Genomic DNA, 55820 nt, shown 5'->3' on the forward strand with positions numbered 1-55820 from the left:
CCCCCACCCGGCCTCCCAATCAGGATATTCTATGGGAGGCCGGGTGGGGGAGCGGGCTGGCACCGCTACCGCGCGGCAGCGCGAACAAAAACACGCGATTGACTCGGTTGCTGCACCGCGTCACAGCATTGCTCTAGTCGCTGACGACGCGGGAGAGCGCAGGGAGACCTGCCGCCGAAGGAGCAACCGCCCCGGAATCTCTCAGGCAAACGGACCGCGTTTGTCGACAGCGACGCTCTGGAAAGCGTGCGGGGGCGATGCATCCGTGCCACCGAAGGGGTAAGCTGCGCCGTCAGGCGTGGTGAAAGCTCTCAGGTTCCGTGACAGAGGGGGCGGCGGATATTCGGTCCTCACGGGCCGTTGTCGCGCCGTCATCTGTTATCGGGAGACCTGGGGTGAGCGACGAAGCCGAAACCGAGATCGAACTGCAGACGCTCCCGCTCGATGCCTGGCATCGCGCCCGCGGCGGGCGGATGGTGCCGTTCGCCGGCTATCACATGCCGGTCCAGTATGAAGGCATCATGGCCGAGCATCTGTGGGTGCGCGACTCGGCCGGGCTGTTCGACGTCAGCCATATGGGCCAGCTGCTGCTGTCGGGCGACAATCTCGACGACGAGCTGGAGAAGCTGATCCCCGCCGACGTGAAGGGCGTGACGCTCGGCCAGCAGAAATATTCGCTGCTGCTCGCCGAAAATGGCGGCATCCTCGACGATCTGATGTTCAGCCGCTGGCCGGGCGGCATCTACATGGTCGTCAACGGCGCGGTGAAATACGAGGATATCGCCCATCTGCGCGAGCATCTGCCCGACGAGATCACCATCAACCATCTCGACGACCGTGCGCTGCTCGCGTTGCAGGGACCCAAGGCGTTCGACGTCCTCAAGCGCCACACGACCGGCGACTATCCGCTCGACGTCCTGGTGTTCATGAAAGGCGGCCGGTTCGAGATCGCGGGCGTCGACGCTTATATCAGCCGCTCGGGCTATACCGGCGAGGACGGGTTCGAAATCTCGATCCCGGCCGATGCGGCGGAAAAGATCGCCGATCTGCTCTGCGGCGAACCCGAGGTGAAGCCGATCGGCCTGGGCGCGCGTGATTCGCTGCGGCTCGAAGCCGATCTGCCGCTCTACGGCCACGACCTCGATCCCGAGACGACGCCACTGATGGCGGCGCTCGGCTTCGCGGTCGCCAGCAAGCGCCGCCGCGAGGAAGCCAATTACCCCGGCGCCGCGCGCATCCTGCTCGAACGCGAGCAGGGGCCGGTAGTGAAGCGCGTCGGCCTGCTGGTCGAGGGGCGCCAGCCGGTCCGCGAAGGCGCCGCGGTGCTCGACGCCGACGGTTCGGAAGTCGGCAAGGTCACTTCGGGCGGCTTCGCCCCCACGCTCGGCGCGCCGATCGCGATGGCCTATGTGCCCGCCGCGATGGCGGAAGTCGGCACCCGCATCCAACTCAACCAGCGCGGCAAGGTCCATGAAGCGACCGTCGCCGCGATGCCCTTCGTTCCCCACCGCTACGTCAGAGGAAGCAAATAATGCGCTACTTCACCGAAGATCATGAATGGGTCGATGTCGATGGCGATATCGGCACCGTCGGTATCACCGATTATGCCCAGGGCCAGCTCGGCGACATCGTGTTCGTCGACGTCCCCGAAGAGGGCAAGGCCGTCACCAAGGGCGACGAGGCCGCGGTGGTCGAATCGGTCAAGGCCGCGTCGGACGTCTATTCGCCGGTTTCCGGAACGGTCATCGAGGGCAATGCCGAGCTCGCCGACAATCCCGGGCTGGTCAACGAGGACGCCGATGGCGAGGGCTGGTTCTTCAAGCTGACCCTGAGCGATCCGAGCGAACTCGAAGGCCTGATGGACGAAGCGAAGTACGACGCGTTCGTCGCGAAGCTGTGATTTCAGGCGTCGCCCCGGCGGAGGCCGGGGCCGCTTCGTGATGGAGCGCGCCGGCCAAAACCTAGCGGCCCCGGCCTCCGCCGGGGCGACGGGAAACTGAATGCGCTACCTGCCCCTGACCCAGCCCGATCGAGAGGCGATGCTCGCCACGATCGGCGCCAAGACGATCGATGACCTGTTCGTCGACGTGCCTGCGATCGCCCAGCTCGACGGGCCGATCCGCGATCTGCCGATGCATGCCTCGGAACTGGCGGTCGAACGCCACATGACCAGGTTGGCGAAGAAGAATCTCGCGGCGGGCGACGCGCCGTTCTTCCTCGGCTGCGGGGCGTATCGCCATCACGTGCCGGCCTCGGTCGATCACCTGATCCAGCGCGGCGAGTTCCTGACCGCCTATACGCCGTACCAGCCCGAGATCGCGCAGGGCACGCTGCAGATGCTGTTCGAGTTCCAGACGCAGGTCGCGCGCCTGCTCGGGACCGATGTCGCCAATGCCTCGATGTACGACGGCTCGACCGCGTGCTGGGAAGCGATCGGCATGGCGCGGCGCATCACCAAGCGCGGCAAGGCGATCCTGTCGGGCGGGCTCCACCCGCATTACGTCTCGGTCGCCAAGACGATGGCCAAATATACCGGCGATCATCTCGAAACATCGTTGCCGACGCTGTCCGCGGACACCGATATCGATAGCCTGATCGCGGCAATCGACGACGATACGTCGTGCGTCGTAGTGCAATATCCCGACATTCTCGGCCGCATCGCCGACCTCCGCCCGCTGGCCGATGCGGCGCACGCCAAGAAGGCGCTGCTGATTGCGGTGGTGACCGAGCCGGTCGCGCTCGGCGCGCTCAAGTCGCCGGGCGAGATGGATGCCGACATCGTCGTGGGCGAAGGCCAGTCGATCGGCGTCGGACTGCAATTCGGCGGCCCTTATGTCGGCCTGATGGGCTGCAAGGACAAATATATCCGCCAGATGCCGGGGCGCTTCTGCGGCGAGACCGTCGATGCCGAGGGCAAGCGCGGTTTCGTGCTGACGCTCTCGACCCGCGAGCAGCATATTCGCCGCGAGAAGGCGACGTCGAACATCTGCACCAATAGCGGGCTCTGCGCGCTGGCTTTCTCGATCCACATGACCTTGCTCGGCGAAGCGGGTTTGCGCGCACTCGCTGTGACCAACCATGCCGGCGCGGTCGCCGCGGCGGAGCGGCTGGCCAAGGTGCCGGGGGTCGAGCTGGTCAATGACGGTTTCTTCAACGAATTCACGCTCAAGCTGTCCAAGGAAGCCCGACCGATCGTTCGCGCGTTGGCCGACAACGGCATCCTGGCCGGCGTGTCGCTCGGGCGGCTCTACCCGGACGTCGCCGATCTCGCCAACGGGCTGGTCGTTGCGGTCACCGAAACCACCACTACGGAGGACGTCGAGACGCTTGCCTCCGCGCTCGAGGAGGCGCTGGCATGAGCAATATCAACCAGAGCGGCTGGCGCCCGACCACGCCTGAAGCTGGTCAAGGATCGAGCGGGACCTTCACCGGCAACCGCGCGCTGATGCTCGAAGAGGCGCTGATCTTCGAGATCGGCTCGACCGAGACGACCGGTGTCGAAGTCGCCGAGCCGGCCAAGGTCGCCTCGCGGCTGGGCGGACTTGAGCGCAGCGCGCCGATCGGCCTGCCGGGCCTGTCCGAGCCCGAAGCGGTGCGGCATTATACCCGGCTCAGTCGCCAGAATTACGCGATCGATCTCGGCCTGTTTCCGCTCGGATCGTGCACGATGAAGCACAATCCGCGCTTGAACGAGAAGATGGCGCGGCTGCCCGGTTTCGCTGACGTCCATCCGCTCCAGCCGGTCGATACCGTGCAGGGCGCGCTAGGCGTGATCAACGAACTCGCGGTATGGCTGATCGAGCTCACCGGCATGCACGGCGTCGCAATGACTCCCAAGGCGGGCGCGCATGGCGAATTGTGCGGCATCCTGTGCATCAAGGCCGCGCTCGAAGCGAAGGGCGAGGGGCACCGCAAGGTCATCCTGGTTCCCGAATCGGCGCACGGTACCAACCCGGCCACCGCCGCGTTCGCCGGCTATGCCGTCGAGGACATTCCCGCGACCGCCGAAGGCCGCGTCGATGTCGAGGCGCTCAAGGCGCGGCTGGGCCCCGATGTCGCTGGCGTGATGATCACCAACCCCAATACCTGCGGCTTGTTCGAGCGCGAGATGAAGACGATCTCGGACGCGGTTCACGCGGCCGGCGGGTTCGTCTATTGCGACGGCGCCAATTTCAACGCGATCGTCGGGCGGGTGCGTCCGGGCGACCTCGGCATCGATGCGATGCATATCAACCTGCACAAGACCTTCTCGACCCCGCATGGCGGCGGTGGACCGGGCTCCGGGCCGGTGGTGTTGTCGGAGGCATTGTCGCCTTACGGGCCCTTGCCGTTCACCGAGCGCCATGCCGACGGGCACATCACGCTGGTCGAGGAGGAAACCGTCGGCGACCGCCATCCGCACAGCTTCGGACGGATGTGCGCGTTCAATGGCCAGATGGGGATGTTCACCCGCGCGCTGACCTATATCCTCAGCCACGGTGCCGACGGCCTGCGCCAGGTCGCCGAGGATTCGGTGCTCAACGCCAATTACATCCTGCGCAGCCTGGAAGACACGCTCGACGCGCCGTTCGCAGCCTCCGGCCCGTGCATGCACGAGGCGATCTTCTCCGACGACGGCCTGCCCGAGGGGTTCTCGACGATCGACATCGCCAAGGGGCTGATCGACGAGGGCTATCATCCGATGACGATGTACTTCCCGCTCGTCGTCCATGGCGCGATGCTGGTCGAACCGACCGAGACCGAATCGAAGGCGGCGCTCGATCAGTTCATCGGCGCGCTGCGCTCGGTGGCGGAGCGGGCCAAGGCGGGTGACGAGTCGCTACGTTCGGCGCCGCATTTCGCCCCGCGCCGCCGCCTCGACGAGACGCTCGCGGCGCGCAAGCCGGTGCTGGTGTGGAAGGATCCGGAGCTGGCGCAAGCGGCCGAATAGGGCTAGCGCGAGAGTGAGTTAGGTTGCTATGACAGTCTCCGGGGTTTCTCGGGGACTGTCATGCAGCAGCAACAGCTTATCAGTTACGCCGTCACCACAGTCGTCGTTGTAGCATTGCTGGCATTCCGCTTGCGGCGGATGAGCCAATTGCGCCGATTGCGGCTGGAGACGCTCTGGATCGTTCCGGCGATCTATCTGATCTTCGCCGGGGTGATGTTCTATCAGTTTCCGCCGACGGCGATCGGCTGGGCAATCAGCGCCGCGGCCTTGCTCGCCGGCGCCGCGATCGGCTGGCAGCGCGGCAAGATGATGCAGATCCACGTCGATCCCGAAACGCATGTGCTCAACCAGAAGGCGTCACCTGCGGCGATGATCTTCATCGTCGTCCTGATCGCGGTGCGCATGAGCGCCAAGACCATTCTGGCGAGCGGGGTGGGGAACGGCTTTCACATCAGCGCGATGCTGGTCACCGATGTGCTGATCGCCTTGGCCCTGGGGCTGTTCGCGGCCACGCGGCTGGAGATGTTCGTGCGTGCCCGCCAGATGCTCGACGAGGTGCGCGGGGCTCGGGCCTAAGCCGCGCCTAGTCCGCGATCGCCTCGCGCACCTGCGGGTGGCGTGCGACGCGGTGCTCGCGCCAGACGATGTACAGGCCGCTGGCGACGATCACCGGCGCGCCGACCCAGGTCCATGGGGTCGGCAGCATGCCGAACAATACCCAGCCATAGAGTGTCGCCCAGATCAGGCTCGAATAGTCCATCGGCATCACCGCGGAGACCGGCGCGTATTTGAGCGCGGCGGTGAAGGCGATCTGGCCGAGCCCGCCGACCAGGCCCATCGCGATCAATACCGCGAAGGTCGTGGCGTCGTGGCCATGCGCGTAGAACGGATAGATCAGCGTCAGCGGCACCATCGACAGCGACGAGAACCAGAACACCGTCGTGACCGGCGCGTCGACCTTGCCGATCTGGCGGAGCTGGATCGCGACCAGCGCGACGAACACCGCCGAGGTGAGCCCGACCAGTGCGCCGCCGATCGGGAAATGCCCGCTGCCCGGTTGGGTGACGATCAGCACGCCGAGGAACCCGGCGGCCACCGCGCCCCAGCGATGCCAGCCGGTCGGTTCCTTGAGCACCAGCGCGCCCAATATTGTCGCGAAGATCGGGACGGTGAAGGCCAGGGTGGTTGCCTCGGCCAGCGGCAGCAACAGTATCGCGCCGAAGTTGAATACCATGCCGGTCAGTCCGACCGTGGCGCGGATCACCTGACCGCGCACCGCGCGCGACTGCACCGCGCCCAGGCCCGGGCCCGGGCCCGCGACCATCATATAGGCGAGCACTACCGGCACGGCGGCGCCCTGACGGAAGAACATGATCTCGGCGAGGTTGGCGCCACGCGTCTCGGCGACCTTGATCAGCGCGGACAGGCTGGACAGCAGGAACACCGCGAGCAGCCGCATCGCGATGCCCAGCATCACGCGATCGTTATTTTCCTGCGCCGCTGCCCCCATATCATTGCCATGCGCCGCGCCGTCGCGCAGCACAAGGCGGCGGTCAGGGCTTGGCTGCGACGGTTTGGACCATGAAAGCGGTGAAATTATCTGCTCGGGCGTCGGGCAATGCGTCGATTCCCTGCAGCAACGCGAGACCTGCGCCACACTCGGCTTTGTCGGGCAGTGATGTTCCTGCCAGCAGCTTATCGACGTCGTCCTGATTCGACCTAACCTGCGCCGCTCTCGACATGATCGCCTTGACGTCCTCTACGCCCGGCTTGGCCACGGTGCGCTTTACCGATTGGTCCCGTCCGGCTGCCGCGGTCGTCCAGGTCTTGATCTGAAACTCCGTCATCGCCGTCTTAACCGCCGACGTGGCTTTGGGCAGGTTGATGACGCCAGTGGTGAAATAGGCAGCGCACGAGGCGGCATCGTCGATCTGCAACGCCTGCAGCGCCGCGATTTCCGATTTGCGATAGTCGGACAGCGACGCATGCGGGGCCTCTCCGATTTCGCCAAGGTGCCGCTTCATCGCCGCGAGCAGATAGGCGCGTCCGCCGCTGACGATATCCTGTTTGCTCTGGAATTCGGCGCCGCGCCGCGCGAGCTCATTGGTCAGACCGTCGAATTCGCTCGGATAGGTTTTCTGTAGCGTCTTGAAGAGCGGACCACTCTGCGGATCGTTCAGCAGCTGTGACTGTGCCGCCAACGGCGTCATCGGTGGCAGGCCGCCAAAAATCCCAGCCAGTCCACCGCACATCTTCAGGACGAAGGCGCCGCCGATAAGGATCATCGCCACGGCACCGTATTTGACGCCCTGATAGCCGTCAGACCGCTCGTTATAGCTCATAGAGTCCCCCCTTGCCCCGCAACAGCGTAAGGGACGCACTGGCCTTTCGGCAAGAGCAGGCGCTTGGACCGGGCAGACTTTCCCGCTATCCGCCCCCGTCATGATCAAGCACGCTTTATCCGTCACCCGCGCCGAGAACTTCGCGGAATGGTATCAGACCGTCATCGCCGAGGCCGATATGGCCGAGGAAAGCGGGGTCCGCGGGTGCATGGTCATGCGGCCATGGGGCTACGGCATCTGGGAACGCATGCAGCGCCTGATCGACGACCGCATCCGCGCGCTCGGTTACGACAACACCTACTTCCCGCTGTTCATTCCGCTTTCCTATTTCGAAAAGGAAGCGGAGCATGTCGAAGGCTTTGCCAAGGAAATGGCGGTCGTCACGCACCACCGCCTGATTCCCGACGGCAAGGGCGGGCTGGTGCCCGATCCCGCCGCCAAGCTCGAAGAGCCGCTGATCGTCCGGCCGACCTCCGAAACCGTGATCGGCGCCGCGTTCGCGCGCTGGATCCAGTCATGGCGCGATTTGCCGGTGCAGATCAACCAATGGGCCAATGTCGTCCGTTGGGAAATGCGCACGCGCATGTTCCTGCGCACGTCGGAATTCCTGTGGCAAGAAGGGCACGCGGCCTATGCCTCGGCCAAGCAGGCGAAAGCGGAGACGGCCAAAGCGCTCGAACTCTATCGCTCGTTCGCCGAGGAATGCGTCGCGATGCCGGTGATCGCCGGCGAGAAGCCCGAAAATGAGCGTTTCCCCGGCGCGGTCGAGACCTGGTCGATCGAGGCGATGATGCAGGACGGAAAGGCGCTCCAGGCGGGCACCAGCCACTTCCTTGGCACCCATTTCGCCGAGGCGCAGAACATCCGCTTCCAAAACACCGAGGGGCAGTTCGAGCCGGCCAACACGATCAGCTGGGGCATGTCGACGCGCATGGTCGGCGGCCTGATCATGACGCATGGCGATGACGACGGGCTGCGCGTGCCGCCGCAGGTCGCGCCGTGGCAGATCGTGATCGTGCCGATGCTGCGCGACAATGACGAGGATGCCGCGCTGATCGATTATTGCCAGGGCATCCGGGAGGCATTGGTCAAGGAAAGTGCGTTCGGCGAGCCGCTGCGCGTGCTGCTCGACCTCAAGGCGACCAAGTCGACCACCAAGCGCTGGAGCTGGATCAAGAAAGGCGCGCCGATCGTGATCGAGGTTGGCGGGCGCGACATGGCGGGGGGCAACGTCTCGCTGATCCGCCGCGACGCGCTCTATCGCGAGGACGGCAAGCTCGACAGCGCTGTCGTGACGAAGAACGGCTGCGTGGCGCAGGCGGCCGCCTTGCTGACCGAGATCCAGCACGGTCTCTACATACAGGCGAAGCTGCGGCTGGACGGCAATATCGCGACCGACGTGACCGACATGGACGGGCTGAAGGCGTTCTTCGCGGAGGGCGTCGAAAGGCCGGGTTGGGTGCTGGCGCAATGGTCGAAGCCGAGTGGTGCCGATCTCGACAAGGTCGAGGAGCAATTGAAGGCGCTCAAGCTGACCCTGCGCAATACGCCGCGCGATTCGGCGCCGGCTGACGGTCCGTGCATCTTCACCGGCGCGCCGGCGGTCGAGCGCGTGCTGATTGCGCGGGCTTACTGAACATGGACGCTCACGTTCGCGGTGCGTCTGCTTTCGCAGGAGCGCCGGCAGCATGATCTGGTTCGGCGGCCAAAAACCCGACCTCGCAGCGATGACGGCGATGGGCGGAAAATCGATGCCCGGCTTGCTCGGGGTCGAATTCCTGGAAGCAGGTGACGATTGGGTGTCGGCTCGCATGCCGGTCGATCATCGCACGCATCAGCCGTTCGGGCGGTTGCATGGCGGCGCTTCGGTCGCGCTAGCGGAGACGGTCGCCTCGATGGGCGGGGCGATGACGCTCGACCCGGCCAAACAGGTCACGGTCGGGATGGAGATCAATGCCAACCATATCCGTCCGGCAATGTCGGGTTACGTCACCGCGGTCGCCAAGGCCGAATCGCTCGGCCGCACGACGCAGATCTGGACGATCCGCATCACCGACGATGCCGGCAAGCTGATCTGCCTGTCGCGCATCACGCTGGCGGTGATCGCGGTCGCCTGACGCGAAGGGTGGCCGGCCCCTCGCGCGTTGAACGCGCATGAGGGCAAGGAGGGCCACCATGCGTTGGATATTGGTGTTGATCGGGATCGCCGGCATCGTGCTGCAGCTGCCGACTAGCGCGCCAGCCGCCGATGGGCCGCTGGTGTCGCATCGGATCGGCAATCGCACATATCAATTGTTCGTTCCGCCCGGTAGCGGGCGTCGGCCCCTGGTCATCGCGCTCCATGGCGGCGGCGGCAATGGCGCGCAGGTCGCCAAATCGGCCGGGCTGATCGACAAGGCGGCGAAGGAAGGCTTCATCCTCGCGTTGCCTGAGGGATCGTCGCGCCTGGGCAAGCTCGAAACCTGGAACGCTGGTGGCTGCTGCGCTTATGCGATGCGCGAGAAGATCGACGATATCGGCTTCATCCGGTCGATGATCGACGAACTCGACCGCACGCAGCCGGTCGATCCGAAGCGCGTCTATGTCGTCGGCATGTCGAACGGCGGGATGATGGCCGAGCGCGTGGCGATCGAGCTGGGCGATCGTATTGCCGGCGCGGCGATCTTTGTCGGCGCGTTGTTCGGCAACGAGCCGCGGCCTGTAGCCGCGGTGCCGGTGCTGATCGTCAACGCCGAGAAGGACGAGCAGGTGCCCGTCGCCGGCGGGACCAGCACGACAGGCATCGTTCGGCGGTCGCAGGGCATGCCGTACAAGCCCTCGCGCTACGCCGCGACTTATTGGGCGGCCGCCAACCGTTGCACCAAGGGCCCGGTGCGGAGCGAGACGAGCGATTTTGTTCGCGAAACATGGACCGGCTGCGCCGCCGGTGCGGATGTCGACTTCTACATCATGAAGGGCGCCGAACATGGCTGGCCGGGACGCGGTCTGGGAAGGCCGGGGGTGACTCGCAATACCGGCAAGGTCGACGGTACCGCGTTGATGTGGGAGTTCTTCGCCGCGCACCGGCGCTGACGCGACAGGCGCGATTCAGGCGATGCGCAGCGTCAGCGAACGCATCATCTCGCGCTCGATCGGCTCGTCGAAGCGCGCGCCGATCAACCCGTCGGCACACCAGATCACGGTGGCGGCGATCGGCGCGCTGCGATCGAACCGGAGCGTCAGCGATTCGCCCTGCTCGGCTTCGATACGGCTTGAGAGGCGGCAGCCGTAGATCGACAGCTGGTGAAGCGCGGCTTTTCGGTGGCGTTTCACGCTGGCATGCGCGACCGAAAGGACCGGTTTCAGATCGTACTTGGCGTCAGTCGCCCGGCGGCGAAAATGCGAAAATGTCGTAGCCATCGTCCGGCCCCCGTCTGCCCTTGGAGCGGCTATGCAACAAGGCCGGTTAATGACTGACTAAACGCCGTTTTCCTGCCACCAATGGTCGACGCGATCACGCTCGGCGGTGGTCAGGTGCAGCCCGAGCTTGCTGCGCCGCATGAGAGCATCCTCGGCGGTCCGTGCCCATTCGCGGTCGCGCATCCAGCGCGCCTCGATCTCGGTCAGGCCGCCGCCCAGATCGGCGCCCATGCCGGCTTCGTCAGTCACGCCATCGAGCATGTCGCCGAGCATCGTGCCATAAGCATGCGCCATTCGCTGCGACCGATCGTCGCCAAGGAACGGCCAGGTCGCGCGGACCTGGGCGACGAACTGGTCGAAGTCGGCGATCGCGCCACCTGGAAATACCCGCGCGCGCGACACCGGACGGCGCTTTAGCCCCAGCTCCGGGCCGAGCTTGCCCATCGCGTCCTCGGCCAGATGGCGCCCGGTGGTGATCTTGCCGCCGAATACGCTCAACAGCGGCGGCCCGTCAGTGTCGAGTTCGAGCACATAATCGCGCGTCACCGCCTTGGCCTCGCTCGCGCCATCGTCGTACAGCGGACGCACGCCCGACCATTTATAGGTCACGTCGGCCGGCGTGATCTGCTTGACGAAATGATGGTTCGCGCCCTGGCACAGATAGGCGATCTCATCGTCGGTGATCTTGGCGTCTTCGGGCGCATCGACCGGAACGTCGGTCGTGCCGATCTCGGTCCCGCCTTGCCACGGAATGGCGAAGATGATGCGGCGGTCGGGCAGCTGGAGGATATAAGCGTGGTCGCCCTCATAGAGTTTGGGCACCACGATATGGCTGCCCTTGACCAGCCGGACCTTGGCCTTGCCGTCGAGGCCCAGGCGATCGAGCATCAGATGGACCCAGGGACCCGCCGCATTGACCAGCGCGCGCGCCTCGACCTTGCGGCGATTGGACAGGGTCGCGGTCCAATGGTCGCCCTCGCGCCGCGCGCTGTCGAGCGAGACCCGGGTGCAGATCTCGGCGCCATTGGCATGGGCGTCGACCGCGTTGAGCAGGGTCAGGCGTGAATCGTCGACCTGCGCGTCGGAGTAGACGAACCCGCTACTGCCGCCCTTGAGCGGCGAGATGTAGTCCTTGTCCGACGCGCGCAATCCGCGCGAGCGGGGTAGGCTCATCTTCCCGCCGAGCATGTCGTAGAGGTAGAGCCCGATCCGGACCATCCACCACGGCCGCACGGCATTCTCCTGCGGCAGGACGAAGCGCAATGGGCGGATGATGTGCGGCGCGGCGTGGACCAGCAATTCGCGCTCGCGCAACGCCTCGGCGACCAGCCGGAAGTCGTAATATTCGAGATACCGCAAGCCGCCATGGATCAGCTTGGTCGAGGCCGATGACGTGTGGCTGGCAAGGTCGTCGCGCTCGACCAGCAGGACTTTCAGCCCGAGTAGCGACGCTTCACGCGCGATCGCGCAGCCATTGATCCCGCCGCCGGCGATGAGGAGGTCGTACGTCACGGGTTCAATCCTGGTTTCGGCACGGGGGCGGAACAGTTGCCGGTCTCACCGGTTCATCACGTCTACGTCAACTGCAGGATGCATCCCATATGCGAAAATTCCTCATCGCGGCTAGCGCGGTCGCGGTCGCGACCATGCTCGCCACATCAGCGAGCGCCGATCCCGGCCAGGGCCGGCACGGGGGATGCCCGCCTGGGCTCGCGAAGAAAGGCAATGGCTGCATGCCGCCGGGGCAGGCGCGCAAATATTATTGGGATCGCGGCGCTCGCATTCCGGCCGGCTATAACGGCTGGACGCGCTACGACGCGATACCGCGGGCGTATCGCTACCGCGTTCCATACAATGCGCGCTACCGCTACGTTTATCGCGACGATTCCGTCTATATCGTCGATCCGCAGACGCGGCTGGTACGCGACATCATCGACCTGCTCGCGCGCTGACGCGGGCGGGGTGACGGGAAGGCCGCTTGGGCCTATCTTGCCCTGACATGGCAAAACCAAAGCATAAACCCGGCCTTCCCACGCGACAGCAGATCCTCGATTTCATCGCCTCGTCCGATACGCCGGCGGGCAAGCGCGAAATCGCGCGCGGCTTCGGCCTGACCGCACAGGAGAAGATCGCACTCAAGGCACTGCTCAAGGACATGGCCGACGAAGGCCTGATCGACAGCGCGCCCGGCCGCGCCTTTCACAAGATGGGCGGGCTACCCAAGGTGACCATGCTCCGCATCTCCGATGTCGACGATGGCGGCAATGTCTGGGCGGTCCCGGAACGCTGGGAAGCCGAAGGCGTGCCGGTACCGCGGCTGCGCGTGCGCGAACGGAGCAAGCGATCCGCGCTCGGCGTCGGCGACCGTATTCTCGCCCGCACCGAAGAGGCCGGAAAGGGCTGGATCGCGCACCCGATGAAGCATCTCGCCAAGGGCGAGGAGCTGATGCTGGGCGTACTCCGGCGCGAAGGCGATCGACTGTGGCTCGAAGGTGTCGAGAAACGCGAGCGGCGGCAATATCAGGTGTCCGATGCCGGCGATGCCGAACCGGGCGACTTGGTGCTGGCCGAAAAGGCCGGGCGCCCGCCGCGCATCACCGTGCGTGTCACGCAACGATTGGGCGACCCGTTCGCGCCGCGCAGCTTCTCGCTGATCGCGATCCATGAGCACGACATTCCCGATCGCTTTGCCGACGAAGCGTTGGAGGAAGCCGAACGCGTCGCGAAGCAGCCGCTGGGTGAGGGGCGCGAAGACCTGACTGACCTGCCGATCGTCGCGATCGATCCCGCCGATGCGCGCGACCATGACGATGCGGTCTGGGCGGCGCCCGACGATGACCCCAAGAATCCCGACGGCTGGAAAGCGGTGGTCGCGATCGCCGACGTGTCCTTCTACGTTCGTCCCGGCTCGGCGCTCGATCGCGAGGCGCGGCGGCGCGGCAATTCGGTCTATTTCCCCGACCGTGTCGTGCCGATGCTGCCCGAAATCCTGTCGGCGGAAGTGTGTTCGCTCAAGACTGGCGAGGATCGCGCGGCGCTCGCCTGTCATTTGCAGATTGCCAGGGACGGGACGCTCAAATCTTGGCGCTTCACTCGCGCGGTCGTGCGGATCGCGGCGAATATTGCGTATGAGGACGCGCAGGCGGCGATCGATGCGCGGTCGTCACCCCAGCGAAAGCTGGGGTCTCAGAAGGCGTCAGCCACAGCGACACGAGATCCCAGCTTTCGCTGGGATGACGAGCTGGTTGAGGGCGCGTTGGTGCCCCTCTGGTCCTGCTGGCGGGCGCTGGCGACTGCCCGCGACAAACGCGAGCCGCTCGATCTCGATCTGCCCGAGCGCCGGGTGGTGCTCGACGAGATGGGCCGCATCCTGTCGGTCGCGCCGCGCGAGCGGCTCGACGCGCACCGGCTGATCGAGGATTACATGATCGCCGCCAATGTCGCGGCGGCCAAAGCGCTCGAGGCGAAGAAGGCGCCGGTGATGTACCGCGTCCACGAACCGCCGGCGCGCGAGAAGCTGGTCGCGCTCAAGGACTATCTCGAAACCTGGGGCGTCAAGTTCGCGCTCGGCCAGGTGATTCAGCCCGCCACCTTCAACCATATCCTCGACAAGATCGGTGACGTCGACTTCCGCCCGCAAGTGATGGAACAGGTGCTGCGCTCGCAGACCCAAGCCTATTACGCGCCGGGCAATCACAGCCATTTCGGGCTCGCGCTCGGCAGCTATGCGCATTTCACCTCGCCGATCCGCCGTTATGCCGATCTCATCGTCCATCGCTCGCTGGTTGCCGCTTACGGCCTCGGCCCTGGCGGGCTGACCGATGACGAAGCGGCGGGGATGGAGCGGATCGGCGAATCGATCAGCCGGCTCGAGCGCCGCGCGATGGAGGCCGAACGCGACACGATCGACCGCTATGTCGCCGCTTTCCTGGCCGAGAAGGTCGGCGAGATCGTCGAGACCCGCATCACCGGCGTGCAGAATTTCGGCATCTTCGCGACGGTCGCCGGGATCGGCGGCGACGGCTTGCTGCCGGTTCGCGACCTGGGCAGCGAATATTTCCGCTACGATGAGGCTGCTAGGAAATTGGTCGGTGAGGCGTCGGGCGACGAATATGCCATCGGCCAGGTCCTGCAATTGCGGCTGGCGGAGGCCAATCCGGTCTCCGGCGCGCTGCGTTTTGAACTGCCTGAGGGGCGCTACGCCGCGTCGCCGGGCAAGAAACCCGAACGCGTCTTGAAACGCCGCGGCCGTCCGCCCAACATCCGCCATCAAGGGCGGCGACGTTGATGGTATATTGGATACAAGACCGGGGGGAGTGAGGCTTATGGGTGGAGCAGCGGCAGGAGCAGCGGCAGGCGCGGCGGCACGAGCGCGGCGCAGGCTGATGTCGCATTTCATGACGCAGAACGCGGTCGCAGCCGACAAGGCCATCTCCTATGTCCCGAGTCGCGGGATCGAGCGCCGCTTGCTCGAGCGCTTGATCGAGCAAGGCGTCGTCCATGTCGGCAAGGCGGGGACCTATTGGCTCGACATTCCGGCCTTTGACAATTGGACCAGGTCGCGTCGCCGTCGCGCGGGGTTGGCGGTCGGCGCCGCCGTGGCGATCGGCGTTGCGCTTGGTTTCCTCGCGGGCGGCGGATGAGCGGCAAGCTCGACCTGATCGGCATCGTGCCGCAGCCGGGACCGGCGGGGCCGCCGCCGATCCATCCGGCGATGTTGCGCACGCGCTCGCGGATCGCGCGCGCGATGATCCAGGCGCACGCGCTGGCGCCCGAACAGGCGATCGCGTTCAGTCCCGGGCCGGGCGACGTCGCTGAACTGATGAAGCTGAGGAAAGCCGGCGTCGTGCGCGAAACGCTGCCGGGCCATTATTGGCTCGATCTGGTCGCCAATCATTACCGCGAACAGCAAGCGGGCCGCGTTCGCGCGATGTGGGCGGTCGGCATCTCGCTGGTGATCGCGGCGGTGGCGGTGCTATTTTATCGCGGGTGATACCCGACGCCGCTCCTGATTTCTTAACCGTGCACCCCAAGGCTCACCCTGACCGGAACGTCAGCCCCGCCTTCGCGGTCAGCCGCTCGCGCAACGCATCGCCCATCAACGCGCCGGGCGTCCAGATTCCGCCGTCGCCTTGCACATCCTGCACCAGGCAGAGCGCCGCTTCGGCAATCATCTTGCTGGTCGATCCGTAGCCCGGATCCTTGTCGCCGGTGACGACGCATTCGACCCGGCTGTCGTCGGGGAATTCGCCGATGAACAATATGTCGTAATGGCCGCTGTCGCGGTCTTCCTTGGAGGGGCCTTCGCCCGGCTTGGGGCCCTTGTCGCCGGCGAGCGGATTGACCTTGGCGATCGCCTCGGCGGCGGCCTTGCCGAGATCGCCGAGGCCGGCGACCATCATCTCGTCGTAGACGAAATTGGCGCCGTATTTCTCGCCCAGCAGGAAGTTGGTGCGGTGGACGTTCTTGGTGTTGATCGGCGCCATGATGAACGGCGCGACCCAGGCGCCGACTGCCTTGTCATATTCGGGCAGCAGGCCGGTCGGCTGGTGCGGCCCGGAAAAACCGGGGGTTAGCGCGAACGGGTTGGTCAGCAACGCGACGATGCGCGGGTCCCTGGCGGCGGCGGCCAATGTCGCCTTCAGGCTGGCCGCCGTGCCGCCCGAAAAACCGCCCTTCATCACCCGCACGCGGCATTTCACGCGCGGCGCCGGGCCGCCATGCTTGGCGATCGCGCATTGCTGCAAGCTCAGCACGCCGAGGTCGAAGGGGATCGAATCGAACCCACACGAAAACACGATCCGCGCACCGCTGCGTTTGGCGGTCTCGTGATGCGCGTCGATCATGTGGCGCATCCAGGCAGGTTCGCCGCAAAGATCGAGATAGGCGGTGCCGGTCTCGGCACAGGCAGCGACCAGATCGCTGCCATAGAGTTGATAGGGGCCGACCGTAGTGATGACGGCTGTGGCGCGCTCGCACATCGCCTTCAGGCTGGCGGGATCGTCCGAATTCGCCGCGATCAGGGTGACGCCGGCGGGGGCACCGATCAGGTCGCGCACTTCCTGGAGCTTGCTGAGCGAGCGCCCGGCCATCGCCCATTTGACGCCGTTGGGATAGGTTTCGGAGAGATATTCGGCGACCAGCCGCCCGGTGAAGCCGGTGGCGCCATAGACGATGATATCGAACTCGCGGGCCATGTTTCTCTCCAACTCCTCTCCCTGGAGGGGAGAGGATACCGTAGCTTGGCAGCTTGCTGCCTAGCGGAGGTTGGAGAGGGTGATGCGGAGCGCAGCTCCGCGGGGGGGGGGGGGGGGGGGGGGGGGGGGCTGCGCCGACCTAAGTCTACGCAACCAGTACGGGGATAAACAATCCCCCGGATTGTCTAGGCCATGCCGAGGGCATGGCCGATCCCCGAACTCCCCCAAGGGGAGAGGGATAATTCTCACGCCGCCTCGCTGAACTGCAGCGCGGCCAGCCTCGCATAAAGCCCGCCTTTCGCATTGAGCGTGGCGTGGGTACCTTGCTCGACGATGCGGCCATCATCCATCACGATGATCCGGCCGGCCGCGCGCACCGTGGCGAGGCGATGCGCGATCACCAGGGTGGTGCGCCCGTCCATCAACCGTTCGAGCGCCTGCTGCACCAATTGCTCGCTCTCGGCGTCGAGCGCGCTGGTCGCTTCGTCGAGCAGCAGGATCGGCGCGTCGCGCAGCAAGGCGCGGGCGATCGCAACGCGCTGGCGCTGGCCGCCCGACAGCCGCGCGCCGCCTTCGCCCAGGAATGTGTCGAGTCCGTCGGGCAGTTTGCGCAGAAAATCGGCGGCATTGGCCGCCTCGGCTGCCGCCCAGATCGCATCGTCGCTCGCGTCCCATTCGCCGTAACGCATATTGTCGCGCGCCGAAGCGCCGAAGATCACCGTCTCCTGCGGCACCATCGCGATGCGGCGACGAATGTCAGCGGGGTCGGCGAGGGGGAGGGGAACGCCATCGATCCGCACCTCGCCGCTGGCGGGATCGTAGAAGCGCTGGATGAGCTGGAACAGAGTCGTCTTGCCGGCGCCTGACGGTCCGACCACCGCGACTGTTTCGCCGGGCGTTACGTCGAGCGAGAAATCAGCCAGCGCCGAGACATCGGGCCGGGTCGGATAGCGGAACACGACATGATCGAAGGTGATCGCACCACGCGCAGGCTCGGGCAAAGTCGCGGGGTGCGCAGGCGGAGCGATTTCCGGCTGCTCGGCGAGTAACTCGGCCAGGCGTTCGGCGGCGCCCGCGGCGCGCAGCAAGTCGCTATAGACGTCGCTCAGCGCGGCAAAGGCGCCGGTGGTGAGGATGGACGCGAGGACGAACCCGCCGAGCGATCCCGGCGACAACCGCCCCGCCGCGACATCCGATGCGGTGCTCCACAGCATCAGCGTCACCGCGCCGAACACCAGGGTGATGAACATCGCGGTCAACAGAGCGCGCAGCAGGATACGCCGCTTGGCGGTCGCGAAGCTGCGCTCGACGGTGGCGGCGAAGCGCGATCCTTCGCGCCGCTCCTGGCCGAAGGCTTGCACCACCTTCATTGCCGACAAGACCTCGACGGCGATCGCCCCGATATCGGCGACACGATCCTGGCTGGTCCGCGAATAGCCGCGCAACCGCCGTCCGATCAGCACGATCGGACCGAGCACGACTGGGATGCCCAGGAGAATCATCCCGGCCAATTTGGGCGCCCAGACCAGCATCAGGATGATCCCGCCGAACCCGGTAATGGCATTGCGCAGGATGACCGACGCGGTCGTGCCGACCACCATTTCGATCTGCGCGGTGTCCGACGTGAGGCGTGACGCGATCTCCGATGGCCGGTTCTCCTCGAAATAACGCGGCGCCAGGCGAAGCAGGTTGCGTTGCACGGCGATGCGCACGTCGGCCACTGTCCGTTCACCGAGCCACGACACGAAATAGAATCGCACGGCGGTTGCCGCGCCCAACACGCCGGCCACCGCGAACAGTTGATAGAAGACGCGATTGACGTGCGTCATGTCGCGGCCGCGAACGAACCCGCCGTCGATCACCGATCGCAGCGCGATCGGGAAATAGAGGGTCGCGGCCGAGGACAAGCCCAGGGCAAGCAGCGCAAACAGCGCCTGGAGCTTGTAGCGGCTGGCATAATGCCAGACCATTTTGAGACTGCTCAGCCTGCGACCGGGGCTGGGAGCGTCGGGGGCGGGATCGGCCATGGCCGGCACCTAGGACGTACGGGCGTCAGCGGCAATGGGGCGTAATGCCGCAGTGCGGCGGTGTTCATACTGCGGTTCGCTGCCGACATACCGGAACCCGCAACGATCCATCGCTTATTGCGTTGTGTGCGGTGCAACACGAGCCTAAGGGTTCATACCGGGGAAACGGTGTCACATGTATCGGGGGCAAATGCTCTACAACGCTTACGAGATGCAACGGTCCATGCTGGCAGGCGCCAGTGCCTGGGCCAATTTCAGCGCCGAACTGCTGAGCAACCCCGCTAATCCCTTTGCCTATTTCGGCGGCGGGCCAGTGCTCGCTTCCGCGCTCGAAGTGTTCGCGCATGCTTCCGCGCCGCGCGGCAAGCCCGGGTTCGGGCTCGACCGCACGACGATCGACGGCAAGGACGTTGACGTCGTCGAGGAGATCGTCCTTCGCAAGCCGTTCGGCCAGCTCAAGCGCTTCGTCCGCAAGGGTGTGACCGGCAGCCCCAAGCTACTGATCGTGGCGCCGATGTCGGGCCATTACGCGACGCTGTTGCGTGGCACGGTCGAGCGGATGCTGCCGTTCGCCGAGGTCTACATCACCGACTGGCGCGACGCGCGGCAAGTGCCGCTGGCAGACGGTTCGTTCGATCTCGACGACTATGTCGATTACATCATCGAATTCCTCGAAACGATCGGCGAGGGTGCGCACATGCTCGCGGTCTGCCAGCCGTCGGTGCCGTGTTATGCGGCCGCTTGCGTGATGAGCGCGGATAAGAATCCCTGCCGGCCGAAAACGCTGACGATGATGGGCGGACCGATCGACACGCGCGAGGCGCCGACCGCGGTCAACACGCTGGCGACCGAGCGCCCGTTCGCCTGGTTCGAGCAAAATGTCATCGCGACCGTTCCGCTCAATTATCCGGGCGCCGGCCGCCGCGTCTATCCGGGCTTCCTGCAATTGGCCGGGTTCATGACGATGAATCTCGGCAACCACATGAAGTCGCATTGGGAGATGTTCAAACATCTCGTCCAGGGCGACGACGAAGGCGCCGACGCGACCAAGGATTTCTACGAGGAATATCGTTCGGTCTGCGACATGACCGCCGAATTCTACCTCCAGACGATCGAGGTGGTGTTCCAGCAGCATGCTTTGCCCAAGGGCGAGATGATGCATCGCGGCCGCAAGGTCGATCCGGGTGCGATCACCGACATCGCGATCCTGGCGATCGAGGGTAAGCGCGACGACATTTCAGGGCTCGGCCAGACCAAGGCGGCGCTGACCATCGCCACCAATCTGCCGGCGTCGGAGAAGAAGCATCTTGTCGCCGATGCGGGCCATTACGGCATCTTCAACGGCAGCAAATGGCGCAACCAGATCGCGCCGGTGCTGGAAGAGTGGATCACCACGCACGGCGGGTGAGGTGGACAGAGACTGCAAAAAGCTACCCCGTCATGCCGGCCTTGTGCCGGCATCCACCGTGGTCTCAGCCCGGATAGTGAGGCTTCAGCAGGAACCGCGAAAAGGTTGGGCCAAGCTGCTCCGTGGACCCCGGCACAAGGCCGGGGTGACGGAGGGGCGGAGGCTGTCGATAGTAGCGTCTGGCCAGGCGGGTCAGGCGTCCGTCGACTCCGCCGTCGTCCCCATCTTCGCATGGCTGCCTTCGTCTCTGGCCTTGATCTTTCCACCGAACAGCATCTTGACCTTGCCCGACAGCGACATGTCGGTTTCCCACATCTCGGCATCGTCGACATCGAAGCGCAGCAGCGCCAGGTTGGGGTCCTCCTTGCCGCCCGGAAACCAGGCCTCGACCTGGTTGTTCCACAATTTGTCGATCATGCCGAAATCGTTGTCGATCCGCACGTTACCGGCCAGGCAGGCGAAGAAGTCGTGCCCCTTGGACACGAACTGCGCCATCGCCATACCGCCCTTGGCCAAGCGATTGTCCTTGCCGATGAAGAAGTAGATCGTGTCGACCTGATCCTTGTCGAGTTGCGCGGTTAGCGGTTCGCTGTGCTGGCCGTCGCCGTCCAGGCCGATCATCACGAACGGACTGTCGGACAGTTTCTTCCAGAAATGCTGCTTGATCTCGGCGGCGTCGGCCATGGTGTCTCTCCTCTGTGTGGAAAAGAGAACGCCCGATCAGGTTCAGGTTTCCGCTGGCACCGCCTCACTGGTGCCATCGGACGCCGAGCCGAGGCGCGGATCGGGACCGAAGCGGTTGGCACCTGATGTTCCTGACCAAAGGAACAGACATAAGTTCACGATGAGGAGGCCGAGCGCGATCAGGTCAAGAGCGATCGTCCACGCATTCCACCCCACATGCCTGCTGATCGCCCACGGACCCTGGCGAAACGCCATGGTTGACCCAGATCCGGTCGGCGCGGTGAGCCATTCAAGCAGGAATATCGGTGCGATCGATAGCGGAACGAGTGCCCACCACCCGCTGCGGTCCTGATCGTGCAGCCGCCGGACGAGCAGCGCCAACCAAGGCCATTCCCAGGAGAGGTTCCACAAAATCGCCGTCGCGTAGAAGATTGGCGGGGTGGGATCGCCGACCGTCAGCGTCCCGGCATTGGCGACAAGTCCAAGCAGCCAGAACGACACGACCTCGGTGCGCGTCGACCGCCCGCGGAATTGAAATGCGTCGGCGAAGGGTCGGAATGCCAGCCGGAAGGAAAGACGATTAGGACCGTAATCGGCGCGCATGACGCGAGGATGCCGTTGCGGCATCCCCGCGGTCAAGCATCAGAGAACCTCGAACAACCCCGCCGCACCTTGGCCACCGCCGATACACATCGTCACGACGACGTACTTTGCGCCGCGGCGCTTGCCTTCGATCAGTGCGTGGCCGGTGCAGCGTGCGCCGGTCATGCCATAGGGGTGGCCGATCGAGATCGAGCCGCCGTTGACGTTGAGCAGCTCGTTGGGAATGCCGAGCTTGTCGCGGCAGTAGAGCACCTGCACCGCGAACGCCTCATTGAGTTCCCACAGGCCGATATCGTCCATCTTGAGCCCGGTACGCTCGAGCAATTTGGGGATCGCGAAGACCGGGCCGATGCCCATTTCGTCGGGCTCGGTGCCCGCGACCGCCATGCCGACATAGCGGCCGAGCGGGGTCAGGCCGCGCTTCTCGGCCAATTTCTCTTCCATCAACACGCTGGCCGACGATCCGTCCGACAGCTGCGAGGCATTGCCCGCGGTGATGGTGAAATCGGGGCCGAGCACCGGTTGCAGCCCGCGCAGGCCTTCGATCGTCGTCTCGGGACGATTGCCTTCGTCCTTGGTAACGGTGACCTCGTGATAGGTGACTTCCTTGGTTTCCTTGTTGGTCATCGCCATCGTCGCGGTGACCGGCACGATCTCGGCGTCGAAATAGCCGGCCTGCTGCGCGGCGGCGGTGCGCTGCTGCGACTGGAGCGAATAATCGTCCATCGCGTCGCGGCTGATATTGTAGCGCTTTGCCACGACCTCGGCGGTCTGCAGCATCGGCATGTAGACGTCCTTGTGCATCGCCAGCAGCTCGTCGTCGCGGCCGACGCGCATCTGCGGGGTCTGCACCATCGAGATCGACTCGACGCCGCCGCCGATCGCGATGTCCATATTATCGACGATGATCTCCTTGGCCGCGGTCGCGATCGCCATCAGGCCCGAGGCGCACTGGCGGTCGACCGACATGCCGGCAACGGTCACCGGCAGACCGGCCCGGAGCAGCGCGAGGCGCGCGATATTGCCGGCCTGGACACCTTGCTGGAGCGCGGCGCCGAACACCACATCCTGCACTTCGGCGGGGTCGATCTTGGCGCGCTCGACGGCTGCCCTGATCGAATGGCTGGCGAGCGTCGGCGACGGCAAATTGTTGAACCCGCCGCGATAGGCGCGGCCGATGGGCGTACGGGCGGTGGAGACGATGACGGCGGAACGCATGGGTGGCCTCTTAATCTCCCCTCCCTTTCAAGGGAGGGGCTGGGGGTGGGTGCCGGCGCGCCAGCGCCGGCGACTGCGCTTGGGGCTTGTTCGGGACGCTCGCTGCGCTCGCGACCCACCCCCGACCCCTCCCTGGAAGGGAGGGGAGAAAACTAGACGAAAATCTGGCTGATCCATTCGGCGATCAAGGCGGGCTTGTCCTCGCCCTCGATCTCGACGGTGAATTCGTTGGTCTGCTGCCATTGGCCGGGGCGCTTCTCGACTAGCTCGATCAGCTTGAACCGGCCGCGCACGCGCTTGCCCGACCGGACGGGGGTAATGAAGCGGACCTTGTTGCCGCCGTAATTGACGCCCATCTTCACGCCCTCGATCTGGGGCTGGTCGGGGACCTTGGACGACAGCAGCGGCATCAGCGACAGCGTCAGGAAGCCGTGCGCGATCGTGCCGCCGAACGGCGTCATCGCCGCCATCTGCGGATTGACGTGGATGAACTGGTGGTCGCCGGTCGCATCGGCGAACTTGTCGATCATCTCCTGGCTGACCTCGACCCAGTCGGAAACGCGCTCCGTGCCGATTTGCGTCGCCAGCTCGTTGATAGAAATTGTATCATTTCTCATCGCCAGAACATTCCCTTTGAGCGTGTTTTGGCGCTAAGGCCGTCCCGCATCCTCTAGGCTCGCCTCGGCCCGTGAGGCAAGTCCGACCCGACCGGAAACTGGAAAATGACCGCTGACGCTACGTCCTCCGCCCGCACTTCCATGGCAAAGCTGTATCGCGCGCCCGAACCCGAAGTTCTAAAACCGCTTTTGGACCGCGCCGCGCTGACTCCCGAATCGCGCGGACGGGTGCTGGGCCATGCCAGCGGACTGCTGGCGGATTTGCGCGCGGCGCAGACAAAGGGCTGGGTAAACCAGTTCCTGCAGGAATATCGGCTGAACTCGTCGGAAGGCGTGGCGCTGCTCTCGCTGGCCGAAGCATTCCTGCGCGTGCCCGATCCCGAGACCGCCGATCTGCTGATCGCGGACAAATTGGGCGATGCCGATTGGCGCGCGCATACGGGCGAGTCCAACTCGTCTTTGGTCAACATCGCGACCTGGGGGCTGGTGGTCGGCCGCGCTTTGGTCGGCGAAGGCGAAGGCGGTCCGCTGCGTCGGCTGATCAGCCGCGCGGGTGAGCCGTTCGTTCGCCAGGCGGTCGGCGCGGCGATGCGGATGATGGGCGAAATCTTCGTGATGGGCCGCACGATCGCCGAGGCGATGGATCGGATGAAGAAGCCCGAGAACCGGGGCTTCACCGCGAGCTTCGATATGCTGGGCGAGGCCGCCCGGACCATCGAGGACGCCGCGCGTTATTTCAACGCCTATACCGATGCGATCGACGCGGTCGGCCGCGATCCCGCCGCCGGTCATTCGATCTCGGTCAAGCTGTCGGCGCTCCACCCGCGTTACGAAGTCACGCAATATCATCGCTGCGTCCCCGAACTGACCGCGATGCTCGAAGCGCTCGCGGTGCAGGCGGCGGGGAAGGGGATCGCGCTGACCGTCGATGCCGAGGAAAGCGAGCGGCTCGAGATGAGCCTCGACATCATTGGCGCTGTCGCGGCGTTGCCCAGCCTGAAGGGTTGGGACGGATTCGGAATGGCGGTGCAATCCTATGGCAAGCGCGCCCGCCTGGTGGTCGACTGGGCCAACAACCTCGATCGCCTGATGAACGTGCGGCTGGTCAAGGGCGCCTATTGGGACAGCGAGATCAAGCGCACCCAGGTCGAAGGGCTGTCGGACTATCCATTGTTCACGCGCAAGGCGGCGACCGACGTTTCGTATCTCGCGGTGGCGCGCGATATGCTCGACGCCAAGAATATCCGCCCGGCCTTCGCCAGCCACAACGCGCTGACGGTGGCGACCTTGCTCGAATGGGCAGGCGACAATCGCGACTTCGAATTCCAACGGCTCCACGGCATGGGCGAGGGGCTGTACGAGCGGCTGGTCCGCGAGCAAGGCTATCATTGTCGCATCTATGCGCCGGTCGGCGGGCATCGCGATCTGCTCGCCTATCTCGTGCGTCGCTTGCTCGAGAACGGCGCCAATTCGAGCTTCGTCCACCAGCTTGCCGACGAGCGCCTGACAGAAGCGGAAATCTTGGCCGATCCGGTCGAGAAGATCGCGGCTGTGGGTGGCGCCCGGCATCCGAGCATCCCGCTGCCGATCGACCTGTTCGGCGACCGGAAGAATTCGAGCGGGATCGATCTCAGCGATCGGGGCGTGCTGGCGAAAACGGCTGCGAGCGTTGCCGCGATGCCGCCGGTGACGGCCGAGACAATCAATGTGGCCGCGGTAATCACCCGCGCCCATGCGGCCTTTCCCGGCTGGTCGGCGACTCCGGTCGACGAACGCGCGGCGATCCTCGACCGTCTCGCCGATCTGCTCGAAGCCAATCGCGACGAACTGATGGCGATCTGCGTCAAGGAAGCGTTCAAGACGATCCCCGACGCGATCGGCGAAGTGCGCGAAGCCGCCGACTTCTGTCGTTATTATGCCCAGCAGGCGCGGTCGGGCCTCAAGTCGATTGAGCTCCCCGGACCGACCGGCGAGCGTAACACGCTCCACCTCGACGGGCGCGGCGTGTGGGCGACGATCGCGCCGTGGAACTTCCCGTTGGCGATTTTCCTCGGCCAGACTGCCGCGGCCCTGGTCGCGGGCAATAGCGTGGTCGCCAAGCCTGCGCCGCAAACACCGAAAATCGCCGCCGCCGCGGTCAGGCTCGCGCATCAGGCGGGCGTGCCCGAGGACGTGCTGATCCTGGCGCCCGGCGGCCCCGAAGTCGGCGCGGCGCTGACCGCCGATCCGCGGATCATGGGCGTGGCGTTCACCGGTTCGACCGCGACCGCGAAGAAGATTGCGCGCAGCCTGCTCGAGGACGATGCCCGTCCGATCGTTCCGCTGATCGCCGAGACCGGCGGGATCAACGCGATGATCGTCGATTCGACCGCGCTGCCCGAACAAGTGGTGATGGACGTCGTAACCTCGTCATTCCGCTCGGCGGGGCAGCGCTGCTCGGCGCTGCGGCTGCTGGTAGTGCAGGAGGATGTGGCGGATAACATCATCAAGATGCTCGACGGCGCGATGGACTTGCTCGTGCTTGGCGATCCGGCCGATCCCAGGACCGATATCGGCCCGGTGATCGATCAGGCCGCCTATGACAAATTGATGGCGTATCGCGAGAGTATGAAGGCGCGCATCGTCAAGACGATCGACGCCCCGGCCGCGGGCCTGTTCGTGCCGCCGACGCTCATCCGGCTGGACGCGATTGAAGACCTGCAGGCTGAATGGTTCGGCCCGATCCTGCATGTCGCCACCTGGCAAGCGGGCAAGCTCGCCGAGACAATCCGCCGGGTCAACGCCAAGGGCTATGGTCTCACCATGGGCCTGCACAGCCGCATCGCGCGCGCCGGCGACGTGATGGAAGCCGAAGCGCGTGTCGGCAATCTCTACGTCAATCGCAGCATGATCGGTGCGATCGTCGGCTCACAGCCATTTGGCGGTGAGGGCCTTTCCGGCACCGGACCCAAGGCCGGCGGTCCGCACTATCTCTACCGCTTCGTCGCCGAGCGCGCGGTCTCCACCGACACGACTTCGGCAGGCGGCAACGCCACGCTACTCAGCCTCGACGAGGGTGGCATCTGAGGCAAATCTGCCGGCTGACCTCGCGCGTGCCCGGCGCGAGGTCGTCCAAGTCCCATTGGTCGCGCATCTCCCGCCAGACGAAGCCGCTCGACATCAACTGGATGGCGGCGATCGCCCAGGTGCGGTCGGGTTCGGCCAGCGCCTTCACGGCCTGGCCGAACATGCCGCGATAGGCGGTCTCGCGCTCGGCCTTCATCTGGTTGCGCATCGCTCGGCCGTCCGCGCTGGCCAGCGCCACCGTCATCGCCGCGGCATTGCGGTCGAACTTCGCGAACCGTTCCTCCAGTCCGCCCAGCAGGTCGTCCAGCGTGTCGGGGACGCGTCCGCCGGGACTCATCCGCGCCCAGGCCGCGTGGCGCAGGGCATCCTGATCGGGAAAATAACGATAGACAGTACGTCGCGACACGCCGGCACGCTCGGCGACGGCGTCATGGTTGAGGCGGTCGCCGTCGGCCATCAATCCAATCATCGCGTCTTCGATCAACGCGCGCGTATGGGTGTTGCTGGAAACGGACTCGCGGGGCTTGGCGGCATCGGGCATGCTTTCCTCATACGCATGACACAAAATGTGTCAAATTCCGGTTGACACATTTTGTGTCATGCGTAGTGAGCGGGCAACACACGAATCAGGGAGACTCCGATGTTGTTCCACCTATCGATCGATGCCGACGATCCGCGTAATGTCGCTAATGTGATTGCCGAACTATGGGGTGGCCAGGCCTTTCCATTCCCACCCGTCCTCACTGGCAGCTGGGTTGCGATGGCCGGTGATGATCGAGGCACCACGGTGGAGGTCTATCCGCGCGGGGCCGAATTGCACGAAGCGCCGGGGGATGCCGACGCGGTCGGTCGGATCGGTCCCAAGGACCGTTTCACCTCGACCCATTTCGCGATGGCGACCGCGCTGGATGTCGAAGCGGTCACGGCGATCGCGGCGCGCGAAGGATGGCCGATCAAGTACCGCAAACGAGGCGGGATATTCGGCGTGCTCGAAATGTGGATCGAAGGTCGATCGATGGTCGAGGTGCTGACGCCTGAAATGCAGCGCGAATATCTCGACGGTCTCACCATCCCGGCTTGGCAGGTGATGCTCGCTAAGGGCCCGCCTTCCGCGGGGCGAGACTAATCGCCGCCCCCTTGATCGGCGACCGAGCGGTCGCCCGACGAGGGCGGTCGCGCGATAGTATCCTCGCTACTCTTGGCCTTCCTGCGCTTCGGCCAGGTCACGCCGGACTCCGCTGCCGGGATGCCGGTCTGGGCGGGATAGACGAGTGCGATGCCCTCTTCCTGGAAACGCCTGATGATCGCGAGACCGATCGAATGGCGCGCGTCGTACATGTCCTGGAACACCGCGGTGGGGGAATCGAATTCGACATCGAATTCATAGCTTTGCGCGGTGAAGGTGGTGAAGCCGGCGCGGACGAACTTCTGGCCGTGATCCTCTACGATCTGCTTGAGCAAGTGTGGCAAGTCTTCGAGCACCGCGATCGGCGTGGTCTGGGCGATGCCCAGCGTGAAGACGACACGGCGATATTCGCGACGCGAATTGTTGATGATCTCGAAATCGAGCAACTTCTTGTTGCCGATGACGCGTTCCTCGCCGTTGGTGCCGCGGATACGGGTCGACCGCATGCCGATATATTCGACGGTACCGGCTGACTTGTCGTAAGTGATCGCGTCGCCGCGGCGGAACGGGCGGTCGAAGATGATGGCGATCGCCGCGAACAAATCGGCAAAAATGCTCTGCGCCGCGAGGCCGATGGCGATGCCGCCGACGCCCAGACCGGCGACCAGCCCGGTGACGTTGACGCCGAGATTGCCGAGCACCATGACCAGGGCGATCGCGAACAGCGCGAAGGTCACGAACAAGCGGATGAGACCCATCGCGTTGGTCAGCGTCTCGCCGTGATAGTCGCTGGCCGCGGTGCGATGCTCGATCGCGCCGAGGATGATCTCGCGCGCCCAGATCGCCCCCTGGAACACCGCGGCGAGGGTGAACAGGAAGCGGATGATCGCCACTATCGGGTAGGGTGCATCGCCGATGCCCGCCACCAGCTCGGCCGAGGTCATGACGATGAAGAAATTGCCCGTTTTGGCGATCGCACGGCCGAACACGGTGTACCAACCGGTGCCGCTCGTGTCGCGGCGGCACAGGCGATTGCCGAGCGATTTGATGAAATGCAGGCCGAAGAAGATCACGATTCCGACGGCGATCGCAATCATCACCTGAAGCCAATGCGATGAGAGCCAGGCGACGCTGGTGTCCCATATCGCCTGCGCTTGATGCTGCAGGTCGTGAGCGTTCAGTGTCCCAGCCTTGGGCATGGCGGTAATGTTCATCGATTCTCTCAGGCTGCCTTGCGGCGTGATGTCGTCTCGCCGGTCAGAAAGGCGATCAGACCGCGCTCGTAACGGTCGAGATAGCGGGTCGATCGCGGCAGATCGAGATGCTCGCGAAAACTGGTCTGATCGCCCTTGGCAAGGTCGATCAGGGCGGGGTGGACATAGGATTTGCGCGCGATCGCCGGGGTATTGCCGAGCGCTTCGGTGACCGGCTCGAGCATCGCCTTCAGCCCGATATCATGGTCCGCGCTCGCCAGCGTCTCGAACGCGATGGCGCTCGCTCCCCAGGTGCGGAAGTGCTTGGCAGTGAAATCGTCGCCGGTCGCCTCGCGGATATACTCGTTGACATCGGTCGAGCTGACGCCGTGCGGCTGTCCGTCGCCATTGATATATTGAAAGAGCTGCTGCCCGGGCAGGTCCTGGCACTTCTTGACGAAGCGCGCGAGGCTGCGGTCGGTGATCACGAGCGTTCGCATCTTGCCCGATTTGGCGCGGTAGCACAGCTTCAGCGTCTGGCCCCGAATCTCGGCGTGGCGATCGCGCAAGGTCGTCGCACCGAAGCTCTTGTTGGCCCTGGCATATCCTTCGTTGCCGACGCGCAGATAACCGATGTCGAGCAGCCTCACGATCGCCGCAACGGTGCGCTCCTTGCTGTGGCTGCGCGTCTTGAGATCGGCCTCGACCCGTGCCCGCAATCTCGGCAGCGCCAGGCCGAACGCGGCACAACGATCATATTTGGCGCTCTCCTGCGCGGCGCGGAAATCGGGGTGATAGCGATATTGCTTGCGGCCGCGCTCGTCCCATCCGACCGCCTGGATATGACCGTTGGGGTCGGGCGAGAACCAGGCGTCGCGATAGGCCGGCGGCAGACCGATCCGGTTCAACCGGTCGATCTCGCCGCGGTCGGTGATGCGGTTGCCTTGCGGATCCCAATAGCCCCAACCATGCCGTACCTTGCGCCGAGTGATCCCCGGCATGGTGTCATCGCAATAGACGATTCGGGGCATCAATCCTCCTTCCGCATGGCGTCGGAAATGCGCGGATCATCGCTTCGTTCCGGAACGCCCCGGCCACGCGGTCGGTTGGGAGTGCGGTTTTCAAGGAGATTTGCCATGGCCGATTTGAGCGACGTGCGCGTGCTGATGATCGCGACCGACGGGTTCGAGAATGACGAATTGTTCAAGCCGCGCCAGGCGTTGATCGACGCCGGCGCCAAGGTGACGCTGGCGTCGATCTCGACGGATCCGATCCAGGGCGAGAAAGGCGGCGAGAAGGCCGACACGATCGCCCCCGACATCACGCTTGGCGATGTCGATACCGAAGAATTCGACGCGCTGGTCATCCCGGGCGGGGTCGCCAACCCCGACAAGATGCGGATGCAGGGCCGCGCGGTGCAGATCGTCGAGGAGTTCATGGACGACGGCAAGATCGTCGCGGCGATCTGTCACGGGCCGTGGCTGCTGGTCGAGGCGGACGTGGTCGATGGCCGCAAGGTGACGAGCTGGCCGTCGATCCGCACCGACCTGGAAAATGCCGGGGCGGAGGCGGTCGATGAGGAAGTGGTGGTCGACGGCAAATTGATCACCAGCCGCAAGCCGGACGACATCCCGGCGTTCAACAAGGCGATTATCGAAGCGTTGACGGAAGAACTGGCGGAGGCTTGATCCCCCTCCCGCTTGCGGGAGGGGCTAGGGGAGGGCTTGTTCCTTCGCGGCCGGGCTCGACACGCCCTCCCCCAACCCCTCCCGTAAACGGGAGGGGAGTTTGACGGCATTCACCCATTTCTGCGCCGGCCGTTCGACGAGGTGATAGAGCGCCACCGAACTCGCCAGCACCATTGCGAGATAGAGCGCGATCAGCACCGGGGGCACCGCGTGCGCATCACTCACGAACACGAGCTTGAACACCACGAACAGCATGAAGTGCGACAGATAGGTCGCGTAGCTGATCTCGCCGAGATAATGAAGCGGCGCCCAGTCGAGTGGGTTGCCGCGCACGCCCGAGCTGAGGGCGAGGGCGAGCAGCAAGGCGGCGAAGGCAAATGGCACGGCGAGCTGTTCCGGCAGGCCACTGGCCCAGCCGATGAGCATCAGTCCGGCAAAAGCGAATGCCAGGACGGCAGGCAAAGCGGGAGCCTCCCGCCATCGCAGCCACAGCGCACAAAGTGCGCTGCCCGCGGCGAATTCGGTCAGGCAGCGAACCACACCATAATGCACGATATCATGGCCCAGCGTCGGCAGATGCGCCGTTGCCGCCGCCAGGATGATCAGGAACGCCGCCGCCGCCAGCACAACCAGCCAGCTCGGTAGCGTGCGCCAGTCGACCGCGCGCACCAGCAGTGGAAACAGCAGATAAGCGGCAAGCTCGCAGCTGATCGACCAGGCCGGATCGTTCCAGGTCAGCGCGTCGGTGAATCCCCAATTCTGCAGCAGGAAGACGTGCAGCGGCAGTTCGCGGAACGGGTATTCCACTGCATTGTGGCGTCCGGCAGCGGCCAGCGCCAGTGCGAGTACGACCGCGCCCCCCAGCACGACGAGGTGCAGCGGCCAGATCCGCGCGACGCGCTTGTGCAGGAAAGCCGGCACACCGCCCCAGCCATCGGCGCGGAGGCGTTCGCCCCAGCTCAGCCAGATCACGAAGCCCGACAGCAGGAAGAAGAAGTCGACCGCCAGATACCCCTTGGCGAAGACATGCACCCAGGCTGCGGGCAGGCCGTCGATCGTCAGCCGGATATGATAAAGCACGACCATCCACGCGGCCACGCCGCGCACGCTGGTCAGCGCGCGAAGCTCGGGCCGGGTCATGCCAGCGCGGGGTTGGGCGGTGCGTCGGCCGCCGGCTTGGCGCGCTTCATCGGGCGGAAGCTCTCTTCCGCACGCCGGCGCTTGAGATAGGTGTCGAGCCCGATCTGCGCGCCGATCAGCATGAAGATGAACGGCTGGAACGCGATCGCGACGAAACAGGCGCCGAGCATGTAGAGCAATTGCCCCGATTGCAGCGCGCCGGCGAGCGGCGCGACCCAGGCATAGTCTTCGCCCGCTTTCTTGTAGCGCTGGCGGATCACTTCCATCCGGATCAGCCCGCTCAGGCTGATGAACAACCACATGATCAGCCCCGGCCAGCCCTGTTCGCCGAGCATCTCGAAATAGGCCGAGTGATAGGCGCGGGCGCGGTCGACGGTCAGCTTGGTGTCGAGCTTGGCGTTGCCGGCGTCGCCTTCCGCCTTCACGATGTCGTAGCGGATCTGGTTCTGGCGGTACATTTCAAACCCGCCGCCCATCGGATGCTGCTTGACGTATTCCCAGGTCCATTTCCACACGGCGACGCGGGTCGCGGCGGACTCGTCCTGCTGATACGACTTGATCGTGCTCATGCGGTCGGTGAACGACTTGGGCAGGAACGGCACGGCGACCAGTCCGAGCGTGGCGACGACGCCGAGATAGAGGAACTTGCGCTTCGAATCGCGCAGCATCAGTACGCCGAGCAGGCCGATGCACAGCAGTCCGGTACGCGTCGAGGTGCCGATCGGCATCAGCAGGCAGGCGAATACCAACGCGTAGCAGAACAGCTTCCGCTTCCAGTCGTTGGGGAAGATCGTGCCGTATTTCTCGAGCCACAGGATGGCGGGGATGATCGCGATCGCCACGGTCGAGATGGTCGAGCCTTCGTACAGCCCTGAGTTGTTATCCACCATCAGGTTGAGCGCGCCATAGCCGCCGCCGCCCGCCAGCGTCTTGATCCCGCCGACGATGATGATCGATGCCGCCGACAGGATCATGAACGTCAGCAGCGCCTCGAGCCTGAGGCGGGTGCGCAGGGTCAGCGGCAGGAAAGCGGCGAACGCGAGGCACTTCCAGACCCAATCCCATTTATCCAGCGCCTCGACCGGGAAATCGGCGCGCATCGTGGTCATCGCGCACCAGGCGAGGAGCAGCACAATGACGAACTGGCGCGGCGCGACCCGGCTGTCCTTCTTGTCGTCGATCAGCGCCCAGGAGCCGACCGCCAGCGCCACCGCGATGAGCGAGATCGGCACCGAATTGAGCAGCAGATAGGTCAGCCGCTGCGGCGAGACGATGTCGATATAGACATAGCTCAGGATGAACAGGAACGGCCGGCGAAAGGCCAGCGCGAAGAACATCCCGAGGAATCCGACAAAGGCGAGATCGTGGATCATCGCCGCTTGATTTTGCTCGGCGGCTCGGGCCGCTCGTCGTCGAGGTCGCGGCGGCGCAGCAGGAGGAAGATGGCGAGCATCATCAGGCCATGCGTGATCGCGATCGCGAAATTGTCGATCATGCTACCGTCTTCCAACCGATCCGAAGCGCGCGCCCTTCGACAAGCTCGGGGCGAACGGGTGTGCGTTGGTCCTACCGCCACCGGGTTGACGTGCCGTTAAACAGTCGCGTGGCATGGAAAATGAGATGAATATCCTTCACGTCCTTGACCACGGCCTGCCGTTGCAGAGCGGCTACACCTTTCGCACCCGCGCGATCCTGAAGGCGCAGATCGCGCGCGGCTGGCACGTCGCCGCGGTGACGGGATCGCGCCACGGCGAGACCAAGGTCACGGCGGAGATGGTCGACGGACTCGATTTCTACCGTACCGAAGTCCCCGCGCCGGCGCGCAGTCCGATCCGCGAATGGCGCGAAATCGCCGCGCTCGCCGATCGCGTGACCGAGGTCGCGCGGACGTTCTGCCCCGATGTGATCCACGCCCATTCGCCGGTGCTCGATGCCGTCGCTGCCTTGCGCGCGGGTAAAAGGCTGGGCGTGCCAGTGATGTATGAGATCCGCGCCTTCTGGGAGGATGCGGCGGTCGGCAATGGCACGGGCAGCGAGGGGTCGCTGCGCTATCGGGCGACGCGCTGGCTCGAGACGCGGGCAGTGCGCCAGGCCGATGCCGTCGCGGTGATCTGCGACGGGCTGAAGGACGATTTGATCGATCGCGGGATTGACCCGGCCAAGATCATGGTCTCCCCCAACGGCGTCGATTTGACCCTGTTCGGCGAACCGCTGCCGCGCGACGCGGCGCTGGCGGTAGAACTCGGCCTGGCAGCGGACGACGATGTGGTCGGCTTCATCGGCAGCTTCTATGATTATGAAGGGCTCGACGATCTGATCGCGGCGATGCCCGCGCTGGTGGCGAAGCGCCCGGCGGCGAAGCTGCTGCTGGTCGGCGGCGGGCCGATGGAGCAGGCGTTGCGCGCCCAGGCCGCCGCTTCGCCGGTTGCCGGCGCGATCCGTTTCGTCGGGCGCGTTTCCCATCACGAGGTCGAACGCTATTATAGCCTGGTGGATGTGCTTGCTTATCCGCGCAAGAGGATGCGCCTGACCGACCTGGTCACGCCGTTGAAGCCATTGGAAGCGATGGCGCAGCGGCGCCTGGTCGCGGCGTCGGACGTCGGCGGGCATCGCGAACTGATTCGCGACGGCGATACCGGCACTTTGTTCGCGCCCGACAGTCCGGCGGCGATTGCCGATGCGCTGGCCGGAATGTTCGCCGATCGCAGCGGATGGGAAGCGCGGCGGACCCGGGCACGGGCGTTCGTCGAACGCGATCGTAACTGGTCGTCAAACATTTCGCGTTACGCCCCCGTTTACCAAAGAATTATCGAAGCTCGGAAAACGGACCTCAAATGGACGCCACCCGCGGTCGCCAGCGCCTGAATTTCCCCTCGCCATTCGCCGCGATTCTGGGCGAGGGCGGGGCGATGCGGTTCGCTGTGCCGCTGGCGCCGGCTATTGCCATATTGCTCGCGGCGCTCGGTGGACTGATGTTCCTGCTGATGCCAACCGCGGTGCTCGAGGATCTGGTGGTCGATAGCGGCATCGCCTCGCTGGTCACCGCTGCCCAGCCGCCGCTCGGAATGACCGCGCATTTCGCCATCGCTTTCCTGGTCGCGCTCGTCGTCGGTAGTGTCAGCTGGTTCGGGCTGTTCCTGTTGATCGGCACGCGGGCGGTCGCCATCGGCCGCAATGCGCGCGAAGACGGCGTTCCCATCTTGCGCCGGGCCGACGCGCATCCCGACGCGCCGCCCCGCCGCCCGGTCTTCGCCAATCGCGACCTCGGCACGCCGTTCCTCGAAGTTACTGCCGAATCGTCGCTGCCGATGTCGGTCGCCGATGCCGTGGCGTACGCGCCGCCGGTAGTCGAGGAACGTGACATCCCGGCAGATCTCGACACCCCGCTCGCCACCTATCGCAGTCCTCTGGATCCGCCGCTGCCCGCGCCCGATCCGCTGCCGCTCGGCCGGATCGACGAACCCGTCGCGGCGCCCTCGCCAATTCGCGCGGAAGCGCCCGCTCCGGAGCCGATCATCGCGGTCGATCCGCGCCCGGCTCGAATTGATCCAATAACACCCGCCATTGCTCCGCCCGCCGAAGATTCCGCGCCGCGTTTCGCGTCGCATGAGCGGATCGAGACGTTCGAGTTGACGCCGATGGTGCGCTCGTCGGAAACGTCCTCGCCATTGCCGTCGGCAACGATCCACGATCTGCTCGACCGGCTGGAACGCGGTGTCGCGAAGCGCAAGGAAGCGCCGGCGCCGGAACCCGAAGCCCCGGAAGTGGAAGTTCCCGCCGCGGGATCGCTTGAGGAAACGCTCGGCGTGCTGCGCCAACTCGCTTCGCGGGTCGGCTGAGAGCCATTCACGTAGATCGGTGAAATCCTTGTGCTCCTGCGAAAGCAGGAGGCCAGGGCCATAGGCGTCGTATCTCGTAACTCTGGGCTCCTGCTTTCGCAGGAGCACTGAAAGCGAGGGGTTGCCCTAGCCTTCCTCGACCAGCAGGAATTCGACCACGGCCGCCCCGTTGCTGCGCTCGACCAGATCGGCGCTCGCGACAAAATAGCCACGGACACCGAACTCCGCCTCGGGCAGATTCGCCAGCCAGGTCTCGAACGCCTCATCTTCGCCGGCATTGATCTCGACGGTCAGCCGTACGCCGCTGAATAGCGACGACGACCAATCCCGGCTGCGCACCAAAGATGCCGCCGCGTCGGGCATGCTTGCGGCGGCCGATTCGGTCACCGTCTTGATCAGATCGCGCTCGAGTCGGCTCATTGCGCGGCATCCTGCGCGGCGATGAAATCGACGATGCGCTGGGCGACCCGGCGCCTGGGTTCACGACCGTTGCGCAGATCACCGACCAGTCGGGGATCGTTGCAGGCCAGCCGGCCGAACCGGGTCGGCGGCATGTTCGACCGCCGCAAAAATTTCTCCACCTCGCGTCCGATATGCATTTGTCTGGCCTCTGTTTTCTGCTGCCGAGTCGTTAGAAGTTCATGATCTGTTCCAAATTCCAACTTGTCTAGGAAATTTCCTACGACTATGGTGGCAAACATGGTTGACGTGCGATCGACGCTGGCGGGATTGGCTGACGAGGCGGGGACCAGCCTTGCCTGGTTGTCGCGCGCGCTCGGGCGCAACGATGCTTATCTGCAGCAGTTCGTGAAGCGCGGAACGCCCCGGCGGCTCGATGAGGAGGATCGCCGCTGGCTCGCCGCTTATTTCAATGTGGACGAACGCGCATTGGGCGGGACCGCTGGCGGTGACGCGACGATGGTGGCGGTGCGGCGGATCGACGCGGAAGCGCATGCCGGCGCCGGCGGGCTGGTCGAGGATGACCGCAATGGCGGGGAGGAACGGATCGATCCACGCGTGGTGGCGCGGCTTGGCGTGTCGCCCGCGACGCTGACGATGATCACCGCGCATGGCGATTCGATGGAGCCGCTGATCCATGACGGCGACGCGTTGTTCGTCGACATGGCCGATCGCCGTTTGTCGTCGCGCCCCGGCATCTTCGTCATCCGGCTCGACGGTGCGCTGCTGGTGAAGCGGGTCTCCCGGATCGGCTTGGAGGTTCAGGTGACCAGCGACAATCCCGACACACCTGCCATTGCGCCGGTCCGCGCCGATCGCGTGGCGGTCATTGGCCGCGTCGTGCGGCTGGCGCGCGCTCTTCGATAGGGAGTGTTAGCTCAAACTGCTTTGCAAAGCGGACCCCGAATTGATGGCCAGCGGATTGTCCACCTTTGTGGTTCGACGTCATGGATTGCTACCTGACGACTAGCGTGCGGCGCGATCTTCGCGGAAGCTTTTACTTCAGCGTCATCATTTAGCAAAAACAGTTCCATATCGGCTAGTTAATCATCTCGACGAGCCCCGCAATCATGGGCATCAGCCGACATCTAACGATCGGAGACTCGCATTGTTGATAGCCCATTCAGTTTTGCTCGCGATCCTTGCCATTGGCCTGCCGGTATCCGGGGATCAGGTTGTATATAAATATGATGCGCTGGGAAGGCTCTCGCACGCGTGTACAGCTTCGGCGAGCCAGGGCGAACGTACCGACTATCAATTCGATGCCGCCAGCAATCGGACAAACTATCTTCACATCCAGACGGCATTGACGATCCAAGCCGGGTCTAGCGTAGCTTCACCCGACGGTAGATTTCATCTTACCATGCAGACGGACGGCAACCTCGTGCACTACGGCCCTACTGGCGCCTTATGGGGATCGAACACGGTCGGGAGCGGAGCGTCGGTCGCTTCGTTCCAGCCCGATGGTAATCTCGTCCTGTACCGCTCTGACGGCGTGCCGGTATGGTCTACTGGAACCAGCGCATATTTGTGCGCAAACATGTCGATTCAAAACGATGGCAATGTCGTGATCGTAAACATGGAAGGAGTTCCAGTCTGGGCGACTAATACAGGCGGGCACTAAGGCGCGGCGCCATAATGCCTTCACCGCAAAAATAGACTCCTCAGCGGTTTGCTAGCGCCGCCGGTCGATCAGGAAGATGATCGTCGCGGCGATCGCGCCGCCGGCGCCGCCGAGCAGCACGCCCAACGTCGTCTGGCCATAGAGCACGCCGGCGACGGCGCCGCCGATCAGCCCGAGCGCGAGCAGGCATCCGCCGGCGGCGGGGGCGGTCGATTGCGGCGGATTCGGTCTCATGCCCGCTGCCTGCCATGTTCCAGGATCGGACGCTAGTGTCCCGGCATGGCACGCGTGGGGCAGTGACTAACGCCATGGTGCACGGCGATTTACCACTACCTCCCGCCAGTTTCCGTCGATCACCTCGGAGTGGCACGGCCCTTGTAACGATCGGGTGCTGCCAGTCGGAGTATCGCATGCACCTCTACCTTTCTGATCGCTCGTCGGTGGACGCCGCGCAGGAGCTGATGGCAACCTTTGGCGACGATGCCGGATTCGAGGCGGCCGCGCGCGCCGATAAGAGCCGTGATCTCGGCAATCACGTCAATTTCTGCCGCTGGCGCCAGATCGAGCGACTGATCGTGCTGATGTCGCAGGGCCGCGCGGTGGGTACCGTCCACTAATTCAAATCAAGCGGTTTCCGCGGGAGATTGTTTCGGGTTCGTTGGTTTCTGCTTTTCAGGAAGCCACCAAACGAGGCCGGATGACCACACCCCAATATCTGTCGATCGCCCTTCTCGTTGCGATGATGGCGATGTTTGTCTGGGGCCGCTTCCGTTACGATGTCACCGCGATGCTGGCGCTGCTCGCGGGGCTCGGGCTCGGCATCGTCAAGCCGAAAGAGGCGTTCACCGGCTTTTCCGACGACATCGTGATCATCGTCGGCTCGGCGCTGGTGATTTCGGCGGCGGTGCAGCGATCGGGCATGGTCGAGCGCGCGCTGGCGCTGATCGCCGGCCGTGTCACTCGAATCCGGACGCAGTTGTTCGTGCTGACCGCCTCGGTCGGCGTGACGTCGGCGCTAGTCAAGAATGTCGGCGCGCTGGCGATGCTGATGCCCGCGGCGTTCCAGATGGCGAAGAAGAACAAGGCGTCGCCATCGGTCTTCCTGATGCCGATGTCGTTCGCCTCTTTGCTGGGTGGGCTGATGACGCTGGTCGGCACCTCGCCCAACATCATCGTCAGCCGGGTGCGGCAGGACATGGTCGGCGAGCCGTTCCGCATGTTCGACTATTTCCCGACCGGCTTTGGCCTCTTGGTGATCGGCCTGATCTTCCTGCGTTTCGGCTATCGCCTGTTGCCGCGCGACCGGCGCGGGGTGCCGACGATGGGCGAGGCGCTCGACATCAAGGATTACGTCACCGAGGTGACGATCGGCGAGGGCTCGCCCGCGATCGACGAGACGGTCGACCAGTTCACCGATCGCCATGATGGCGACGTCACCGTCACCAGCGTGATGCGCGCGGGCATGCGCAGCCAGCCGCGCCCCTGGATGACCTTGCGCGAAGGCGACACGCTGATCCTGGGCGGCGAGCCGGACGTGCTCGAACGCGTGATTGCCACCAACAAATTCGCGCTGGCCGGCTCCGATCGCAACGTGCCCGAGGATCGCAAGGACGACGAGATCGGGGTGATCGAGGCGGTGATCGCGACCAACTCGCCATTGATCGGCCGCACCGCCAGCCGGATGCAGTTGCAGCGGCGGCTCGGCATCAACCTGATTGCGGTGTCGCGCGAAGGCGAACGGCTGACGCATCGGCTGGGCGGCACCGTGTTGCGCGCCGGCGACGTCGTCGTGCTGCAGGGGCCACTCAGTCTGCTGCCCGAACGCCTGGCGGAACTCGGCGCGCTGCCGCTGGCCGAGCGGGCGCTCCGGCTCGGCAATTCGGGCAGGGGGGTGTTGCCGGTGGCGATCCTGGCGGTGGCGATGATCGCGACCGCGACCGGTTACGTTCCGGTAGCCGTCGCCTTCTTCGCCGCTGCGGCGTTGATCCTTGCGATCGGCGCGCTGCCGCTGGCCGAGGCTTATGCCAGTGTCGAATGGCCGATCCTGATCATGCTTGGCGCCCTGATCCCGGTCAGCGACACGCTCCGCACGACGGGGGCGTCGCAGATCATGGCCACCTGGCTCGCGCATGTTGCCGCCAGCCTGCCGCCCTGGGGCGCGGTCGCGCTAATCCTGGTCGCGGCGATGGCGGTGACGCCGTTCCTCAACAATGCCGCGACGGTGTTGGTGATGGCGCCGATCGCCGCGGTGTTCGCGCACGATCTCGGCTATCGGCCGGAAGCCTTCCTGATCGCCACCGCGATGGGCGCGGGATGCGATTTCCTCACCCCGATCGGCCACCAGTGCAACACATTGGTGTTCGGTCCCGGCGGCTACAAATTCGGCGATTATGCCCGGCTGGGCGCGCCGCTGTCGCTGCTGGTGGTGCTGTTCGGCACGCCGCTGATCCTGATGGTCTGGCCGCTGCATTGAGCGGGAAGGGGAAAGCCCCTCCCTGCAAGGGAGGGGTTGGGGGTGGGTGCGCGCGTCTGCGCGCCCACAAAGACTCACTAGCCGCTCAGCAAAACAGCGTTGGTCGAGGCATCGAGCCTCGCCCAACGCTCAACCCACCCCTTGATCCCCTCCCTGCAAGCGAGGAGGGGAGATTTTAGCGGATGCCCGCCGCAATTCTCAGGCCGGTTCGCCGACGATCGTCTTCAATTCCATGAAGTCGGCAATGCCGTATTTGCCGCCCTCGCGGCCATTGCCGGATTGCTTGTAGCCGCCAAATGGCGTGCCGCCGCCGCCCGCCCAGGCGTTGATCGTCACCAGTCCGGCGCGCAGTTTCGGCGCGACCTTGGCGGCCTCGGCGGGGTCGCCGGAGATCGTCGCCGACAGGCCGTAAACGGTATCGTTGGCCATTTCGATCGCCTCGTCGGCGTCGCTATATTTGGTGATCGTCGCGACCGGCCCGAACGTTTCCTCGCGATAGATGCGCATGTCGGGGGTGACGTCGGTGAGCAGCGTCGGCTTGACGAAGAAGCCGGCATTGCGGCCATCGGCGCGTCCGGTGCCGCCGGTGACGAGCGTCGCGCCTTCGTCGATCGCCGACTGGATCAGCCCCTGGATCTTCTCATATTGCGCCTTGTTGACCACCGGGCCGATATGCGCGCCCATCGTCGAGGCTTCGGCGACCTGGGTCGCTTCCATGATCCCCTTCACCACATTGGTGGCGTCGGCGACCTGGCTTTCGTGGACCAGCAGGCGGGTGGGGGCGATGCAGCTTTGCCCGCTATTCGCCAGCACGCCGGCGATCGTCGGCGGCAGCACTTCGGGCAGATTGGCGCCCTTGAGCACCAGGTTCGGCGCTTTGCCGCCCAGTTCCTGGTGGACGCGCTTGACCGTCGGGGCGGCGGCCTGCGCCACCGCGATGCCGGCGCGAGTCGATCCGGTGAAGCTCACCATGTCGACATCCTTGTGGCTCGAAATCGCCGCGCCGACGCCGGGGCCATCACCATTGACCAGGTTGAACACGCCCGCCGGCACCCCTGCCTTGTCGAGAATCTCGGCCAGGATCACGGCGTTACCCGGTGCTTCTTCCGACGGCTTGAGCACCATCGTATCGCCGGCCGCCAGAGCAGGCGCGACCTTGGCGCAGATCTGGTTGAGCGGCCAGTTCCACGGCGTGATCATGCCGACCACGCCGACGGGCTCGTGGACGACGCGGTTCTTGCCGATGCGCTCCTCGAACTTGAATTCCTTGAGCGCAGCCAGCGTGCCGATGAAATAGCCCAGACCGGCCGGCGCCTGCGCCATCTGCGCGAAGCCGATCGGCGCGCCCATTTCCTCGCTGGTCGCCGCCGCCAGATCTGGGATGCGCGCTTTATATTCCTCGATGATCCGCTCGAGCAGTGCGATGCGCTCGTCGACGCTGGTCTGCGAATAGCTCTTGAACGCTTTCTTGGCCGCCGCGACCGCCTTGTCGACATCGGCCGCGGTGCCGAGCGTGATCTCGCTGACCGGTTGCTCGGTCGACGGGTCGATTACTTCGTGGCGGGCGCCACCTTCGCTATCGACCCATTGACCGTCGATATAATGCTTCAGGTAGCTCTTCATCCTCGCCTCCACTTTTCAAATATCGGGTATGGTTGGCGCCTAGATGGCGCGCGGCGAGGTAGGTTGCAACCCGAAACGAGACTCCCCAGTTGAGGGCTCGTCGCAACGGGAGAACGGGACATGGCGCGCGTCGCACGGATCGAGCAGCATGGTGGGCCAGAGGTGATCCAATGGGTCGATGTCGACCTGCCCGATCCCGGTCCCGGCGAGGTACGGATCCGCTCGACCGCGGTCGGGCTCAACTTCATCGAAGTCTATCAGCGCACCGGCCTTTATCAGCTCAAGCTGCCAAGCGGGCTCGGCACCGAGAGCGTCGGTGTGGTGGAGGCGCTGGGCGAGGGCGTTACCGATATCGAAGTCGGCGACCGCGTCGGCACGTTTGGGCCGACCGTCGGCAGCTATGCCACGCACCGAAACCTGCTCGCCGAAAACCTGATCAAATTGCCCGACAGTGTCGATGACCGCACCGCCGCGGCGATCCTGCTCAAGGGCGGCACTACCGAATTCCTGATCGAGCGCTGCGCCAAGGTGCAGTCCGGCTGGACCGTACTGGTCCATGCCGCGGCGGGCGGGGTCGGCCATCTCGCGGTCGGCTGGCTCAAGGCGATTGGCGCAACCGTGATCGGCACCGTCGGATCGGCCGACAAGGCGGAGCGCGCGCGCCGTGCTGGCGCCGATCATGTGATCCAATATCGCGAACATGACATCGCCGAGAGCGTGCGCGAGATCACTGGCGGTGAGGGCGTCGAGGTGGTGCTCGACGGCGTCGGCGCGGCGACCTGGGACGCGTCGCTCAAATCGGCGAAGCGGCGCGGGCTGATCGTCAGCTACGGCAATGCCAGCGGCCCAGTGACCGGTGTCGCGCTCGGCCAGCTTAACACCAACGGCTCATTGTTCGTCACTCGGCCGACGATGTTCCATTATTATGCGGCCAAGGAAGAACGCGATGCGGGCTTCGCGCGCGTATTCGACATGCTGGCCAAGGGCGCGATCAGCCCGGAGATCGGCCAGACCTTCGCGCTCGAGGACGCGGCCGAGGCGCATCGCCAGCTCGAGGCGGGCAAGACCGAAGGCGCGACGGTCCTGCTGCCGTGAGGGCGGAGGTAATGGCTACTTGGAGTCGTCCGCTTGGTCGCCGCCGGAAGTGACCGTCTCGGCCTTCCTGTCGCCATGGGTCACCGTATAGGTGAATAGCACTCCGATTGGGGCACCTATCAGTTCCTTGCCATTGCGACGCGGCGGCCTAATCAGATATTGCCACGACATGTTGAGTGCGGCTCTGCCCATACCGGCCCCGGCGGGCCCCTCTGAGAGGACGCGACAATCCTCGACATGATAGCGCGGCGCGGTCTTGCAGAGGATCTGTGCCCATCCCTTGTCCGGCGGGCGCTTGGGTAGATAGGGATCTACCTCAGCAGGTGTGGGAAGACGGTACCACTCGCCGTGATAATAGGACTGGCCGCCGGGCCCAATCCCGGGGCCATAAGCGAGCTTGCTATCCGGCGCGTTATCGTCGCCACTATCGTCATTGCTGGCGCTTGATTTCAGCTTGCTGATGTCGCTGGCGCCGAGTTGGATCGGCAGCACGCCTGGAAGCGCATTGGGAGGAGTCGGGACCTTGGGTGGCGTGATGACGGGCGGCATCGGCGGGATCGGGGTCGTCTTTCCCGAAGCCGATTTGGCCGCGGCGTGCGCTTTGGCGCGATGTTCAGGAGCGGTTGCCGCTTCCTTCTGCGACGGTGCGAGGCTGAAGCTCGTCGCGCGTCGCGGTTCGGGCTTGGGTGCCGGCGTCAGGTGCGGGCCGAACAGCACCAGCACCAGGATCAACAGCGCTTCGACGACAAGCGCCAGCACGAACGAGACGGTGCGGCGGCGGTCGGGCAAAGCGAAGGGCAGGGACAGCCGCATTGGCGAGCCGCCTAGGAGCGCAAGTCTCCCGCGGCAACGGCAGATCGCTCGGTTCGTCGCATTCCCGGGTCCAGATCGAGTAATGGCGGCCAGCCTTTGATGGTAGCCTGACAGGACAAATGCAGGCGCGCGGCGCCAGCGAGCGGATTTTCCGTGATTTTTCCACTTGCAGTCGCGCTACAAATGTAGCACGCTACAAATGTAGCCAAGAGGTGAGTCATGCTTCCGCAATTGCCGCCACGCGAACGTCAGATCGTCGACCTGCTCTATCAAGGCGGCTCGCGTACGGTGTCCGAGATCTGCAGCGCGCTGCCTGATCCGCTGACCGGCTCGGCCGTTCGCGCCATGCTCAAGCGGCTCGAGGACAAGGGGTTCGTCTGCCGCGAGGACAGCGATCGCGGTTACGTCTATTCGCCGACCGTTCCCGACAATCAGGCGCGGCGCACCGCGCTCAGCCAGATCGTGCGGACCTTCTTCAAGGGGTCCCCGGTCAGTGCCGCCAGCGCTCTGGTCGGTATGGCGGAAGAGCTCGATGCGCATGAACTCGACGAGCTCGAAGCGGCGATCGCCCGCGCTCGCCAAGCCAGGGACATGGGGAAATGATCTTCACCTTGCTCCTGCTCGCGCTGAAGTCCCTGCTCGTCGCGGCGGCGACCCTCGGACTACTACGTCTGACCCGCGCGCGCTCGGCCGCCCAGCGTTCGACCATCGCGCATCTCGGCCTGTTCGCGCTTGTCGCCTTGCCGCTGGGCAGCCTTGCGCTACCCTCGCTGGCGCTGCCTGTGCCTGCGGTGGTGGCAGACTTCGCTGCTGTCGACCCGATTGCGGCGCCAGTGGCTTCGTCGCTTGCGCCGACTACCGCGACGGCGCCGATCGACACCGGTACCTTCGTCAAATCAGCTGCCAAACCTGCGGCAACAGGCACGTTGATCGCCACCGTCGCTGGTGCGGCGCGCTACGCCTTCCTGCTTCCCACCTTCGTGTTGCTGATGCTGACGCTGGTCGCGTTGCTGCGGCTGGTCGGGTTGCGCGCACGCGCCGATATCCTGGTCGACCTCGACTGGCTGAGCGCGCTTGCCCGTGCGCAACGGCGTATGGGATTCAAGAACGGCACTGCCTTGCTCTGGAGCGACGAGCTCGGATCGCCGGTCAGCTGGGGTCTGATGCGCCCGGTCATTCTGCTCAACAACGCCGCGGTGGCGGCGCCCGAACAGGCCGAAGCGATCATCGCGCACGAGCTCGCGCATGTCGTCCATTTCGATTGGGCGAAGCTGATCCTAGCGCGGGTTGCCACCGCGACTTTCTGGTTCAATCCGCTGGCCTGGGTGCTGGCGCGCGAGGCGCACCAATTGCGCGAGGAAGCGGCCGACGACGCCGTGCTCGGGGCGAACATCGCCGGGCCCGATTATGCCGAATTGCTGATCGGCGTCGCGCGCCATCAATGCCGCGGCACCTTGCTCGGCGCGCATGGTGTCGCGCCGTCGAAAAGCTCGCTCGGCCGTCGCGTCCGGCGCGTACTCGACCAGAGCCCGGCGCGCGGGCCGTCCGGGCGTTCCTGGGTGGCGGGTTTCGCGACCGGCATGTTGAGCATGGCGGTGCCGCTCGCCGCGGTAACCTTTGTGCCGTCTCATACGGCACTCGCCACGATGCAGGCGCCGGCTACCGGGAAACGCCCGGCCTCGGGCGTCTCGATTGGCGGGTCGCCGCAAGCCGCGACAAGCGGCGGCGCGGCGCGTCTCACACCCGTTGTCGCCGCGCCGAATGCCGCCGGTTCGCCATCGGCGACGACGCCGCCGACGATCGCAGCAGGGCAAGATCAAGGTCCAGGAGCGTCGCGCCAGTCGGACGATGGCGATGACGCCGACGACATGCGCGCGCTGGGTATCAGCAGCGACTATCGGCGCGGCATGGCCGAGGCTGGATTTCCCAATCTATCGAGCGATCAGCTGGCGGAAGCGCGTGCCGGCGGCGTGTCCCCACAATATGCCCGCGATATGCGGGCGACCGGCATGCGCCTCAGCCTGGACGAGGTGGTCGAGGCGCGCAACATGGGCCTCAGCGCGGCCTATATCGCTGCGATGCGCGGGTTCGGGATCAAAGGCGATCTCGATGATTACCAGGGCATGCGCTCGGTCGGCGTCACGGCCGATTTCGTCCGCAGGCTGAGATCGCGCGGCATCAAAACCACCGACCCCGATGAACTGACCTCGCTCCGAGCTGGGGGTTCCGCCGGCGATCCCTGAGCCCGGCGCCAGCCCTGCCTCTAACCGTTAGTTCGTAACGCCCCCAGGGGCGACCGGCCACTCGCGACCGACTGCCCTCCATTCGCCCGCACCCTGCGGCGCGGACCGATGGCGCGCGCCCAGGCCGCATCGCCCGACCAGACGCGTCAAGGAGTAGATCATGCCCGTTCACTTGCAGCGCGCCGTTGGGCTTCTGGCACTGGCGACCGGCCTGTGTGCCCCGACCGCCGCTTTCGCCGGCCAGGACACGCCTTCCGCATCGGCCGGCGCCGACACGGCGCCCAAGGATGCCAACGTCTTCACGCCCGACTTCTTCGCGCGCTTCGCCCCGCAGACCGCCTATGACATGCTGTCGCAAGTGCCGGGCTTCACCATCCGCGCCGCCGACGATACGCGCGGGCTGGGTCAGGCGTCGGAGAATGTGCTGATCAACGGCCAGCGCGTGACCGACAAATCGGGCGGCGCGGCGGCCCAATTGCAACGGATATCGGCCAGCGAGGTGCTGCGCATCGAGGTCAGGGAAGCCGCCTCGTTCGGGATCGCCGGCCTGACCGGCCAGGTCGCGAACGTGATCCTCAAGACCGATCGCAAGGGCAGCGGCAATTTCAGCTGGAGCCCGCAGGTCCGCGCCCATTATGCCGAACCGCGCTGGTTCGCCGGGTCGATCAGCTATAACGGCTCGACCGGCGGTCTGGACTATACGGTGTCGCTCGAAAACAAGCCGTCTCGCGGTGCGTTGGGCGGCAACGACTATCGCGTGCTGTCGCCGACCGGCACCTTGCTCGAACGCCGCGACCAGGTGAATTGGTCGAGCAATGACGACGCCAAGCTGTCCGCGATCCTCAAATATACCGGCAAAGGCGGGATCCTGGCCAATCTGACGATGGACTATGATCCCTATTGGCAGCGGGGCGCCAATGATCAGCGCCGCATCCGCACCGACGGCAATGACAATATGTGGATCAGCCTCAATCACACCTGGGGCTTCCGCTACGACGTGAACGGCGACATCTCGGTGCCGCTGGGCGGCGGCCGGCTCAAGATCATCGGCCTGCGCCATTTCGAGCACGCGCCCTTCCTCCTCGACCAACGCACCGATTATGACAGCGGAGCGCCCAGCGACGGCATTCGCTATGGCCAGGATGCCAAAACCAGCGAAACCGTGGGGCGGCTGGAATATCATTGGAAAGGCGGGCCGAACGACTGGACGATCTCGCTCGAGCGCGCCGACAACAGGTTCGAACAGCTCAGCACGCTCGCTAATCTCCGGCCCGATGGCAGCTATCTTTCGATTCCCTATCCGCAAGGCAGCGGCATCGTCGCCGAGACGCGCTATGAAGCGCTGGCGACGCTGAGCCGGCCGCTGTCGCCCAATCTCGATCTGCAGGTGGCCGGCGGTGCCGAATATTCCGAGCTCGGCGAACGCGGCAGCGGCGAAAAGCCGCGGCGTTTCTTCCGGCCGAAAGGGAGCCTGTTGCTGGCATGGCGGCCGGCGCGCGGCTGGGATGCCAGTCTCAAGCTCGAGCGCAGGGTCGGCCAGATCAGCTTTTCGGATTTCCTCGCCAACCAGGACGTCACCAACAATCGCGGTAACGACGCCAACCCCAATCTCGTCCCGCCGCAAAGTTGGGAAGCGACCGCGGAAGTAGCGCGCACGTTCGGCCGCTGGGGCAAGACGCGGTTGAAGCTCTATCATCTCCGGATCGAGGACATCGTCGATCATATCCCGGTCGGGGTCGACGGCGACGCGGTGGGCAATCTGCCTCGCGCGACGCGCACGGGCATCGAGAGCATCAGCACGATCCAGTTCGATCCGATCGGCTGGAAAGGGGCGAAGCTCGACGCCGATATCGGAATCGAACGCGCCCGCGTCCGCGATCCGCTGACGGGGGCGCCGCGCGTGATCAGCAACACGCACGACCGCTGGGCCCAGCTGACCTTGCGGCACGACGTACCCGGCACCCAATTCGCCTGGGGCGGTGGTCTGTCGTTCGACCATTACAGCCCGGTTTATTATCTCGACGAGGTCAACCAGCAATGGGAAGGCCCCTATGTCAGCGCCTTTTTCGAGTTCAAGAATGTGCGCGGAATGAAGGTCAATTTCGAGGTGTTCAACCTCAATGACGGCCATGTGCGGTATTGGCGCGACGTCTATTCCGGCCGCCGCAACGCCGCGCCGCTCGCGTTTCTGGAGCGCCAGCATCAGAGGGTCGGGCCGATTTTCACGCTGACGATTAGCGGGACGTTTTGACGGTCATCCGCGTCGACTCGGCGAGGCAGCTGAAGTGTTGGGAAAAAGGGCGCCAGGATTGCTCCTGGCGCCCTTCTTTGTTGGGTCCGCCGCGGCAAAGCCGCGTCGTCGGTCCTCGCAAGCGAGGCCGGCCGACAGCGCGTATGCGAGCTTCGCTCGCACCAGCGCGGTCGTGGCCGCGCTTTACGCGCTGTAGTACATATCGAACTCGACCGGGCTCGGGGTCATCTCGAACCGCGCGACATCGGCACGCTTGATTTCGATATAGGCCTCGATCTGGTCCTTCGAGAACACGTCGCCCTTGAGCAGGAAGTCCATATCGGCTTCCAGGCTGTCGAGCGCTTCACGCAAGCTACCGCACACGGTCGGCACTTCAGCGAGCTCGGCCGGGGGCAGGTCGTACAGGTTCTTGTCCATCGCATCGCCCGGGTGGAGCTTGTTCTGGATGCCGTCGAGGCCGGCCATGAACAGCGCCGCATAAGCGAGATAGGGATTGGCCATCGCGTCGGGGAAACGGACCTCGACGCGCTTGGCCTTGGCGCCCGTGCCGTACGGAATGCGGCACGACGCCGAGCGATTGCGCGACGAATAGGCCAGCAGCACCGGCGCTTCATAGCCCGGCACCAGCCGCTTGTAGCTGTTGGTGGTCGGGTTGGTGAACGCGTTGAGCGCCTTGGCGTGCTTAATGATGCCGCCGATGAAATACAGGCACATGTCGGAGAGGCCGGCATAGCCGTTGCCGGCGAACAGCGGCTCCTTGCCGTTCCAGATCGACAGATGGGTGTGCATGCCCGAGCCGTTATCTTCCTTGATCGGCTTGGGCATGAAGGTCGCCGACTTGCCATAGGCATGGGCTACCTGGTGCACGACATACTTGTAGATCTGCATGCGATCGGCGGTGGTCGTCAGCGTGCCGAAGGTCAGGCCGAGTTCGTGCTGCGACGCGGCCACTTCGTGGTGGTGCTTGTCGCAGGGCAGGCCCATTTCGATCATGGTCGAGACCATTTCGCCACGGATATCGACCGCGGAGTCGACCGGCGCGACGGGGAAGTAGCCGCCCTTGGCGCGCGGACGGTGGCCGAGATTGCCGCCTTCATATTCGCGGCCCGTATTGGTCGGCAGCTCGATATCGTCGATCTTGTAGTAAGAGGTCGCGTAGCTCGTTTCGAACTGCACGTTGTCGAACATGAAGAACTCGGCCTCGGGGCCGACATAGACGGTGTCGCCGATGCCCGTGGTCTTGAGATAGGCCTCGGCCCGCTTGGCGGTCGAGCGCGGGTCGCGCGCATAGAGCTCGCCGGTCGACGGCTCGACGATGTCGCAGACCAGGATCAGCATCGGCGTCGCCGAGAACGGATCGACATAGATCGCGTCGAGATCCGGCTTCAGGATCATGTCCGACTCGTTGATCGCCTTCCAGCCTTCGATCGACGATCCGTCGAACATGAAGCCGTCGGTCAACTCGTCCTCGCCGACCACCGTCGAGACCATGGTCAAATGCTGCCACTTGCCCTTCGGGTCGGTGAAGCGGAGGTCGACCCACTCGATCTCCTCGTCCTTGATCTTCTTCAGAACGTCACTGGCTGTCGTCGCCATAACCCCAGACCCTTTCTCTTTCAGTCGTAAATCCGGCGAACCGGAGAATCATGTTGCTCGTGCGTGCGCCCTGCTGTCACATTATGTTGCAGTGCGTCAAATGCCGTAGTTGCCCAACTTGGGCGTCGGTCGTCTTTTTCCAGGTCGCTGCCCTAGATTGCTGCTTCGTCGCGCTCGCCGGTGCGGATGCGCAGCACGGTTTCGACCGGCATGACGAAGATCTTGCCGTCGCCGATACGGCCGGTCTGCGCGGCTTGCGCGATCGCCTCGACCACGCGTTCGGCCATCGCGTCCTCGACCACCACTTCGAGCTTCACCTTGGGCAGGAAGTCGACGACATATTCGGCGCCGCGATAGAGTTCGGTATGGCCCTTCTGGCGGCCAAAGCCCTTGGCCTCGGTCACGGTGATGCCGCTGACACCGACTTCGTGCAACGCCTCCTTCACCTCGTCCAGCTTGAACGGCTTGATGATCGCTTCGACCTTCTTCACGCGGAATTGTCCCCCGTCTCTTGCCCTATGGGTTGATTGCACATCAGCCTTACATGAAGCGTGCCAGAACTCGCGCGCGAAGAGCGTGGGCCGAGCGGGAGCCGGTATCGGCTCTAGCAAATGCCTCGAAATTAGGCAGCCCTGTTTCGACTGCCCGTTGGCGCGGCACGACGGCTGCGCACCGAGGCCAGTCGATCGGCGAACGGCCTGGCTTCCAGCGCGGCATTGGCGCGGTTGATCACCTCCACCAGCACGCCCCCAGTTTCGGTATCGAGCGCCGCGGTGGCGGCGCGCGCGGCATGCCAATGGTCCTCCAGCCGGGGGAGCAGCGCAGTGCCCGCGCGGGTGAGCGCGACGATCCTCTGGCGGGCATCCTCCTCGCCGCGCGTCACCGCGACCAGGCCGGCGGCGGCCATTTGCGATACTGTCTGGCTGACCGCCGAATGCGATACGCCGAGCCGGTCGGCCAGCGCGCGAATGCCCTGTGGCCCGTCGGCAACGAGCGCGCGGACAACCGGCGTATAGCGCGGGCGGAAATCGATCCCATCCTCGCGATATGCCTGTTCCAGCGCGCCGTCGAGATGATCGATCAGCCGGCGAAGCGCGGTGCCGAAACTGGCGGCAGTGTGCGTGGTCATACCCCACTTATTAGCCACTTTACTCCTGTCGAGCAAAATGTATAAGCGCTTACGCTTACAAATGTAGTCGGAGGGGTTGAGGGATGGATCGGCGCATATTCTTGGGACTATCGGCGGCCGCGATCGCGACGATCACCGGTGGCAACGCGATCGCCATGGACGGGCCAGCCGCGGCCGCCGGCGACCCCGCTCTCGCACTCGCCGACCTTCTCGAGACCGGCTATGTCATCCCCGAGATTGGCAAGCGCTACGCCGCGATGCTGCGGCAAAAGGCGGCGGCCGGTGCCTATAAGCAGATCGCCGACCCCGCCGAACTCGGCCAGCGGCTGACCGCCGATTTGTTGGCGGTGTCGCCCGACCGCCATCTGCGCGTCGTGCCCGCGACGATGCTCGGTCCCAATGATCGGCCGCAACCGCGACCGGCGGACGGGGCCAAACCCCAGCCTCCCGCCGCGCCACCTCGCGCGCCGGCGGGGCCGCGACCGCCCCGTCGCGCGCCGATCGAGGATGCCGGCTGGATAGCGAAAGAGGTCGCTTATATCCGCTTCACCGAATTTCCCGACGACCCCGACATCGCCGCGGCGAGCGACCGCTTCATGCGAGAGCATGCCTCGGCCAAAGCGGTGATCGTGGATTGCCGTTACAATGGCGGCGGCGGCGTCGCGCAGATGAATGCGATTCTGCCCTATCTCTTCGCCAAACCGGCGGTGCTGGTGCAGATGGAAATGGTCGAGTCGATCGCCAAGGCGCGCGGCAATCCCTTCGCCGAGGATGCTTTCATGCGCCCGGCGAGCGGCGCGGCGCCGGGGATCGTCCGCACCGAACATTATGTCATGCCCAAGACCGACGAGACGCGGCTGTTCGGCGCGAAAGTCTTTTACCTCGTCTCGGGGCGCACCGCGTCGGCCGCCGAGCACCTCGCGTTGGCTTTCAAACACACCGGCCGCGCGACGCTGATCGGGGAAACGACGGCTGGTGCGAATCATTTCGGCGGATTCGAGCCGATCGGCGGCGGGCTGGTGGTGTTCCTGCCGGTCGGCCGGACGATCGATCCGGCGACCGGCAAGGATTGGGAAGGGACGGGGATCGTTCCTGACGTTGCGGTGGCGCCGACGCTCGCGCTGCAGGAAGCGCTCAAGCGAGCGGGTGCGATCGCTTGAGGAACTCCCCTCCCTGCTTGCAGGGAGGGGCAGGGGGGTGGGTGCGCGCGTCTGCGCGCAAAAAAGACTCATTGGCCGCCCGTCAAACAGCGGCGGACGAGGCATCGAGCCTCGCCCGACGCTAACCCACCCCTAACCCCTCCCTTGCAGGGAGGGGAATCCTAATGCCGCCTCGTTCAAACGTCGCGCCACGAATGCGGCAATATCCGCCGACAGCCGGTCGCCGCGCGTCAGTGGCAAGGCATGCGAGGCGCCCTCATAGACCAGCAACTCGCTACCCGGGATCATCGCGTGCGCCAGCTCGGCGCTCCTCTCCAGCGGGCAGCTTTGGTCGGCGCTGCCATGGATGATCAGGGTCGGGCAGGTGAACGCCGCCATGTCGGCGCGGACGTCGGCGTTGATGTTGGTGCGGGTATGCTCGATCGCCGCATGCAAGGTCGCACGCAGCACCAGGCCGGTGCCCCAGGCGACCATGTGCGGCGATACCTGTTCGGGCGCGAAGAACGGCTCTGCCATCGCCGCGACATAAGCGGGGCGGTCGGCCATCATCATGGTGACCTGCGCGGCAAGCGGCTCGGTGCGGCTGGCCGGATCGGGAAACAGGCCCGGTGCGGTGCCGGCGACCAGGACAGTCCCCGCCACCCGCGTGGCGCCATGGCGCGAGAGATAGCGCGCGACCTGACAGGCGCCCATCGAATGCGCGACCAAGGTCACTCGGTCGAGGCCGAGCCGCTCGATCACCGTGGCGAGGTCGTCGGCCAGGCCGTCCAGATCGTGCCCTGCCGCGGCCGGCGACGAGCGGCCGCACCCGCGTTGGTCGTAGGCGATGCAGCGATGCCCCTGGCGGACGAGGTCGGCGGTCTGGCGCTCCCAGAATTCGGTGTTCATTGCCCAGCCGTGGACGAACAACAGCGTCGGGCCATTACCCATATCCTCATAGTAAAGCTGCTCGCCATCGGGCGTGGGGATCAGGCCGCGGCTCGGGCGGAGCGTCTGGCGGGGAGCTAGGTCGGCGATCGCGTACATGGCTGTTCTCCTTGGGGTTGGTGCCGCCATGATGCGGATTGCCGCACCCGAACCAATTACCTGGCAGGTAATGGCGCGGCGTCCCGGGTCGGTTAGGATGGCTGCCGAAAGGATGGCTCATGGTGCAGATGTCGAGTGAGGTGGGAGCAATGCTGCGCGACTGGCGCGCGCGCCGGCGGGTGAGCCAGCTCGACCTCGCGCTCGATGCCGATGTCTCGCCTCGCCATTTGAGCTTCGTCGAAACCGGGCGCGCGCGACCCAGCCGCGAGTTGCTGTTGCGCCTGTCCGAACAGCTCGATGTGCCGCGCCGGGAGCAGAATGCCTTGCTACTGGCCGCGGGGTTTGCGCCCGCTTTCCCCGAACGCGATCTCGCCGATCCCGCGCTCGATGTGGTGCGCGCGGCGCTCGAAACGGTGCTGTCCGCGCACGAGCCGTTCCCCGCGCTGATCATCGACAGGCACATGACGATGATCTCGGCCAATCGCGCGCTGGCGCCGTTGATCGAGGGCGTGGATCCCGTTTTGCTCGAACCACCGGTCAATGTCCTGCGCTTGACGCTTCATCCCGACGGCGTGTCGAAGAACATCGTCAACCTCGCCGAATGGCGCGGCTTCCTGCTGCGGCAACTCGACCGCGAAATCGCGCAGAGCGGCGACGCCACACTGATCGCGTTGCGCGAGGAAATGGAGCTTTATCCCAAGGGTCCCGCCTCGGACGTCCGGCCGCGCGACTTCGCCGGGGTCGCGGTGCCGTTCCGGTTCCAGCGCGGCGATCGCATCCTGTCCTTTTACAGCGCGCGTACCGTGTTCGGATCGCCGATCGACCTCACGCTGGACGATCTCGCGTTGGAAACCTTCTTGCCCGCCGACGCCCAGACGGCGGAGGCGATGCGGGTACTCTGCCCGCCAGCACCCTAACCGTCACCCCAGCGAAAGCTGGGGTCTCTAGCGATGACGCGATGCGGCTTGAGATCCCAGCTTTCGCTGGGATGACGATGGTGGTGCGAGCTATTTACCCGTGCCTTCCACCCCCTGCGGCAAATTCTTCTTCGCCCAATTCGCCTCGTCGATCACGTAGAGCCGGATCAGCTGCGCCTGCTCCGGGCTCACGACCTTGGCGAAGCTGATCATGCCCTGCTTGGCCAGTGCACCGTCGATCAGGATCGACTTCCATGTATCGGCATCGGCCAGCACAGCCGAGCGCTGAAGGTCGGGGAGGACGCCGCCACCGCCGGCGCTCGCGCCGTGGCAGACCTGGCAATAGCGGCCGAACAATTGCAGGCCCGCGGCGATCTGCTCGGGCCGTGCGGTCGATGGCGGCGGGTTGAACGGCGCCGTCGCAGGTGGGACGAGCGAGGGGAGCTTCGCCGTGCCGCCCAGCTTGAATACCAGCAGGCGTGGCAAGTTCGGCACATTCTTGGCCGCACCGATCGCGTAGCCGATCGACAGCGGCAGCGCCCCGCCGCGCCCGGTCAGCACCGCGATATATTGTTGCTCCTTGACCGTGAACGTCGCGGCGCCCGCCATGATCCCCGATTGCGTCGGATAGGCCCAGAGCTGCTTGCCGCTATCGGCGGCATAAGCGCGGAACTCGCCGAGCGCGGTGCCCTGGAACACCAGATTGCCCGCCGTGGTCATCGTTCCGCCGTTCCACGGGGTCGGGTAATCGACTCGCCAGCGTTCCTTGTTGGCGACCGGATCCCAGGCGACCAGCGCGCCGGTTGCGCCTGCTGTGATCGCGCCGATCATCTTCGCATCGCGTGGATACATCCCCGCCGACATATTGGTACCGACGTTGAACCCGATCGGCTCGCGCGTGCCGGCGGCGGCGTCGGGCGGGATATAAGCGAGCCCGACCTGTTCCTGCGCGGGCACATAGACCAGCCCGGCCTTGGGATTGAAGCTCATCGGCTGCCAATTATGCGCGGCCAGTGCCGACGGCACCGCGAGGAACGGCTTGCCGGTCTTGTAGAAGCGCGCGTCGGGATTCTCGTTGGGTCGACCGGTCTTGAGGTCGTAGCTGTCGGCCCAATTGACCGTCTTGATGAACTTGCCGGCGTTGATCAGTTTGCCGTTGGTGCGGTCGACGACGAAGAAGAAGCCGTTCTTGGGCGCCTGCATCAGCACCTTGCGCTGCTGCCCGCCCATATTCAGGTCGGCAAGGATGATCGGTTGGGTGGCGGTGAAGTCCCAGCTTTCGGCCGGCGTCTCCTGATAATGCCAGAGATATTCGCCGGTATCGGGCTTCAGCGCCACGATCGAAGACAGGAACAGATTGTCGCCCTGGCCCTCCGAGCGCAGCCCGTGGTTCCAGGGCGAGCCGTTGCCGACGCCGAGATAGAGCTGGTCGAGCTCAGGATCGTAGACGATCGAATCCCACACCGTGCCGCCGCCGCCCGATTGCTTCCACTGGCCGTTCGCCGACCAGGTCGCATTCGCTGCCTTGGACAGGATCGCGTCGGACGCCTCGCCATCGGCGCCGAGATTGGCATTGGGCACGGTATAGAAGCGCCAGCGCTTGGCGCCGGTGTCGGCATCGTACGCGGTCACATAGCCGCGCACGCCGAACTCGGCGCCGCCATTGCCGATGATCACCATGCCCTTCACGACGCGCGGCACGCCGGTGATCGTATAGGGTTTGGCATTGTCGGTGGTCTGGACGCTCCACAGCGGCTTGCCGGTCGGCGCGTCGATCGCGATCAGCCGCCCGTCGATCGTGCCGAGATAGAGCTTGCCTTTCCACGCCGCGATGCCGCGATTGACCACGTCGCAACACGCCTGGACGCCCTTGGTCTTGTCGACGCCGGGATCGTATTCCCAGAGCTTCTTGCCGGAGAGGGCGTCGTAGGCGA

The 55820-nt window shown here is 65.1% G+C and carries 53 protein-coding genes and 2 riboswitches (1 of these 55 running past the window's edge); of the genes, 27 read left to right on the forward strand and 26 right to left on the reverse strand.

The annotated features are described in order from the left end of the window. Positions 1-139 precede the first annotated feature (139 nt). A riboswitch (glycine riboswitch) is annotated at positions 140-227 on the forward strand. After that, positions 228-337, forward strand: a riboswitch (glycine riboswitch). A gap of 58 nt (positions 338-395) precedes the next feature. The 5 genes from gcvT to AC1DSD_RS15605 all read left to right on the forward strand — a co-directional run bounded on the left by gcvT (position 396) and on the right by AC1DSD_RS15605 (position 5506). Then, positions 396-1532: a glycine cleavage system aminomethyltransferase GcvT gene (gene gcvT / locus AC1DSD_RS15585; protein WP_478031386.1), complete on the forward strand. Its 1137-nt coding sequence runs from the start codon at positions 396-398 to the stop codon at positions 1530-1532. Then, complete coding sequence (gene gcvH / locus AC1DSD_RS15590) at positions 1529-1900, forward strand: glycine cleavage system protein GcvH (protein WP_478031541.1); 372 nt, start codon at positions 1529-1531, stop codon at positions 1898-1900. Before gcvT ends, gcvH begins: the two co-directional genes overlap by 4 nt. 100 nt (positions 1901-2000) lie before the next feature. Next, positions 2001-3359: an aminomethyl-transferring glycine dehydrogenase subunit GcvPA gene (gene gcvPA, locus AC1DSD_RS15595; RefSeq protein ID WP_478031387.1), complete on the forward strand. Its 1359-nt coding sequence runs from the start codon at positions 2001-2003 to the stop codon at positions 3357-3359. Beyond that, positions 3356-4930, forward strand: a complete 1575-nt coding sequence (gcvPB, locus tag AC1DSD_RS15600) for an aminomethyl-transferring glycine dehydrogenase subunit GcvPB (RefSeq protein WP_478031388.1) — start codon at positions 3356-3358, stop codon at positions 4928-4930. The genes gcvPA and gcvPB overlap by 4 nt, the downstream gene beginning before the upstream one ends. A 60-nt stretch (positions 4931-4990) precedes the next feature. After that, the gene (locus AC1DSD_RS15605; protein ID WP_478031389.1) at positions 4991-5506 is read left to right on the forward strand and encodes a CcdC protein domain-containing protein; all 516 of its coding nucleotides are present in this window, start codon (positions 4991-4993) and stop codon (positions 5504-5506) included. 7 nt (positions 5507-5513) lie between these two features. Here AC1DSD_RS15605 and AC1DSD_RS15610 read toward each other — a convergent pair whose 3' ends face one another. Continuing rightward, positions 5514-6473, reverse strand: coding sequence for a DMT family transporter (locus AC1DSD_RS15610; RefSeq protein ID WP_478031391.1), 960 nt, complete (start codon positions 6471-6473; stop codon positions 5514-5516). 10 nt (positions 6474-6483) lie between these two features. Next, entirely contained in the window at positions 6484-7272 is a 789-nt protein-coding gene (locus AC1DSD_RS15615; RefSeq protein ID WP_478031392.1) for a hypothetical protein, read from the reverse strand. A gap of 100 nt (positions 7273-7372) precedes the next feature. Between AC1DSD_RS15615 and AC1DSD_RS15620 the strand changes: the two genes are divergently transcribed. The 3 genes from AC1DSD_RS15620 to AC1DSD_RS15630 are packed head-to-tail and all read left to right on the forward strand — an operon-like array spanning position 7373 to position 10344. Further along, positions 7373-8908 (forward strand): aminoacyl--tRNA ligase-related protein, encoded by a 1536-nt coding sequence (locus AC1DSD_RS15620; RefSeq protein ID WP_478031394.1) that lies wholly within the window; start codon positions 7373-7375, stop codon positions 8906-8908. Positions 8909-8960: 52 nt separating this feature from the next. Further along, complete coding sequence (locus AC1DSD_RS15625; protein ID WP_478031395.1) at positions 8961-9389, forward strand: hotdog fold thioesterase; 429 nt, start codon at positions 8961-8963, stop codon at positions 9387-9389. Positions 9390-9447: 58 nt separating this feature from the next. After that, positions 9448-10344 (forward strand): extracellular catalytic domain type 1 short-chain-length polyhydroxyalkanoate depolymerase, encoded by an 897-nt coding sequence (locus tag AC1DSD_RS15630; RefSeq protein WP_478031396.1) that lies wholly within the window; start codon positions 9448-9450, stop codon positions 10342-10344. A 15-nt stretch (positions 10345-10359) separates the two neighbouring features. Here the strand turns inward: AC1DSD_RS15630 and AC1DSD_RS15635 are convergent, their stop codons facing one another. Next, positions 10360-10671, reverse strand: a complete 312-nt coding sequence (locus AC1DSD_RS15635; protein WP_478031398.1) for a PilZ domain-containing protein — start codon at positions 10669-10671, stop codon at positions 10360-10362. 57 nt (positions 10672-10728) lie between these two features. Beyond that, on the reverse strand, positions 10729-12183 hold the full coding sequence (gene glpD / locus AC1DSD_RS15640) for a glycerol-3-phosphate dehydrogenase (protein ID WP_478031399.1): 1455 nt from the start codon (positions 12181-12183) through the stop codon (positions 10729-10731). 89 nt (positions 12184-12272) lie between these two features. Here glpD and AC1DSD_RS15645 point away from each other — a divergent pair, with 89 nt between their 5' ends. The 4 genes from AC1DSD_RS15645 (at position 12273) to AC1DSD_RS15660 (ending at position 15664) form a co-directional block, all read left to right on the forward strand. Next, complete coding sequence (locus AC1DSD_RS15645) at positions 12273-12623, forward strand: hypothetical protein (RefSeq protein ID WP_478031401.1); 351 nt, start codon at positions 12273-12275, stop codon at positions 12621-12623. Between the two features lie 47 nt (positions 12624-12670). Further along, a complete protein-coding gene (locus AC1DSD_RS15650) occupies positions 12671-14959 on the forward strand; it encodes a ribonuclease R family protein (protein WP_478031403.1) in 2289 nt (762 codons plus the stop codon). Positions 14960-15056: 97 nt separating this feature from the next. Further along, positions 15057-15314: a hypothetical protein gene (locus AC1DSD_RS15655; protein WP_478031404.1), complete on the forward strand. Its 258-nt coding sequence runs from the start codon at positions 15057-15059 to the stop codon at positions 15312-15314. Next, positions 15311-15664, forward strand: coding sequence for a hypothetical protein (locus tag AC1DSD_RS15660; RefSeq protein WP_478031405.1), 354 nt, complete (start codon positions 15311-15313; stop codon positions 15662-15664). The genes AC1DSD_RS15655 and AC1DSD_RS15660 overlap by 4 nt, the downstream gene beginning before the upstream one ends. A 43-nt stretch (positions 15665-15707) precedes the next feature. Here AC1DSD_RS15660 and AC1DSD_RS15665 read toward each other — a convergent pair whose 3' ends face one another. Beyond that, positions 15708-16868, reverse strand: coding sequence for a saccharopine dehydrogenase family protein (locus tag AC1DSD_RS15665; RefSeq protein ID WP_478031406.1), 1161 nt, complete (start codon positions 16866-16868; stop codon positions 15708-15710). Between the two features lie 245 nt (positions 16869-17113). Next, the gene (locus AC1DSD_RS15670; RefSeq protein ID WP_478031407.1) at positions 17114-18895 is read right to left on the reverse strand and encodes an ABC transporter transmembrane domain-containing protein; all 1782 of its coding nucleotides are present in this window, start codon (positions 18893-18895) and stop codon (positions 17114-17116) included. Positions 18896-19085: 190 nt separating this feature from the next. Between AC1DSD_RS15670 and AC1DSD_RS15675 the strand changes: the two genes are divergently transcribed. Continuing rightward, complete coding sequence (locus AC1DSD_RS15675; RefSeq protein ID WP_478031542.1) at positions 19086-20303, forward strand: polyhydroxyalkanoate depolymerase; 1218 nt, start codon at positions 19086-19088, stop codon at positions 20301-20303. 192 nt (positions 20304-20495) lie between these two features. Here AC1DSD_RS15675 and AC1DSD_RS15680 read toward each other — a convergent pair whose 3' ends face one another. The 4 genes from AC1DSD_RS15680 to AC1DSD_RS15695 all read right to left on the reverse strand — a co-directional run bounded on the left by AC1DSD_RS15680 (position 20496) and on the right by AC1DSD_RS15695 (position 23425). Continuing rightward, on the reverse strand, positions 20496-20987 hold the full coding sequence (locus AC1DSD_RS15680) for a pyridoxamine 5'-phosphate oxidase family protein (protein ID WP_478031408.1): 492 nt from the start codon (positions 20985-20987) through the stop codon (positions 20496-20498). Positions 20988-21029: 42 nt separating this feature from the next. Then, entirely contained in the window at positions 21030-21590 is a 561-nt protein-coding gene (locus tag AC1DSD_RS15685) for a DUF805 domain-containing protein (RefSeq protein ID WP_478031409.1), read from the reverse strand. Positions 21591-21629: 39 nt separating this feature from the next. Continuing rightward, positions 21630-22808 carry an acetyl-CoA C-acyltransferase gene (locus AC1DSD_RS15690; protein WP_478031411.1) on the reverse strand — a complete coding sequence of 393 codons (1179 nt, stop codon included), beginning with the start codon at positions 22806-22808 and terminating at the stop codon, positions 21630-21632. Between the two features lie 152 nt (positions 22809-22960). Continuing rightward, entirely contained in the window at positions 22961-23425 is a 465-nt protein-coding gene (locus AC1DSD_RS15695) for a MaoC family dehydratase (RefSeq protein WP_478031412.1), read from the reverse strand. 141 nt (positions 23426-23566) lie between these two features. Here AC1DSD_RS15695 and AC1DSD_RS15700 point away from each other — a divergent pair, with 141 nt between their 5' ends. Beyond that, entirely contained in the window at positions 23567-26491 is a 2925-nt protein-coding gene (locus AC1DSD_RS15700; RefSeq protein ID WP_478031413.1) for an L-glutamate gamma-semialdehyde dehydrogenase, read from the forward strand. On the opposite strand, the gene AC1DSD_RS15705 is transcribed toward AC1DSD_RS15700, so the two are convergent. Next, entirely contained in the window at positions 26466-27032 is a 567-nt protein-coding gene (locus tag AC1DSD_RS15705; RefSeq protein ID WP_478031414.1) for a TetR/AcrR family transcriptional regulator, read from the reverse strand. The two genes, AC1DSD_RS15700 and AC1DSD_RS15705, sit on opposite strands and share 26 nt — an antisense overlap. 99 nt (positions 27033-27131) lie before the next feature. On the opposite strand from AC1DSD_RS15705, the gene AC1DSD_RS15710 reads away from it, so the two are divergent. Next, positions 27132-27617, forward strand: a complete 486-nt coding sequence (locus tag AC1DSD_RS15710; protein WP_478031416.1) for a hypothetical protein — start codon at positions 27132-27134, stop codon at positions 27615-27617. Here the strand turns inward: AC1DSD_RS15710 and AC1DSD_RS15715 are convergent. Both AC1DSD_RS15715 and AC1DSD_RS15720 read right to left on the reverse strand, forming a co-directional pair. Then, on the reverse strand, positions 27614-28831 hold the full coding sequence (locus tag AC1DSD_RS15715) for a mechanosensitive ion channel family protein (RefSeq protein WP_478031417.1): 1218 nt from the start codon (positions 28829-28831) through the stop codon (positions 27614-27616). The genes AC1DSD_RS15710 and AC1DSD_RS15715 overlap by 4 nt on opposite strands. An 8-nt stretch (positions 28832-28839) precedes the next feature. Then, complete coding sequence (locus tag AC1DSD_RS15720) at positions 28840-29841, reverse strand: DNA topoisomerase IB (protein WP_478031419.1); 1002 nt, start codon at positions 29839-29841, stop codon at positions 28840-28842. A 105-nt stretch (positions 29842-29946) separates the two neighbouring features. Between AC1DSD_RS15720 and AC1DSD_RS15725 the strand changes: the two genes are divergently transcribed. After that, entirely contained in the window at positions 29947-30498 is a 552-nt protein-coding gene (locus AC1DSD_RS15725; protein WP_478031421.1) for a type 1 glutamine amidotransferase domain-containing protein, read from the forward strand. 24 nt (positions 30499-30522) lie between these two features. Here the strand turns inward: AC1DSD_RS15725 and AC1DSD_RS15730 are convergent, their stop codons facing one another. The 3 genes from AC1DSD_RS15730 to AC1DSD_RS15740 are packed head-to-tail and all read right to left on the reverse strand — an operon-like array spanning position 30523 to position 33133. Further along, entirely contained in the window at positions 30523-31638 is a 1116-nt protein-coding gene (locus AC1DSD_RS15730) for an acyltransferase family protein (RefSeq protein ID WP_478031422.1), read from the reverse strand. Further along, the gene (locus AC1DSD_RS15735; RefSeq protein WP_478031544.1) at positions 31635-33008 is read right to left on the reverse strand and encodes a putative O-glycosylation ligase, exosortase A system-associated; all 1374 of its coding nucleotides are present in this window, start codon (positions 33006-33008) and stop codon (positions 31635-31637) included. The genes AC1DSD_RS15730 and AC1DSD_RS15735 overlap by 4 nt, the downstream gene beginning before the upstream one ends. Further along, entirely contained in the window at positions 33008-33133 is a 126-nt protein-coding gene (locus tag AC1DSD_RS15740) for a hypothetical protein (protein WP_281178807.1), read from the reverse strand. Before AC1DSD_RS15740 ends, AC1DSD_RS15735 begins: the two co-directional genes overlap by 1 nt. A 125-nt stretch (positions 33134-33258) precedes the next feature. Between AC1DSD_RS15740 and AC1DSD_RS15745 the strand changes: the two genes are divergently transcribed. Both AC1DSD_RS15745 and AC1DSD_RS15750 read left to right on the forward strand, forming a co-directional pair. After that, the gene (locus AC1DSD_RS15745; RefSeq protein ID WP_478031424.1) at positions 33259-34503 is read left to right on the forward strand and encodes a TIGR04063 family PEP-CTERM/XrtA system glycosyltransferase; all 1245 of its coding nucleotides are present in this window, start codon (positions 33259-33261) and stop codon (positions 34501-34503) included. Continuing rightward, the gene (locus tag AC1DSD_RS15750) at positions 34473-35477 is read left to right on the forward strand and encodes a hypothetical protein (protein ID WP_478031425.1); all 1005 of its coding nucleotides are present in this window, start codon (positions 34473-34475) and stop codon (positions 35475-35477) included. Before AC1DSD_RS15745 ends, AC1DSD_RS15750 begins: the two co-directional genes overlap by 31 nt. A gap of 126 nt (positions 35478-35603) precedes the next feature. On the opposite strand, the gene AC1DSD_RS15755 is transcribed toward AC1DSD_RS15750, so the two are convergent. Next, positions 35604-35897 carry a hypothetical protein gene (locus AC1DSD_RS15755; protein WP_478031426.1) on the reverse strand — a complete coding sequence of 98 codons (294 nt, stop codon included), beginning with the start codon at positions 35895-35897 and terminating at the stop codon, positions 35604-35606. Then, positions 35894-36076 carry a hypothetical protein gene (locus tag AC1DSD_RS15760; protein ID WP_066820318.1) on the reverse strand — a complete coding sequence of 61 codons (183 nt, stop codon included), beginning with the start codon at positions 36074-36076 and terminating at the stop codon, positions 35894-35896. Before AC1DSD_RS15760 ends, AC1DSD_RS15755 begins: the two co-directional genes overlap by 4 nt. A 100-nt stretch (positions 36077-36176) precedes the next feature. On the opposite strand from AC1DSD_RS15760, the gene AC1DSD_RS15765 reads away from it, so the two are divergent. Beyond that, positions 36177-36803 carry a S24 family peptidase gene (locus tag AC1DSD_RS15765; RefSeq protein WP_478031427.1) on the forward strand — a complete coding sequence of 209 codons (627 nt, stop codon included), beginning with the start codon at positions 36177-36179 and terminating at the stop codon, positions 36801-36803. Positions 36804-37611: 808 nt separating this feature from the next. On the opposite strand, the gene AC1DSD_RS15770 is transcribed toward AC1DSD_RS15765, so the two are convergent. Beyond that, positions 37612-37794 (reverse strand): hypothetical protein, encoded by a 183-nt coding sequence (locus AC1DSD_RS15770; RefSeq protein ID WP_478031428.1) that lies wholly within the window; start codon positions 37792-37794, stop codon positions 37612-37614. Between the two features lie 176 nt (positions 37795-37970). Between AC1DSD_RS15770 and AC1DSD_RS15775 the strand changes: the two genes are divergently transcribed. Together AC1DSD_RS15775 and AC1DSD_RS15780 are read left to right on the forward strand one after the other, a co-directional pair. After that, positions 37971-38177 carry a hypothetical protein gene (locus AC1DSD_RS15775; RefSeq protein WP_478031430.1) on the forward strand — a complete coding sequence of 69 codons (207 nt, stop codon included), beginning with the start codon at positions 37971-37973 and terminating at the stop codon, positions 38175-38177. An 80-nt stretch (positions 38178-38257) separates the two neighbouring features. Continuing rightward, complete coding sequence (locus tag AC1DSD_RS15780) at positions 38258-40033, forward strand: SLC13 family permease (RefSeq protein ID WP_478031431.1); 1776 nt, start codon at positions 38258-38260, stop codon at positions 40031-40033. A 198-nt stretch (positions 40034-40231) separates the two neighbouring features. On the opposite strand, the gene AC1DSD_RS15785 is transcribed toward AC1DSD_RS15780, so the two are convergent. Further along, the gene (locus tag AC1DSD_RS15785) at positions 40232-41656 is read right to left on the reverse strand and encodes an aldehyde dehydrogenase family protein (protein WP_478031432.1); all 1425 of its coding nucleotides are present in this window, start codon (positions 41654-41656) and stop codon (positions 40232-40234) included. Positions 41657-41776: 120 nt separating this feature from the next. On the opposite strand from AC1DSD_RS15785, the gene AC1DSD_RS15790 reads away from it, so the two are divergent. Further along, positions 41777-42751 (forward strand): quinone oxidoreductase family protein, encoded by a 975-nt coding sequence (locus tag AC1DSD_RS15790; protein ID WP_478031433.1) that lies wholly within the window; start codon positions 41777-41779, stop codon positions 42749-42751. 15 nt (positions 42752-42766) lie between these two features. Here the strand turns inward: AC1DSD_RS15790 and AC1DSD_RS15795 are convergent, their stop codons facing one another. Beyond that, complete coding sequence (locus AC1DSD_RS15795; protein ID WP_478031435.1) at positions 42767-43564, reverse strand: hypothetical protein; 798 nt, start codon at positions 43562-43564, stop codon at positions 42767-42769. Between the two features lie 219 nt (positions 43565-43783). Between AC1DSD_RS15795 and AC1DSD_RS15800 the strand changes: the two genes are divergently transcribed. The 3 genes from AC1DSD_RS15800 (at position 43784) to AC1DSD_RS15810 (ending at position 48058) form a co-directional block, all read left to right on the forward strand. Next, the gene (locus AC1DSD_RS15800; RefSeq protein WP_478031436.1) at positions 43784-44167 is read left to right on the forward strand and encodes a BlaI/MecI/CopY family transcriptional regulator; all 384 of its coding nucleotides are present in this window, start codon (positions 43784-43786) and stop codon (positions 44165-44167) included. Beyond that, complete coding sequence (locus AC1DSD_RS15805) at positions 44164-45807, forward strand: M56 family metallopeptidase (RefSeq protein WP_478031437.1); 1644 nt, start codon at positions 44164-44166, stop codon at positions 45805-45807. The genes AC1DSD_RS15800 and AC1DSD_RS15805 overlap by 4 nt, the downstream gene beginning before the upstream one ends. Before the next feature lie 160 nt (positions 45808-45967). Continuing rightward, positions 45968-48058 carry a TonB-dependent receptor plug domain-containing protein gene (locus AC1DSD_RS15810; RefSeq protein ID WP_478031439.1) on the forward strand — a complete coding sequence of 697 codons (2091 nt, stop codon included), beginning with the start codon at positions 45968-45970 and terminating at the stop codon, positions 48056-48058. Between the two features lie 183 nt (positions 48059-48241). Here the strand turns inward: AC1DSD_RS15810 and glnA are convergent, their stop codons facing one another. The 3 genes from glnA to AC1DSD_RS15825 all read right to left on the reverse strand — a co-directional run bounded on the left by glnA (position 48242) and on the right by AC1DSD_RS15825 (position 50783). After that, positions 48242-49654, reverse strand: a complete 1413-nt coding sequence (gene glnA, locus AC1DSD_RS15815; RefSeq protein WP_478031441.1) for a type I glutamate--ammonia ligase — start codon at positions 49652-49654, stop codon at positions 48242-48244. Between the two features lie 152 nt (positions 49655-49806). Next, positions 49807-50145 (reverse strand): P-II family nitrogen regulator, encoded by a 339-nt coding sequence (locus tag AC1DSD_RS15820; protein ID WP_478031442.1) that lies wholly within the window; start codon positions 50143-50145, stop codon positions 49807-49809. Between the two features lie 131 nt (positions 50146-50276). Beyond that, on the reverse strand, positions 50277-50783 hold the full coding sequence (locus AC1DSD_RS15825) for a MarR family winged helix-turn-helix transcriptional regulator (RefSeq protein WP_478031444.1): 507 nt from the start codon (positions 50781-50783) through the stop codon (positions 50277-50279). Positions 50784-50866: 83 nt separating this feature from the next. On the opposite strand from AC1DSD_RS15825, the gene AC1DSD_RS15830 reads away from it, so the two are divergent. Continuing rightward, positions 50867-51943 carry a S41 family peptidase gene (locus AC1DSD_RS15830; protein WP_478031446.1) on the forward strand — a complete coding sequence of 359 codons (1077 nt, stop codon included), beginning with the start codon at positions 50867-50869 and terminating at the stop codon, positions 51941-51943. Positions 51944-52075: 132 nt separating this feature from the next. Here the strand turns inward: AC1DSD_RS15830 and AC1DSD_RS15835 are convergent, their stop codons facing one another. After that, positions 52076-52969, reverse strand: a complete 894-nt coding sequence (locus AC1DSD_RS15835) for an alpha/beta fold hydrolase (RefSeq protein WP_478031447.1) — start codon at positions 52967-52969, stop codon at positions 52076-52078. 119 nt (positions 52970-53088) lie between these two features. Between AC1DSD_RS15835 and AC1DSD_RS15840 the strand changes: the two genes are divergently transcribed. Further along, positions 53089-53886 (forward strand): helix-turn-helix domain-containing protein, encoded by a 798-nt coding sequence (locus AC1DSD_RS15840; RefSeq protein ID WP_478031448.1) that lies wholly within the window; start codon positions 53089-53091, stop codon positions 53884-53886. Positions 53887-53976: 90 nt separating this feature from the next. Here the strand turns inward: AC1DSD_RS15840 and AC1DSD_RS15845 are convergent, their stop codons facing one another. Further along, positions 53977-55820, reverse strand: partial view of a PQQ-dependent dehydrogenase, methanol/ethanol family gene (locus tag AC1DSD_RS15845; protein ID WP_478031449.1) — the 3' portion only. The gene runs 328 nt beyond the window's last position; the window shows 1844 of its 2172 coding nt (coding positions 329-2172); the start codon falls outside the window, past its right edge — the gene reads right to left on this strand; the stop codon is at positions 53977-53979.

The organism is Sphingomonas sp. P4_D12, assembly GCF_056401895.1.

Coding starts and splice junctions, on each gene's coding strand:
- gcvPA (WP_478031387.1), top strand. CDS start 2,001: ATGCGCTACCTGCCCCTGACCCAGCCCGATCGAGAGGCGATGCTCGCC.
- gcvPB (WP_478031388.1), top strand. CDS start 3,356: ATGAGCAATATCAACCAGAGCGGCTGGCGCCCGACCACGCCTGAAGCT.
- AC1DSD_RS15605 (WP_478031389.1), top strand. CDS start 4,991: ATGCAGCAGCAACAGCTTATCAGTTACGCCGTCACCACAGTCGTCGTT.
- AC1DSD_RS15615 (WP_478031392.1), bottom strand. CDS start 7,272: ATGAGCTATAACGAGCGGTCTGACGGCTATCAGGGCGTCAAATACGGT.
- AC1DSD_RS15620 (WP_478031394.1), top strand. CDS start 7,373: ATGATCAAGCACGCTTTATCCGTCACCCGCGCCGAGAACTTCGCGGAA.
- AC1DSD_RS15625 (WP_478031395.1), top strand. CDS start 8,961: ATGATCTGGTTCGGCGGCCAAAAACCCGACCTCGCAGCGATGACGGCG.
- AC1DSD_RS15630 (WP_478031396.1), top strand. CDS start 9,448: ATGCGTTGGATATTGGTGTTGATCGGGATCGCCGGCATCGTGCTGCAG.
- AC1DSD_RS15635 (WP_478031398.1), bottom strand. CDS start 10,671: ATGGCTACGACATTTTCGCATTTTCGCCGCCGGGCGACTGACGCCAAG.
- AC1DSD_RS15645 (WP_478031401.1), top strand. CDS start 12,273: ATGCGAAAATTCCTCATCGCGGCTAGCGCGGTCGCGGTCGCGACCATG.
- AC1DSD_RS15650 (WP_478031403.1), top strand. CDS start 12,671: ATGGCAAAACCAAAGCATAAACCCGGCCTTCCCACGCGACAGCAGATC.
- AC1DSD_RS15655 (WP_478031404.1), top strand. CDS start 15,057: ATGTCGCATTTCATGACGCAGAACGCGGTCGCAGCCGACAAGGCCATC.
- AC1DSD_RS15660 (WP_478031405.1), top strand. CDS start 15,311: ATGAGCGGCAAGCTCGACCTGATCGGCATCGTGCCGCAGCCGGGACCG.
- AC1DSD_RS15665 (WP_478031406.1), bottom strand. CDS start 16,868: ATGGCCCGCGAGTTCGATATCATCGTCTATGGCGCCACCGGCTTCACC.
- AC1DSD_RS15670 (WP_478031407.1), bottom strand. CDS start 18,895: ATGGCCGATCCCGCCCCCGACGCTCCCAGCCCCGGTCGCAGGCTGAGC.
- AC1DSD_RS15675 (WP_478031542.1), top strand. CDS start 19,086: ATGCTCTACAACGCTTACGAGATGCAACGGTCCATGCTGGCAGGCGCC.
- AC1DSD_RS15680 (WP_478031408.1), bottom strand. CDS start 20,987: ATGGCCGACGCCGCCGAGATCAAGCAGCATTTCTGGAAGAAACTGTCC.
- AC1DSD_RS15685 (WP_478031409.1), bottom strand. CDS start 21,590: ATGCGCGCCGATTACGGTCCTAATCGTCTTTCCTTCCGGCTGGCATTC.
- AC1DSD_RS15690 (WP_478031411.1), bottom strand. CDS start 22,808: ATGCGTTCCGCCGTCATCGTCTCCACCGCCCGTACGCCCATCGGCCGC.
- AC1DSD_RS15695 (WP_478031412.1), bottom strand. CDS start 23,425: ATGAGAAATGATACAATTTCTATCAACGAGCTGGCGACGCAAATCGGC.
- AC1DSD_RS15700 (WP_478031413.1), top strand. CDS start 23,567: ATGGCAAAGCTGTATCGCGCGCCCGAACCCGAAGTTCTAAAACCGCTT.
- AC1DSD_RS15705 (WP_478031414.1), bottom strand. CDS start 27,032: ATGCCCGATGCCGCCAAGCCCCGCGAGTCCGTTTCCAGCAACACCCAT.
- AC1DSD_RS15710 (WP_478031416.1), top strand. CDS start 27,132: ATGTTGTTCCACCTATCGATCGATGCCGACGATCCGCGTAATGTCGCT.
- AC1DSD_RS15715 (WP_478031417.1), bottom strand. CDS start 28,831: ATGAACATTACCGCCATGCCCAAGGCTGGGACACTGAACGCTCACGAC.
- AC1DSD_RS15720 (WP_478031419.1), bottom strand. CDS start 29,841: ATGCCCCGAATCGTCTATTGCGATGACACCATGCCGGGGATCACTCGG.
- AC1DSD_RS15725 (WP_478031421.1), top strand. CDS start 29,947: ATGGCCGATTTGAGCGACGTGCGCGTGCTGATGATCGCGACCGACGGG.
- AC1DSD_RS15730 (WP_478031422.1), bottom strand. CDS start 31,638: ATGACCCGGCCCGAGCTTCGCGCGCTGACCAGCGTGCGCGGCGTGGCC.
- AC1DSD_RS15740 (WP_281178807.1), bottom strand. CDS start 33,133: ATGATCGACAATTTCGCGATCGCGATCACGCATGGCCTGATGATGCTC.
- AC1DSD_RS15745 (WP_478031424.1), top strand. CDS start 33,259: ATGAATATCCTTCACGTCCTTGACCACGGCCTGCCGTTGCAGAGCGGC.
- AC1DSD_RS15750 (WP_478031425.1), top strand. CDS start 34,473: ATGGACGCCACCCGCGGTCGCCAGCGCCTGAATTTCCCCTCGCCATTC.
- AC1DSD_RS15755 (WP_478031426.1), bottom strand. CDS start 35,897: ATGAGCCGACTCGAGCGCGATCTGATCAAGACGGTGACCGAATCGGCC.
- AC1DSD_RS15760 (WP_066820318.1), bottom strand. CDS start 36,076: ATGCATATCGGACGCGAGGTGGAGAAATTTTTGCGGCGGTCGAACATG.
- AC1DSD_RS15765 (WP_478031427.1), top strand. CDS start 36,177: ATGGTTGACGTGCGATCGACGCTGGCGGGATTGGCTGACGAGGCGGGG.
- AC1DSD_RS15770 (WP_478031428.1), bottom strand. CDS start 37,794: ATGAGACCGAATCCGCCGCAATCGACCGCCCCCGCCGCCGGCGGATGC.
- AC1DSD_RS15775 (WP_478031430.1), top strand. CDS start 37,971: ATGCACCTCTACCTTTCTGATCGCTCGTCGGTGGACGCCGCGCAGGAG.
- AC1DSD_RS15780 (WP_478031431.1), top strand. CDS start 38,258: ATGACCACACCCCAATATCTGTCGATCGCCCTTCTCGTTGCGATGATG.
- AC1DSD_RS15785 (WP_478031432.1), bottom strand. CDS start 41,656: ATGAAGAGCTACCTGAAGCATTATATCGACGGTCAATGGGTCGATAGC.
- AC1DSD_RS15790 (WP_478031433.1), top strand. CDS start 41,777: ATGGCGCGCGTCGCACGGATCGAGCAGCATGGTGGGCCAGAGGTGATC.
- AC1DSD_RS15795 (WP_478031435.1), bottom strand. CDS start 43,564: ATGCGGCTGTCCCTGCCCTTCGCTTTGCCCGACCGCCGCCGCACCGTC.
- AC1DSD_RS15800 (WP_478031436.1), top strand. CDS start 43,784: ATGCTTCCGCAATTGCCGCCACGCGAACGTCAGATCGTCGACCTGCTC.
- AC1DSD_RS15805 (WP_478031437.1), top strand. CDS start 44,164: ATGATCTTCACCTTGCTCCTGCTCGCGCTGAAGTCCCTGCTCGTCGCG.
- AC1DSD_RS15810 (WP_478031439.1), top strand. CDS start 45,968: ATGCCCGTTCACTTGCAGCGCGCCGTTGGGCTTCTGGCACTGGCGACC.
- glnA (WP_478031441.1), bottom strand. CDS start 49,654: ATGGCGACGACAGCCAGTGACGTTCTGAAGAAGATCAAGGACGAGGAG.
- AC1DSD_RS15825 (WP_478031444.1), bottom strand. CDS start 50,783: ATGACCACGCACACTGCCGCCAGTTTCGGCACCGCGCTTCGCCGGCTG.
- AC1DSD_RS15830 (WP_478031446.1), top strand. CDS start 50,867: ATGGATCGGCGCATATTCTTGGGACTATCGGCGGCCGCGATCGCGACG.
- AC1DSD_RS15835 (WP_478031447.1), bottom strand. CDS start 52,969: ATGTACGCGATCGCCGACCTAGCTCCCCGCCAGACGCTCCGCCCGAGC.
- AC1DSD_RS15840 (WP_478031448.1), top strand. CDS start 53,089: ATGGTGCAGATGTCGAGTGAGGTGGGAGCAATGCTGCGCGACTGGCGC.